This is a genomic window from Rubrivivax benzoatilyticus JA2 = ATCC BAA-35 (genome assembly GCF_000190375.1).
Taxonomy (GTDB): domain Bacteria; phylum Pseudomonadota; class Gammaproteobacteria; order Burkholderiales; family Burkholderiaceae_C; genus Rubrivivax; species Rubrivivax benzoatilyticus.
In genome coordinates, this window is record NZ_AEWG01000155.1 from 1 (window position 1) to 57,671 (window position 57,671).

General features: G+C 69.2%; 45 protein-coding genes and 1 riboswitch (1 of these 46 running past the window's edge). Of the genes, 25 read left to right on the plus strand and 20 right to left on the minus strand.

Translation table 11 applies throughout. The features are described 5' to 3' along the window. From RBXJA2T_RS17310 to RBXJA2T_RS17325, 4 genes are all read right to left on the minus strand, one after another. The coding region (locus RBXJA2T_RS17310) for a pyruvate formate lyase family protein (protein WP_009858722.1) at window positions 1-828 on the minus strand (828 nt) is incomplete at its 3' end. Window positions 829-969: 141 nt separating this feature from the next. Further along, window positions 970-2,424 (minus strand): MFS transporter, encoded by a 1,455-nt coding sequence (locus RBXJA2T_RS17315; protein WP_009858723.1) that lies wholly within the window; start codon window positions 2,422-2,424, stop codon window positions 970-972. 11 nt (window positions 2,425-2,435) lie between these two features. After that, window positions 2,436-3,569, minus strand: coding sequence for a porin (locus RBXJA2T_RS17320; protein ID WP_009858724.1), 1,134 nt, complete (start codon window positions 3,567-3,569; stop codon window positions 2,436-2,438). Between the two features lie 188 nt (window positions 3,570-3,757). After that, window positions 3,758-4,687, minus strand: a complete 930-nt coding sequence (locus RBXJA2T_RS17325) for a dihydrodipicolinate synthase family protein (protein ID WP_009858725.1) — start codon at window positions 4,685-4,687, stop codon at window positions 3,758-3,760. A 133-nt stretch (window positions 4,688-4,820) separates the two neighbouring features. Here RBXJA2T_RS17325 and RBXJA2T_RS17330 point away from each other — a divergent pair, with 133 nt between their 5' ends. From RBXJA2T_RS17330 to RBXJA2T_RS19625, 3 genes are all read left to right on the plus strand, one after another. Next, on the plus strand, window positions 4,821-5,771 hold the full coding sequence (locus tag RBXJA2T_RS17330) for a LysR family transcriptional regulator (RefSeq protein WP_009858726.1): 951 nt from the start codon (window positions 4,821-4,823) through the stop codon (window positions 5,769-5,771). A 169-nt stretch (window positions 5,772-5,940) separates the two neighbouring features. Further along, window positions 5,941-7,311 carry a tryptophanase gene (locus RBXJA2T_RS17335; RefSeq protein ID WP_009858727.1) on the plus strand — a complete coding sequence of 457 codons (1,371 nt, stop codon included), beginning with the start codon at window positions 5,941-5,943 and terminating at the stop codon, window positions 7,309-7,311. Window positions 7,312-7,405: 94 nt separating this feature from the next. Next, window positions 7,406-10,861, plus strand: a complete 3,456-nt coding sequence (locus tag RBXJA2T_RS19625) for a CHASE domain-containing hybrid sensor histidine kinase/response regulator (RefSeq protein WP_009858728.1) — start codon at window positions 7,406-7,408, stop codon at window positions 10,859-10,861. On the opposite strand, the gene RBXJA2T_RS19890 is transcribed toward RBXJA2T_RS19625, so the two are convergent. Further along, window positions 10,792-11,193 (minus strand): DUF2188 domain-containing protein, encoded by a 402-nt coding sequence (locus tag RBXJA2T_RS19890; RefSeq protein WP_009858729.1) that lies wholly within the window; start codon window positions 11,191-11,193, stop codon window positions 10,792-10,794. The genes RBXJA2T_RS19625 and RBXJA2T_RS19890 overlap by 70 nt on opposite strands. 44 nt (window positions 11,194-11,237) lie before the next feature. Here RBXJA2T_RS19890 and RBXJA2T_RS17350 point away from each other — a divergent pair, with 44 nt between their 5' ends. Then, a complete protein-coding gene (locus tag RBXJA2T_RS17350; RefSeq protein WP_029719029.1) occupies window positions 11,238-12,305 on the plus strand; it encodes an XRE family transcriptional regulator in 1,068 nt (355 codons plus the stop codon). A 6-nt stretch (window positions 12,306-12,311) separates the two neighbouring features. Beyond that, window positions 12,312-12,806 (plus strand): PIN domain-containing protein, encoded by a 495-nt coding sequence (locus RBXJA2T_RS17355; RefSeq protein ID WP_009858731.1) that lies wholly within the window; start codon window positions 12,312-12,314, stop codon window positions 12,804-12,806. Between the two features lie 84 nt (window positions 12,807-12,890). Here the strand turns inward: RBXJA2T_RS17355 and RBXJA2T_RS17360 are convergent, their stop codons facing one another. Beyond that, window positions 12,891-13,916: a hypothetical protein gene (locus RBXJA2T_RS17360; RefSeq protein WP_009858732.1), complete on the minus strand. Its 1,026-nt coding sequence runs from the start codon at window positions 13,914-13,916 to the stop codon at window positions 12,891-12,893. Window positions 13,917-14,236: 320 nt separating this feature from the next. Between RBXJA2T_RS17360 and RBXJA2T_RS20265 the strand changes: the two genes are divergently transcribed. From RBXJA2T_RS20265 to RBXJA2T_RS17370, 3 genes are all read left to right on the plus strand, one after another. Beyond that, window positions 14,237-14,356: a benenodin family lasso peptide gene (locus RBXJA2T_RS20265; RefSeq protein WP_009858733.1), complete on the plus strand. Its 120-nt coding sequence runs from the start codon at window positions 14,237-14,239 to the stop codon at window positions 14,354-14,356. 85 nt (window positions 14,357-14,441) lie between these two features. Beyond that, window positions 14,442-15,161: a lasso peptide biosynthesis B2 protein gene (locus RBXJA2T_RS19630; RefSeq protein ID WP_009858734.1), complete on the plus strand. Its 720-nt coding sequence runs from the start codon at window positions 14,442-14,444 to the stop codon at window positions 15,159-15,161. A 21-nt stretch (window positions 15,162-15,182) separates the two neighbouring features. Then, window positions 15,183-17,000: an asparagine synthase-related protein gene (locus RBXJA2T_RS17370; protein WP_009858735.1), complete on the plus strand. Its 1,818-nt coding sequence runs from the start codon at window positions 15,183-15,185 to the stop codon at window positions 16,998-17,000. Here the strand turns inward: RBXJA2T_RS17370 and RBXJA2T_RS17375 are convergent, their stop codons facing one another. The 5 genes from RBXJA2T_RS17375 to RBXJA2T_RS17395 all read right to left on the minus strand — a co-directional run bounded on the left by RBXJA2T_RS17375 (window position 17,001) and on the right by RBXJA2T_RS17395 (window position 24,838). Continuing rightward, window positions 17,001-19,391 carry a S9 family peptidase gene (locus RBXJA2T_RS17375; protein ID WP_009858736.1) on the minus strand — a complete coding sequence of 797 codons (2,391 nt, stop codon included), beginning with the start codon at window positions 19,389-19,391 and terminating at the stop codon, window positions 17,001-17,003. A 101-nt stretch (window positions 19,392-19,492) separates the two neighbouring features. After that, entirely contained in the window at window positions 19,493-22,366 is a 2,874-nt protein-coding gene (locus RBXJA2T_RS17380; RefSeq protein ID WP_009858737.1) for a TonB-dependent receptor, read from the minus strand. 99 nt (window positions 22,367-22,465) lie between these two features. After that, window positions 22,466-23,524 (minus strand): FecR family protein, encoded by a 1,059-nt coding sequence (locus RBXJA2T_RS17385; RefSeq protein ID WP_029719027.1) that lies wholly within the window; start codon window positions 23,522-23,524, stop codon window positions 22,466-22,468. Between the two features lie 2 nt (window positions 23,525-23,526). After that, window positions 23,527-24,006, minus strand: coding sequence for an RNA polymerase sigma factor (locus RBXJA2T_RS17390; protein ID WP_009858739.1), 480 nt, complete (start codon window positions 24,004-24,006; stop codon window positions 23,527-23,529). Window positions 24,007-24,037: 31 nt separating this feature from the next. Further along, window positions 24,038-24,838 carry a transposase gene (locus RBXJA2T_RS17395; RefSeq protein ID WP_081467649.1) on the minus strand — a complete coding sequence of 267 codons (801 nt, stop codon included), beginning with the start codon at window positions 24,836-24,838 and terminating at the stop codon, window positions 24,038-24,040. Between the two features lie 73 nt (window positions 24,839-24,911). Here RBXJA2T_RS17395 and RBXJA2T_RS17400 point away from each other — a divergent pair, with 73 nt between their 5' ends. The 10 genes from RBXJA2T_RS17400 to RBXJA2T_RS17435 all read left to right on the plus strand — a co-directional run bounded on the left by RBXJA2T_RS17400 (window position 24,912) and on the right by RBXJA2T_RS17435 (window position 40,269). Beyond that, window positions 24,912-25,157 (plus strand): helix-turn-helix transcriptional regulator, encoded by a 246-nt coding sequence (locus tag RBXJA2T_RS17400; RefSeq protein WP_029719025.1) that lies wholly within the window; start codon window positions 24,912-24,914, stop codon window positions 25,155-25,157. A 283-nt stretch (window positions 25,158-25,440) separates the two neighbouring features. Further along, a complete protein-coding gene (locus tag RBXJA2T_RS17405; protein WP_009858742.1) occupies window positions 25,441-25,641 on the plus strand; it encodes a type II toxin-antitoxin system antitoxin in 201 nt (66 codons plus the stop codon). After that, on the plus strand, window positions 25,638-28,763 hold the full coding sequence (locus RBXJA2T_RS17410) for an anti-phage-associated DUF499 domain-containing protein (RefSeq protein ID WP_009858743.1): 3,126 nt from the start codon (window positions 25,638-25,640) through the stop codon (window positions 28,761-28,763). The genes RBXJA2T_RS17405 and RBXJA2T_RS17410 overlap by 4 nt, the downstream gene beginning before the upstream one ends. A 4-nt stretch (window positions 28,764-28,767) precedes the next feature. Next, window positions 28,768-29,430 carry an anti-phage-associated DUF3780 domain-containing protein gene (locus RBXJA2T_RS17415; RefSeq protein WP_009858744.1) on the plus strand — a complete coding sequence of 221 codons (663 nt, stop codon included), beginning with the start codon at window positions 28,768-28,770 and terminating at the stop codon, window positions 29,428-29,430. After that, the gene (locus RBXJA2T_RS17420) at window positions 29,427-31,382 is read left to right on the plus strand and encodes a DUF8451 domain-containing protein (protein ID WP_009858745.1); all 1,956 of its coding nucleotides are present in this window, start codon (window positions 29,427-29,429) and stop codon (window positions 31,380-31,382) included. Before RBXJA2T_RS17415 ends, RBXJA2T_RS17420 begins: the two co-directional genes overlap by 4 nt. Window positions 31,383-31,391: 9 nt before the next feature. Next, complete coding sequence (locus tag RBXJA2T_RS17425; RefSeq protein ID WP_009858746.1) at window positions 31,392-34,367, plus strand: anti-phage-associated DUF1156 domain-containing protein; 2,976 nt, start codon at window positions 31,392-31,394, stop codon at window positions 34,365-34,367. A gap of 12 nt (window positions 34,368-34,379) precedes the next feature. Then, window positions 34,380-34,799, plus strand: coding sequence for an SAM-dependent methyltransferase (locus tag RBXJA2T_RS19895; RefSeq protein ID WP_081467650.1), 420 nt, complete (start codon window positions 34,380-34,382; stop codon window positions 34,797-34,799). Window position 34,800: 1 nt separating this feature from the next. Next, window positions 34,801-36,093 (plus strand): KGGVGR-motif variant AAA ATPase, encoded by a 1,293-nt coding sequence (locus RBXJA2T_RS17430; RefSeq protein ID WP_009858747.1) that lies wholly within the window; start codon window positions 34,801-34,803, stop codon window positions 36,091-36,093. Then, window positions 36,090-37,526 (plus strand): hypothetical protein, encoded by a 1,437-nt coding sequence (locus tag RBXJA2T_RS19900; protein ID WP_081467651.1) that lies wholly within the window; start codon window positions 36,090-36,092, stop codon window positions 37,524-37,526. Before RBXJA2T_RS17430 ends, RBXJA2T_RS19900 begins: the two co-directional genes overlap by 4 nt. Before the next feature lie 7 nt (window positions 37,527-37,533). Continuing rightward, on the plus strand, window positions 37,534-40,269 hold the full coding sequence (locus RBXJA2T_RS17435) for a phospholipase D-like domain-containing anti-phage protein (RefSeq protein WP_009858748.1): 2,736 nt from the start codon (window positions 37,534-37,536) through the stop codon (window positions 40,267-40,269). 67 nt (window positions 40,270-40,336) lie between these two features. Here the strand turns inward: RBXJA2T_RS17435 and glmS are convergent, their stop codons facing one another. Then, window positions 40,337-42,187 (minus strand): glutamine--fructose-6-phosphate transaminase (isomerizing), encoded by a 1,851-nt coding sequence (glmS, locus tag RBXJA2T_RS17440; protein WP_009858749.1) that lies wholly within the window; start codon window positions 42,185-42,187, stop codon window positions 40,337-40,339. A gap of 154 nt (window positions 42,188-42,341) precedes the next feature. Between glmS and RBXJA2T_RS17445 the strand changes: the two genes are divergently transcribed. Together RBXJA2T_RS17445 and RBXJA2T_RS17450 are read left to right on the plus strand one after the other, a co-directional pair. After that, complete coding sequence (locus tag RBXJA2T_RS17445) at window positions 42,342-42,815, plus strand: Lrp/AsnC family transcriptional regulator (RefSeq protein ID WP_009858750.1); 474 nt, start codon at window positions 42,342-42,344, stop codon at window positions 42,813-42,815. Window positions 42,816-42,891: 76 nt separating this feature from the next. After that, complete coding sequence (locus RBXJA2T_RS17450) at window positions 42,892-43,866, plus strand: YcjF family protein (protein WP_009858751.1); 975 nt, start codon at window positions 42,892-42,894, stop codon at window positions 43,864-43,866. Between the two features lie 181 nt (window positions 43,867-44,047). Here RBXJA2T_RS17450 and RBXJA2T_RS17455 read toward each other — a convergent pair whose 3' ends face one another. The 6 genes from RBXJA2T_RS17455 to RBXJA2T_RS17480 all read right to left on the minus strand — a co-directional run bounded on the left by RBXJA2T_RS17455 (window position 44,048) and on the right by RBXJA2T_RS17480 (window position 49,623). Next, window positions 44,048-45,229, minus strand: coding sequence for a class I SAM-dependent rRNA methyltransferase (locus RBXJA2T_RS17455; protein WP_009858752.1), 1,182 nt, complete (start codon window positions 45,227-45,229; stop codon window positions 44,048-44,050). A gap of 187 nt (window positions 45,230-45,416) precedes the next feature. Beyond that, window positions 45,417-46,358 (minus strand): tyrosine recombinase XerC, encoded by a 942-nt coding sequence (locus RBXJA2T_RS17460; RefSeq protein ID WP_009858753.1) that lies wholly within the window; start codon window positions 46,356-46,358, stop codon window positions 45,417-45,419. Between the two features lie 8 nt (window positions 46,359-46,366). Then, window positions 46,367-47,032, minus strand: a complete 666-nt coding sequence (locus RBXJA2T_RS17465) for a DUF484 family protein (protein ID WP_009858754.1) — start codon at window positions 47,030-47,032, stop codon at window positions 46,367-46,369. Continuing rightward, a complete protein-coding gene (gene dapF, locus RBXJA2T_RS17470; RefSeq protein WP_009858755.1) occupies window positions 47,029-47,874 on the minus strand; it encodes a diaminopimelate epimerase in 846 nt (281 codons plus the stop codon). The genes RBXJA2T_RS17465 and dapF overlap by 4 nt, the downstream gene beginning before the upstream one ends. A gap of 7 nt (window positions 47,875-47,881) precedes the next feature. Then, the gene (locus RBXJA2T_RS17475; RefSeq protein WP_009858756.1) at window positions 47,882-48,772 is read right to left on the minus strand and encodes an LpxL/LpxP family acyltransferase; all 891 of its coding nucleotides are present in this window, start codon (window positions 48,770-48,772) and stop codon (window positions 47,882-47,884) included. Further along, window positions 48,769-49,623, minus strand: a complete 855-nt coding sequence (locus RBXJA2T_RS17480; protein ID WP_009858757.1) for a lysophospholipid acyltransferase family protein — start codon at window positions 49,621-49,623, stop codon at window positions 48,769-48,771. Before RBXJA2T_RS17480 ends, RBXJA2T_RS17475 begins: the two co-directional genes overlap by 4 nt. A 213-nt stretch (window positions 49,624-49,836) precedes the next feature. Between RBXJA2T_RS17480 and metK the strand changes: the two genes are divergently transcribed. Then, a complete protein-coding gene (metK, locus tag RBXJA2T_RS17485; RefSeq protein ID WP_009858758.1) occupies window positions 49,837-51,018 on the plus strand; it encodes a methionine adenosyltransferase in 1,182 nt (393 codons plus the stop codon). 216 nt (window positions 51,019-51,234) lie between these two features. Here the strand turns inward: metK and purT are convergent, their stop codons facing one another. Then, window positions 51,235-52,440, minus strand: coding sequence for a formate-dependent phosphoribosylglycinamide formyltransferase (purT, locus tag RBXJA2T_RS17490; RefSeq protein WP_009858759.1), 1,206 nt, complete (start codon window positions 52,438-52,440; stop codon window positions 51,235-51,237). A gap of 138 nt (window positions 52,441-52,578) precedes the next feature. Here purT and RBXJA2T_RS17495 point away from each other — a divergent pair, with 138 nt between their 5' ends. Beyond that, window positions 52,579-53,076 carry a hypothetical protein gene (locus tag RBXJA2T_RS17495; protein WP_009858760.1) on the plus strand — a complete coding sequence of 166 codons (498 nt, stop codon included), beginning with the start codon at window positions 52,579-52,581 and terminating at the stop codon, window positions 53,074-53,076. On the opposite strand, the gene RBXJA2T_RS17500 is transcribed toward RBXJA2T_RS17495, so the two are convergent. Then, complete coding sequence (locus RBXJA2T_RS17500) at window positions 53,077-53,901, minus strand: HAD-IIB family hydrolase (RefSeq protein WP_029718609.1); 825 nt, start codon at window positions 53,899-53,901, stop codon at window positions 53,077-53,079. A gap of 30 nt (window positions 53,902-53,931) precedes the next feature. On the opposite strand from RBXJA2T_RS17500, the gene ppk2 reads away from it, so the two are divergent. The 3 genes from ppk2 to metF all read left to right on the plus strand — a co-directional run. Next, window positions 53,932-55,095: a polyphosphate kinase 2 gene (gene ppk2, locus RBXJA2T_RS17505; protein ID WP_009858762.1), complete on the plus strand. Its 1,164-nt coding sequence runs from the start codon at window positions 53,932-53,934 to the stop codon at window positions 55,093-55,095. Between the two features lie 60 nt (window positions 55,096-55,155). Further along, window positions 55,156-55,236, plus strand: a riboswitch (S-adenosyl-L-homocysteine riboswitch). An 85-nt stretch (window positions 55,237-55,321) separates the two neighbouring features. Next, window positions 55,322-56,758, plus strand: coding sequence for an adenosylhomocysteinase (gene ahcY / locus RBXJA2T_RS17510; RefSeq protein WP_009858763.1), 1,437 nt, complete (start codon window positions 55,322-55,324; stop codon window positions 56,756-56,758). Window positions 56,759-56,888: 130 nt separating this feature from the next. Next, on the plus strand, window positions 56,889-57,671 hold the 5' portion of the coding sequence (gene metF, locus RBXJA2T_RS17515; RefSeq protein WP_009858764.1) for a methylenetetrahydrofolate reductase [NAD(P)H]. The gene runs 60 nt beyond the window's last position; the window shows 783 of its 843 coding nt (coding positions 1-783); the start codon lies at window positions 56,889-56,891; its stop codon lies beyond the right edge, outside the window.

Here is a 57,671-nt window from a genome sequence, read left to right on the forward strand (position 1 = left end):
GCGGCCCAGCGACATCGCGGCGCCGTTCTGCTCCTTCACCGCAGCCAGGTAGGCCAGATACGTCCACTGCACCGCTTCACGCGCGTTCTGCGCCGGGCGGCCGAGGTCGAAGCCGTACTTGGCGCCCATGACCTTGAGTTCCTCCAGCGCGCGGCCCTGCTCGGAGAGCTCCTCGCGCAGGCGCAGCACGTCTTCGCTGAAGTCGCGGCTGTCCAGGTCGCGGTATTCCTGCTGCTTGAACTTGCGCAGCGCGTCGACGCCGTACAGCGCCACGCGGCGGTAGTCGCCGATGATGCGGCCGCGGCCGTAGGCGTCGGGCAGGCCGGTCAGGATGGCCGACTTGCGCGCCTTGGAGATCTCGGTCGAGTAGACGTCGAAGACGCCCTGGTTGTGGCTCTTGCGGTACTTGGTCCAGATCTCGTCGACCGTCGGGTCGCTCTCGAAGCCGTAGGCCTTCAGGCCCGACTGGACCATGCGCAGACCGCCGTTGGGCATGATCGCGCGCTTGAGCGGGGCGTCCGTCTGCAGGCCGACGATCAGTTCCAGACCCTGGTCGATGTAACCCGCGTCGTGCGCCACGATCGTCGACGGGCGGTCGGTCGACACGTCCAGCACGCCCTTGGCCTGCTCCTGCTTGAGCAGCTCGGAGAGCTTCTTCCACAGCGCCAGCGTGCGCGTCGTCGGGCCTTCGAGGAAGGCGCTCGTGCCGGCGTACGGGGTGTAGTTCTTCTGGATGAAGTCGCGGACGTCGACGGCGGTTTCCCAACGACCGCCGGCGAAGCCCTCCCAAGGGTTGGCACGGCTGCTGACGATGGTCATGGTGTTCATCTGGGTTCCTTGAAAACGAATTGGGCGGGTGGCCGTCTCCGTCAGGTCCCGGCCGGGTGGGCCGCAGACCATTGTTGTTCTTATTCGGGAATCAGGGGTACCGGCGCGGGTTCCCCCGCGCCGGCTGATCTCGGCCCGGGATCAGGGCGAGATCTCTTCGAGCGAGCGGTTGGCCGTCTCGATCATCTGGCGCGCCGCGATCAGACCGATGACGGTCATCGCCGCGAACATGCCGAACACCGTCGCGATGCCGTAGCCGGTGAGCACGAAACCCACCACCGCCGGCGCCGTGGCCGAGGCCGCCCGCAGCCACGAGGTGGCCAGGCCGGTGCCGATGGCCCGCATGCGCGTCGGATAGATCTCCGGCGTGTACAGGTACAGCAGCACGGTGGTCGTGCCCATCACCGCGTAGGCCGTCGATCCGAGCAGCATCACCGACCAGGCGCTCTTGGCGCCGAGGAAAGCCAGCGTGGCGAGCAGCACGCCGCAGACGATGAAGCTGCCGATGGCCCAGCGGCGGCGGCCGATGCGGTCGACGAACAGCGCGCAGACCAGCACCGCGCAGACGCTCAGCACGTTGCTCAGCGAAGCCATGCGCAGCGCTTCCTGCAGCGGCAGGTGGTAGACCGTCTTGTAGAGCGTCGGCAGCCAGTTGTTGATGCCGTTGGCGACGAAGTACGAAGACGCCCACAACACCCAGACGACCAGCGTGCGCGGCCGGTAGACCACCGAGAACAGTTCCTTCCAGGAGGCCTTGTTCTGCTTGCCGATGCCGTCGGCGAGGCCAGCCACGCGCTGCTCGATCTGCGCAGCGTCGTGCTTCTCGTCCAGACTGCGCTTGGGCGTCGCGGCCTCGACCTGCCGGATCACACGCTCGGCGTCCTGCAGCCGGCCCTTGCCGACCAGCCAGCGCGGCGACTCCGGCAGACGCATCATGAACATCAGGATGACGACGCCCGGGATGCCGCCGACGAGGAACAGGTATTCCCAGCCGAAACGCGGCACGACGAAGGCGCCCACCTGTGCCGCGGCCAGCAGGCCCAGCGGGAAGATCAGCTCGTAGAGCACGAAGAAACGCCCGCGGCCCTTGGCCTGCGACAGCTCGTTGATGTAGGTCGCCGCCACCGGCACCTCGCCGCCGACGCCGATGCCCTGCAGCAGGCGCAGCAGGAACAGCACCTCGTAGTTGCCGGCGAAGGCGCAGGCGATGCTCATCACCGACATCACGCCGACCGCGGTGGAGATCGCCGGCACGCGGCCGTAGCGTTCACCGACCCAGCCGAAGAGCAGCGCACCGACCACCTGGCCGATGTAGCCGGCGGCGATCAGCAGGCCGACCTGGCCGGGCGAGAGGTGCCACAAGCCCACCAGTACCGGCAGCACGAAGGCCAGCGACAGCGCGTCGAAGGCGTCGAAGAAGGTGGCGCTGCCCATGATCACACGGGCCTTGGTGTGCCAGCGGCAGAACGGCACGTTCTCCAGCCGGAACAGCAGTTGCGCACGGGCGCGCGCCGAAGGCGTCGCGGCGGGGGAGCTCGCCGCCGGCGCGGCGTCGGCGATGCCGCCCGGAATGGGCAGCGTGGAAGAGTCATTCATGTCGACGGCTCCTAGAAGTCCTGGCGCATGCCGAGCTCGAAGCCCGTGGAGCGCTGGCCGCCGAAGTAGTTGGCCGCGGTGGCGACGCCGCTGGTGGCGGGACCGCCGGCGATGGCGAAGCTGGCTCCGCCCTGGTTGCTGAGGCGCGCTGCGTGAGCGTACAGCGCGGTGCGCTTGGACAGCGCGTAGACATAGCCGACGCCGAGCAGCGTCGCGTCGTTGGCGCTCAGCGCGTCGGTGGCGCCGGTCTGGTCGGCGCGCAGCACGGACAGCTTCAGCTGCCCGGCCCCCATCGGAACCGAGACCCCGAACAGGCTGTTGACGGTGGTGTCGCTGCCGTAGGCCCAGCGGCGCTGGGCGAGGCTGAAGCGGGCGAAGCCAGCGTCGTAGCCGACACCCCAGACGCGGTCGGTGAAGCGCTCCTCGGCGGCGGCGTTGCGCACCGTGAACTGCGAGGCGCCGAGCTGCCAGGCGCCCTGCGCCCAGCCGAGGCGGAAACCGTCACCCTTGGTTTGCCCGGCACCGGCCGAGCCGCCCTCGCCTGCGGTGGCGATCAGCGCACCGTTGAAGCCGCCGAGACCGCCCGGCAGGATGTATTCGACGGCATTGGCCACGCGCAGCGTCGGGTTCTGCGATGCGCCGGCGGCATTGCTGCCGAAGGCCTGGCCCAGAGCCCGCGAGCCGTAGACCGAGCGGAAGGTGTTGGCGCCGGCGATGCCCAGCGTCGCGAACGGGTCCATCGAGTTCCAGACCAGCTGCGTCGGCACCCAGTCGCGGCCCATGCGCATCTCACCGTAGCGCTGGTGCGTCAGGCCGATGGTGGCGCGGCGGTCCCAGAACGGCGAGTTCGCCGCGCCGCTGTCGGCAAGGATGGTGCCGTCCAGGAAGAAGCCGGCGCTCAAGCCGCCGCCCAGGTCTTCCCGGCCGCGGATGACGAGCTTGCTGGTGGTGTTGGCACCGCTGACGACCGAGTTCATCGAACCGAGGTCACCGTTGCGCACATGGCGGGTGGCGAGGTCGAGCGTGCCGCCCAGGGTGACCTGGGCATCTGCGGCACCGGCGGCCAGCGCGAGCACGCACAGCGTGCCGGCGGCCCGGGCCGCCGCTGGCGGCGAGCGCCAGGCGGGGAGCGGGAAGCTTGTCATGGTCTATCTCTCTCATGGCTCGGCGAGATAGCGCCACCCGCTGTGCGCGCGGGCTTACTGCGATGCGCCAGTCTCCGCCGTATGGGTCTCGTTCTGGTTCTGGCCGATCGTGACGATCGTGGGCGATGCAGGCTCGCGGTGGCGGGCAGGCGGGGCGGCGCGAGCCGGCAGCCCCGCCTGCCAGGGGCTTAGCGCACCCGGCCGAGGCCGGCGGCGGCCATCGCGGCGGCGATCTCGTGCTCGGCGCCCGGGGCCAGCGGCAGCAGCGGCGAACGCACGGCGGCGTGCTCGAGGATGCCGCGCGCGACCAGCGCCCACTTCAGCGCGACCGAGCCTTCCATGTGCGAACCGCGGTGGTAGACGTTGGCCGTGACCGGCAGCAGGCGGTCGTGCAGTTCACGCGCCTTCTTGTAGTCCTTGGCCTTGCCGGCGGCGATCATCTCGACCAGCAGTTCCGGGGCGATGCAGCCGTAGCCGACCAGCGCGCCGTCGACGTCGAACATCGTGTGCAGCAGGTATTCGTCGTGGCAGGTCAGGATCTGCAGGTCCGGACGTTCCTTGCGGATGACGGGGATCTCACGGTCCCAGCGCTTCATGTTGCGCACGCCGTTCTTCATCGCGAAGACGCCCGGCAGCGCGGCGATCTCGAGCTGGGTTTCCAGGTCGTACGTGCACTTGGTGACGTCCGGGTACTGGAACAGGATCAGCGGCAGGCCGCTGGCTTCGTAGACGGCCTTGTACTTGTCCTGCGGCGCGCCCTTCTGGTAGCCGAAACGCAGCCAGCCGTGCGAGGGGTAGAGCAGACCGGCCGAAGCGCCGGCCTTGACGGCGCGCTTGGCTTCCTCGGCAGCGACCTGCGTGCCTTCGAGCGTGATGCCGGCAATGATCGGGAGCTTGTCGCCGACCGACTCGCGGAAGGCTTCGATGACGCGGCACTGCTCGTCGCGTTCCAGGAAGGTGCCTTCGCCGGCGTGGCCCAGCACGGTCAGGCTCTTGACGCCCGGCACGCTGGCCAGCCAGCTGCCCAGGCGCTGGATCGCGGCGTAATCCACCGCGCCGTCCTGGGTGAAGGGGGTGACGGGAGCCGGGTTCAGGCCTCGCAGATCGATCGCATTCATGTCTGTTTCCTTTCAGCTAAGGGGTTGCGATGGAGGCCACTGTAGGAATTGTCGCGATATCTTCATAGATACAATTCCGAGCTTTCAGAGTTGCCGCTACAGGCAAACCTAAGACTGGGTCGGAGACAGGGTCATGAACGTCGCGATGGTGCGTTTGTTCCTGGAGGTGGCCGAGGCCGGCGGCATCAGCAAGGTGGCCGCGCGGCGGCAGACCGTGCAGTCGCACATCAGCCGCCAGATCACCGAGTTCGAGGCGGTGTGCGGCGGGCCGCTGTTCCGCCGCACCGGCCGCGGCGTGGTGCTCACCGAGCTGGGCGCACGCGCCGCGGTGCGGCTGCGCGCCTGGCTGCACGAGACCGAGCAGCTGGCGCAGGACCTGCGCGCCGACGCCGGCCAGCTGCTGGGCCAGGTGCGGCTGGGCATCATCCCGTCGGCCGCGCACCCGCTGCTGACGCGGCTGCACGAGCGCCTGGAAGTGGCCCAGCCGGGCATCCAGCTCGACATCGCCGAAGCCCAGGGCACCGAGCTGGACGCGATGCTGGACAGCGGCGCCGTCGACCTGGCGATCCTGATCCGCTTCCGCAAACCGGCCGGCGGCGAGGAGATCCCGCTGTGCGTGGCCCAGACCTATCTCGTCAGCGCACCCGGCGACGAGCTGACGCGCCAGCCGACGGTGCCGTTCTCGCGTCTGGACGGGCTGCCGCTGGTGCTGCCGCGCCGGCCCAGCCACTGGCGCAGCGCGCTGGACGACGCCGCGCGCGGCCTGGGATTCCAGCTGCGTGCGGTGCTCGAGGCCGACTCGCTGACGGTGCAGCGCGAACTGGTGGCGCGCGGCAGCGGCCGCCGGCTGTACTCGGTGCTGGGCCCCTACTCCATCACCAACGACCTGAAGATCGGCCGCCTGCAGGCCAGCCGCCTGGTGCAGCCCGACCTGCGCCGCCACCTGGCGCTGGCGCTGCCGCGGCACGGCAAGCTGTCACCGCCCTGCCGCGTGGTGGCCCAGACCATCCAGGAGCTGGTCGCCTCCTGGGGCGGGCACATCACCGACGAGCCGCTGGACGACGAGCTGCTGGGCGCCCGCTGAGCCGACGGCCGCCGCGGCCGTCTTGACCGCCGGGCGAAGTCGAGCAAAATCCGCCCCGCAACCCCTTTGGGCGCTGAGCGCGGTCCGGCATTTCCGGGCAACCGCAGCGCATCGGCCCCATCGCGCAACGGTTGCCGCGGGAGTACGGGGCCGTACTGGAGCCCCTTGGATGAAAACCATCATCGAGCCCTTCCGCATCAAGTCGGTCGAACCGATCCGCCTGACGACCCGCGAAGAGCGCCAGCAACACCTCGCCGCCACCGGCTACAACCTCTTCGGCCTGCCCTCGGAGGCGGTGCTGATCGACCTGCTGACCGACTCCGGCACCGGGGCGATGTCCTCGCTGCAGTGGGCCGCGGTGATGCGCGGCGACGAGAGCTACGCCGGCAGCCCCAGCTTCTACCGCTTCGAGGCGGCGGTGAAACACCTGATGCCGTTCAGGCACGTCATCCCGACGCACCAGGGCCGAGCGGCCGAGGCGATCCTGTTCTCGATCTTCGGCGGCGCCGGCCGGCGCATCCCGTCGAACACGCACTTCGACACGACGCGCGGCAACATCGAGGCCTCGGGCGCGATCGGCGACGACCTCGTCATCGCCGAAGGCCGTGACCCGCGCAGCGAGCACCCGTTCAAGGGCAACATGGACCTGGAGCGGCTGGAGGCCTACCTACAGCAGCACGGCGCCGAGGTGCCGCTGGTGATGATCACGATCACCAACAACGCCGGCGGCGGCCAGCCGGTGAGCCTGGCCAACATCCGCGCCGTCGCCGAGCTGGCGCACCGCCACGGCAAGCCCTTCGTCATCGACGGCTGCCGCTTTGCCGAGAACGCCTGGTTCATCAAGTCGCGCGAGCCGGGCCAGGGAGAGCGCTCGATCGAGGACATCGTGCGCGACTGCTTCGCGGTGGCCGACGGCATGACGATGAGCGCCAAGAAGGACGCCTTCGGCAACATCGGCGGCTGGCTGGCGCTGAACGACGACGCGCTCGCCGAGCAGGCGCGCCAGCACCTGATCCGCACCGAAGGTTTCCCGACCTACGGCGGCCTGGCCGGGCGCGACCTGGACGCGCTGGCGCAGGGGCTGCGCGAGATCGTCGACGAGGACTACCTGCGCTACCGCATCCGCACCAACGCCTACATCGTCGAGCGCCTGGACGCGATGGGCATCCCGGTCGTCAAGCCGGCCGGCGGCCACGCGGTGTTCGTCGACGCACGCGCCTGGCTGTCGCACATCGCGCCGCTGCAGTACCCGGGCCAGGCGCTGTCCGTGGCGCTGTACGAGACGGCCGGCATCCGCAGCTGCGAGATCGGCACGGTGATGTTCGGCCGCCAGCCCGACGGCAGCGAAAAGCCCGCGGCGATGGACCTGGTGCGCCTGGCCTTCCCGCGCCGCACCTACACCCAGAGCCACGCCGACTACGTCGTCGAGGCCTTCGAGGAGGTCGCGGCCGCCAAGGACCGACTCGCCGGCTACCGCATCGTCAGCGAGCCCAGGCTGATGCGGCACTTCACCTGCCGGTTCGAGAAGCTGGGCGCGTGATCGGGCAGGCCCCTCCCCCGGCTCGGCGGGAGGGGCCTCGCTGCGAGACAGCCCGCATGCGCTGACGGCCGCTTGCACCGTACCATCGACGGCGATGAACCTCGCCCCGGTGTCGCAGGTCTCCACCACCAAGGCCCTGACGGCCGCAGCCGTGCTGCTGGCGGGCCTGGGCATCAGCGCGGCGCTGGCCTGGCACCAGCAGCGCTCGATCACCGAGCAGCGCCAGGCGCAGTTCGAGCATCTCGCCACCGGCGCGGCCGACCAGCTGAAGGCCAACGTTCTCAGCTACGAACGCGGCCTGCGCGGCCTGCGCGGCGCCATCGTCGCGCTGGGGCCGCAGCGGCTGGACCGGGCGGCCTTTATGGCCTACAGCGGGACACGCTCACTGGACCGCGAATTCCCCGGCGCCCGCGGCATCGGCTACATCCAGCGTGTGGCACCGGGCGACGAGGCCGCCTTCACGGCGGACATCCGCCGCCGCGGCTGGACGGACTTCGAGATCCGCCATCTGGCACCGCACGACGGCGAACACTGGGTGATCGTCGACGTCGCGCCTGGCGCGCGCAACGTGGGGGCATCCGGTCTGGACATCGCGTCCGAGCCCCGGCGCCGGGCCGCCGCGGCGCTGGCGATGCGCAGCGGCACGAGCGCGATCACCGCGCCGATCACGCTGGTGCAGGCCACCTCCGCGCCGTCCCAGGGTTTTCTGATGCTGCTGCCGGTGCGGCTGGCCGGCACGCCCGCCGGCGGCGAGGTCTGGGGCTGGACCTATGCGCCCATCATCGCGCCCGAGCTGATCGCCGCCACCGGCCTGGCGACCGACCTCTTCGAACTCGCCGCCGAGGACGTGACCGAAGCCGGCGCCGACCGCTTCTACGACAGCGGCCTGCAGGCCGGCGACGCGACGGTGCGCACCGTGGTCGAGCGCGAGGTGCTCGGCCGCCGCTGGCGGCTGCAGATGAGCGCCACGCCGGCCTTCATGGCCCGGCCGGTGGGCACCGAGCCGCGCACGCTGCTGCTCGCCGGTGCCGCGGCCAGCGCGCTGGCCGCCTTCGCCGCGGCGCTGCTGGCCGGGGCGGCGGCGCAGCGGCGCCAGACGGCCATCGAACGTTCGCGCCGTGCGGCCATCGTCGAACGGTCGGCCGACGCGATCGTCGGCCTGTCGCTGGACGGCGTCGTCACCGACTGGAACCGCGGCGCCGAGAACCTGTTCGGCTATCCGGCCGCCGAAGCGCTGGGCCGGCCGCTGGCCGCGCTGATCCGGCCGCCGGGGCACGAGGCGGAAGACGCCGAGCTGCTGCGCCGCGCCGCCGCCGGCGAAGCCGTCGAGCCGCTGGATACGCAGCGGCGGCGGCGCGACGGGCGACTGCTGGACGTCTCGATCGCCCTCGGCCCCATCGCCGACGAGACCGGCCGTGTCGTCGGCGTGGCGGCCATCGTGCGCGATTCCGGCCAGCGTGCGGCGCGGCTGCGCAGCGCCGAGCAGCAGCGTGCCGTCGCCACCGAACGCGCCGAGATCGCCGAAGCCACGCTCGGCGCCGCGCAGCGCGACTATCTGACGCTGTCGACCGCGATCACCGCGCAGTCGCTGTACTCGGTGACCGACCCCGAGGGCATGATCCTCGACGCCAACGAGCACTTCTGCCGCGTCAGCGGGCGAACGCGCGACGAGCTGCGCGGGCACACCCACCGTGTCGTCAGCTCGGGCACCCATGCGCGCGAGTTCTGGAGCGCCCTGTGGGCGACCATCACCGCCGGCCGCACCTGGCAGGGCGAGATCTGCAACCGCGCGAAGGACGGCAGCCGGTTCTGGGTGGACTGCGTCATCGTCCCGGTGACGGGCCTGGACGGCCGCATCGTGCGCTACCTGTCGGTGGGCACCGACATCACCGCGCTGAAGCAGGCCGAGCAGAAACTGGAGCTGCTCAACGAGGAACTCGCCCGGCGCGTCGACCAGGCCGAAGCCGCGACCCGCGCCAAGAGCGCCTTCCTGGCCAACATGAGCCACGAGATCCGCACGCCGATGAACGCGATCATCGGCCTGACGCATCTGATGGCCCGCGACGCCGCCGACACGACGCTGCGCGAGCGCCTGCACAAGGTGGACGACGCGGCGCGCCACCTGCTGCAGGTCATCAACGACATCCTGGACCTGTCCAAGATCGAGGCCGGCCGGCTGGCGCTGGAGAGTGTCGAGTTCTCGCGCGACGAGCTGATGCACCGCGTGCTGGGCATGGTGACCGACGCGGCGGCACGCAAAGGCCTGGAACTCGTCCTGGACACCGGGCGGCTGCCCGAGCGCCTGCGCGGCGACGCCCAGCACCTGGCGCAGGCGCTGATCAACCTGCTGGTCAATGCCGTCAAGTTCACCGACCACGGCTGGGTCCGGCTGCGCGGCGAGCGTGTGGCGGCCGAGGACAGCCGCGTGCTGGTGCGCTTCGAGGTGCGCGACACCGGCATCGGCATCACCGCGGAGCGCCAGGCGCGGCTGTTCGAGGCTTTCGAGCAGGCCGACACCTCGACGACACGCCGCTACGGCGGCACCGGTCTGGGCCTGGCGCTGACCCGCCACCTGGCGCGGCTGATGGGCGGCGACGCCGGCGTCGACAGCGTGCCCGGGCAGGGCAGCAGCTTCTGGTTCAGCTGCTGGCTGGGCCTGGGCGACACGCCCGCCACCGAGCGGCCGGCCGTGGTGCAGACGCCGTTCGGCCTGCGCGCGCTGCTGGTCGACGACCTGCCCGAGTCACGCGAGGTGCTCGCCGAGATGCTGCGCAGGATCGGCCTGGAGGTCGACGAGGCGAGCGACGGCACGCAGGCGATCGAACGTTTCGCTGCCGGCCGCGCCGCCGGGCGCCCTCCCGACCTGCTCGTCGTCGACTGGCGCATGCCGGGGCTGGACGGCATCACCACCGTGCTCGAACTGCGCCGCCGCGAAGGCGAGCTGCCGCCGTGCATCCTGGTCACCGCGCACGACGCCGACACGCTGCGCGACGGCGCCCGGCAGGCGCGTTTCGTCGCCGTGCTCGCCAAGCCGGTGACGCCGTCGTCGCTCAACGACGCGGTGTCGCAGGCGCTGCTGAGCCTGCCGTCCGGCGCGCAGGCCACGGCAGCCCCGTCGGAAGCGCTGACGCGGCTGCAGTGCCGGCCGACCCGCCCGCGCCTGCTGCTGGCCGAGGACAACCTGGTGAACCAGGAGGTGGCCTGCGCGCTGCTGGAGGATGCGGGCATCGTCGTCGAGGTCGCGGCGGACGGCGAGCAGGCGGTCGAGCTGGCGCTGCGCGGCGGCTTCGACATCATCCTGATGGACATGCAGATGCCGGGCACCGACGGCCTGGAGGCGACACGCCGCATCCGCGCGCAACTCGGCGACCCCGTGCCCATCGTCGCGATGACGGCCAACGCCTTCGACGAAGACCGTGCCGCCTGCCTGGCCGCCGGCATGAACGACCACATCGCCAAGCCCGTCGAGGCGATGACGCTTTACGAGACCCTGCTGCGCTGGCTGCCGCCGGCGGACGCCGACGCCTGCGCCGGCGAGGCCGGCCGGTAGGCGGCGCTCGCGCGCCGGCGTCCGATCCGGCGTCTGGAAATCCAGCCTGATGACTTCGCGTCCTTCGGCGGGCAGGGATCGTTGCCGTAAGAATCACGGGCCCGGATGCGCCCATCCTGCCCGCGGATCAGCAGTTCGCCCTGTCCCTGCTGAGCCATCTGCCGCCCGGCCTGGATGGCCTGGACCTGGGTGTCGAACACCTGCGTCGCCCGCTGCCCGCCTTCGCGCAGCGTGCCCCAGCCGTTGTCGCGTTGGACGACATGAACGTTGTTCCGGTTAGCCGTCACGAACCTCCAATCGGAGAAGTTGACGCGATGCAGTTTACAAAACAAAATTCATATGATCTATTTGTAAACCCAAGGCCGCGGAGAACACCATGATCGGAAACCGACTCAAGAGGGCGCGAGAGGCTCTCGGGTTGTCACTGCGCGAGCTGGAAGCGGCCATCCAGGGGCAAGTCTCGGCGCAGGCCATCGGCAAGTACGAACGCGACGAGATGATGCCCAGCTCCACGATCCTGCTTGCGTTGGCCAAGGCCCTGCGCGTCTCGCCCGAGTACCTGCTGAGCGAGCGTGAGATCGAGCTGACGGGCGTGGACTTTCGCAAGGCGCCGCATGCCGGCATCAAGGAGGAGCGCGCCGTGCGGGCGTCCGTGCTGGATCAGGTCGAGCGCTACCTGGAACTGGAAGAGCTGCTGCCCGGCGTGGAGCAGCCCTGGGCGGCCCTTGAAGACGAGGCGTTCGACATCGCACGCGTCGAAGACGCGGAACAGGCCGCGGACGCCTTGCGCCGCCTGTGGAAGCTGGGCATCGATCCGATCCCCTTCATGGCCGAACTGCTGGAAGACAAGGGCGTCAAGGTGATCGCCCTGGACCTGCCGGAGAACGTGTCGGGCTCCAAGGCGTTCGTGCAGCGACCCGATCGCCAGGACGTCCCCGTCATCGTGGTGAATCAGGGCCACAACGGCGAGCGGCAGCGGTTCACGCTGGCCCACGAACTGGCGCATCTGGTGCTGCGCTTCAGCGGCCTCAGCGACGCCGAGCAGGAGAAAGCCGCCGACCGCTTTGCCGGCGCGTTCCTGATGGCCCGCGACATGGTGCTCAGGCTGCTGGGCCCGCACCGGACGTCGATCTCGATCGGCGAGCTGGCCGAGCTGAAGAAGCTGTTCAAGGTCAGCATCGCGTCACTGGCGGTGCGATGTGCCCAACTGGGGATCATCACCAAGGCGGTCTACGGCCGCCTGTGGGCCCAGATCCGGGATCTGGGCTGGAACAGCCAGGCCTCCGGTGAGCCGGGCATGCTGATGCCCGAAGTGCCGCTGCGCATGGAGCGCCTGTGTCTGCGCGCCGTCGCCGAAGGCGCCATCTCGGAGGCTCGGGCGGCCGAACTGCTGCGCATCAGCGTGCGCGAACTGGACCGCCGGCTGGCGGGGCAGCCTGGCTGACCGACCATGATCATCCTGGTCTCGGACACATCCGTCCTGATCGACCTGGAGCGGGGCGGGCTCCTGGAGCCTGCCTTCTCCTGCGACCTGACGATGGTGGTGCCGGACCTTCTGTTTGCCCGCGAACTGGAGGCAGAGAACGGCCCCTTGCTGCGCACGCTCGGCCTGGGCGTCGTGGCGCTGAACCCCGACGAAGTCGACTTCGCACAGCAGCTTCGCAAGCTGCGCCCCGGTCTCTCGCTGCCGGACTGCTTCGCCCTCAGCTGCGCCCGACGCCAGGGCCACGCCCTGGTTTCGGGCGACAAGCTGCTGCGGGCCGAGGCCCAGGCGCGCCACTGCGTCGTCTACGGCTTGCTGTGGGTGCTGGATCAGATGGAAGCATCAGGCAAGGTCGGGGCCGCGACGCTCCATGAGGGCCTTTCGCGGATCTGGAATCACCCGCGGCGGCGGCTGCCCAAGGCCGAGGTGATGGAGCGACTTCAGCGCTGGTCGTGTGGCTGACAGCTGGCGGTGCCGGCGCAGCCGCTCAGGAGCTGCAGCGGCAGCACATGCGCAGCCCGCTCCGCGACGCCACCTGAGTGACCATCACCCGGCCCGGATCCCCGGCGTTCCGTCAGCAGCCTCCCGGGACGCGACCGCAAGCCCGACAGCCTCCTCGACGATCCGGTGTGCCGGCATCGCGAGGAGCCGCCGGTCCTCGGGTCTTTGCCTGCAAGCCTTCATCTGCTCGCACAGCGTGGCTCTCGCCCGCTTGAAGTGACGCGCGACCGACGCGGCGGGACACAGCGACACGTCCACGGCCAGGCAAGCCACCAGCGCCCGGCCGCGTACGCCGATCGAGCCCGGCACGTCGGCGAGGCGCTCCACGCCCCGAAGGCCGAGCCTGGCGAGAAGCCAGCGCTCCAGGATGCGCAAGGCTCCGTCGATCCCGTCTGCCCCGGCAGCGGCCACGAGCGCTGCCGCGGCCCCGCGCACCTGGCGCGACATCCGCGGCAGCGGGCCGACCGTTCCGACGGCGAGTGCCAAGCCGCGGGACAACTCCCACTGGCGCATCTCCATGGCGTACGGTCTTCCGGCCAGCCAAGCACGCAACGCCGCGCGCGCGGCCGGCACCTCGTCACCGAACAACGCGAGCTGCGGTCTCGCGTCGAAGCCCATCGCCCGCCGCAAGCCCAGGGTCGTTCGCAGCGCCGAGTGCGGGTAGTAGGCGGGAGCGGTGCAAAGGCCCAGCGCGACCGGACGCCACGCGAGCATGCGTAGCTCGGTGCGCAAGGCGTCGAGGGAGCCGACCCGGTGGGCCCGGAAAGGACCGGCAAAGACCGGCCCGCGCACCGACATGACGTCCCGCACCCACCGCGCCACGATGCTGGAGACGGCACGGGCCACGGCGCCCGGCGAGTCGCCTGCCGGCAGCTTCGACAGCACGTGGATCTCGGTCGGGGCCAGCAGATAGTCGACCAGCACCCGGTCTCGCTGCGCATGAGCGTCGAGGAGCCGGCACCGGATGCGCTCAGCCAGCGCCCCGCCAGCGATCAGGTCGTGCCCCGCCACGGCCTGCCAGCAGATATGCCAGGTCGTCGTGGACGCGGAGACAGGAGCCGGGGGGTCCATGACCGCTTGACGATCCAGCGGCCCAGGACCTCACCCCCAACATCGAAGCAGCGCGCCCGGCGTTCGGTCGCATGGCGCCGGCAGGCGTTCCGGACCAGGCCGCCACCGAACGGCAGCAGCGTCGCAGCGGAAACGCCGCCCGCCGGTCCCCGGCGAGCTTGCCCCAAGAGAGGGTGCGCCGCGGCCTTCGGCGAGTCGACCGAACGCTTCACGGCAGGCCGAAATTTCATTGTCCTGACATCGAAGGCCGTCCTACCTTGCCCCGGCCGGAAGCGATACGCCAACGGCAGCCCCCGTCATCCAACCTCAAGGAGTGCGTCATGGACGAAGAGACCGAACTGGACATCGTCGACCTGGGCGATGCGAAGGACACGACCAAGGGCATCCTGCTGCCGGGCAGCGAGGACAACGTGACGATGCCCGGCCGGCAGATCGCCTGAGCCGAAGCCGCCACCCCGGCGCAAAGCTGCTTGCTTCGCCAGCGAGCTTGGCGCCGGGCCCTGGTCCGTCATGGCAAGGGCACGCATGAACAGCGCCCTCTGTCTTGCGCCGCACGTTCGCGCCTGCGCCTGCGAGGGGCAGGTCATCCTGCTGGACTTGCGGCGCAGTCGCTACCTGGGCGTGCCCGGTGCGCGCTTCGCGCGTCTGGCGCCCTTCGTCCGAGGTTGGCCACAGGCCACCGAGACGCCGCAGGCCGCGACGCTGACGCCGTCCGAGGTCGAGGCACTGGCTGCCCCGCTGTTGCGGCACGGCCTGGTGACCGCGGGCGCGGCTCCGCCGGTTGCGCGGCAGCCGCTGCCGGAGGCGAACGAGTCGCTGAACGCCGACGAACTGATCACGGCGGCGCGGTTGGCACCGGCCCGCGCCCTTCGCATCGCCAGCGCCTGCACCTCGGCGGCGCTGCGCCTGCGCTGGCAATCGCTCGACACCATCGCCGCTCGCCTGGTCGCTCGGCGCCGCCGACCCGCGGCGGAACGCGCCCGACCGGGCGAGCCCGCGCAGTTGCGTGAGGCGGTTGCCGCCTACCTTCGTCTTCGGCCCCTGCTGCTCACGGCGCAGGACCGTTGCCTGCACGACTCTCTGTCGCTGGCCGGTTTCCTGGCGTCCGAGGGCTGGTTTCCGCATTGGGTCATCGGCGTGACCGCACGCCCCTTCGCCGCCCATGCCTGGGTACAGAGTGACGGCCTGGTGCTGAGCGACCTGCACGAGAACGTGCGCCGCTACACCCCCATCCTGGTCGCATGACCGCGTCGCGGAGCAAGCGCCTTGTTCCGCTACCTCGCGCTGGTCTGGGACGACGATGCGGCCGCATCACGCGCGGCCGCGCGCCGTCTGGCACAGCATCTGGACAGCAAGCGCGCGTGGCAGACCGCGCTGCGAACGAACGGGCTGTCGGTGTTCGTCACCGGGGCAGATGCGTCGGGCAACGGGGTGTACACACTGCCATCCGAACGGGGTGTGGTCCTCGGCCGGCTGTTCCGCAGAGGCGTCGACGAGAAAGCCCTCGTCCATCACGGACCGCTCGAACCGGAAGACGCCGAAGGTGTCCTGCAGCGCGGAAGCCATGGCTTGGTCACCGACTGGTGGGGGCGCTACGTCGCTTTTCTGAAAGCGGCGGACGGCACCACGACCGTCCTGCGTGACCCGGCCGGCACCCTGCCCTGCTTCGCGCTGGAACACGAGGGCGTGCAGATCGTGTTCTCCTGGCTGGAGGACCTCCTCGCCCTGCCCGGGCTGCCGCTGCCGCCGATCGCCTGGGAGCGGCTGCCTGCGCATCTCCAGTTCGGCGAACTCGGCAACCAGCTCACGTTGCTGGATGGCGTCGAACGTCTGCTCCCCGGGGAGGCGCTCCACATCGGCCGCGCAGGCCGGCGAAGCGAACGCGTCTGGAACGCTCTGAGCTTCGCAGGCTCGCCACTCGACGACGACCCGGCGCGGCTGGCACCGCTCGTTCGCGACACCGTCCGCCACTGCGCACGGTCCTGGGCCGAGGGGCAGCACCGCATCCTGCTGCGCCTGTCAGGCGGCCTCGACTCCTCGATCCTGGCCTGCAGCCTGGCCTGCGGCGGCACACCGGCCGACATCCTGTGCGTGAACTACCACTCGCCGGGCGCCGACACCGACGAGCGGCGCTACGCGCGCCAGGCCGCGCGGCATGCCGGACTCGAGCTGATCGAGTGCGAGCGCGACGACGCCTACCGGCTCGAACGGGTCTTGAACGTGGCGCTGACGCCCTCGCCCGCCACCTACGTCGGCCGCATGGCCGCAGCCGCGCTTGACGCCGATCTGAGCCAGCGCCATCAGGCGCCTTCGCTGTTCACCGGGGCAGGCGGCGACCAGCTGTTCTTCGAGCTTCGCACCTGGTGGCCGGCGGCCGACTTCCTGTCACTGCGCGGCGCCGGCCCAGGGCTGACGCACGCGATGCTGGACGCCGCGCGCCTGGCCAGGCTGTCCGTCTGGCAGACGGCGTCGCTCGCGCTCCGCGTGCGCATGGGGCGCGCTGCGGGCACGGACGCCTTGTCCTGGCCACTCGCGCTGATGGCCGGCGACGCGCTGGAGGCCGCTGCGGCCGCGCGCTACACGCACCCTCTGCTGAGCACGGCCACCACGCTGCCGATCGGCAAGCTCAACCACCTGCGCATGCTGCTGCACCCGATCGGCTACTACGACCCTTACGAACGCGAGCGCGCGCCGGACGTGGTCAACCCGCTGCTGTCGCAGCCGCTGATCGAGCTTTGCCTGCGGCTGCCGACGTACCGGCTCACGCAGGGCGGGCGGGGCCGTGCGCTGGTCCGCCAGGCCTTCGCATGCGACCTGCCGCCGGAAATCGCCGCCAGGCGATCCAAAGGCAGCATCGAGGACCACCTGAGAACCGTGCTCGCGCGCAACCTCCGGTGGGTGCGCGAAGTGCTGCTCGACGGCGAACTCGTCGCACACGGCCTGCTCGACCGCCAGAGGGTCGAAGCCGCGCTGTCTGACAGGCCGCAGGCGGCCACCGTGCACGTGACCGAGATCCACGGCCACGTCGCCGTCGAAGCCTGGCTGCGACGCTGGCGCAGCATCGCAAACAGACATGCCGCGTGACTACGGCCCCGCCTGCACCCGCTCGCAGCGCGGGCGGCGCTCGTCGGCGCCGCGCAGCTCGGCCATCTGGCGCCAGCGCGTGTACTGCTGCTCCAGCGTCTGCGCCGTCTCGCCCTTCAGCACCGGGTCGTGCCGTTCCTCGCCGAGCAGCCAGAAGCGGTACCAGTCCACGTTGCCTTGCAGCGAAATCATGCGTTCGCTGGGCCGCGACAGCGAGTGCGTGCCGTCGGGGATGACGACCATCTCGGCCGGCTTGTACTGGCGGCGCAGCAGCGCATAGATGTCCCAGTTGTTCAGCACCCAGGGCCCGTAGGTCTCGATGCGCAGCGCGGCGCGCACGCAGTCGGTGTGCAGCGCCGGGTCGTTGCGCACCCAGTCGCGCAGCGTGTTGCCGAAGGCGGAGCCGCCGTTGATCGCCTCCTTGCGCGTCAGCATGTTGTCGCCGGCGCCGTAGGTCACGGCGACCGAGAACAGCGTGTTGGCATCCCCGTCCAGCAAGGTCGCCGCACGGATCCGCGTGTCGGTGAAGGTCAGCAGGTTCAGCGCCCGCTCGCCGGTCGCGCTCCAGCCCATCAGGCCGATGCGCTCGGCGTCGACCAGCCCTTCGCCCACCAGCGCGTCGATTGCGCCGCGCACCCCGTCGGCAAAGGCGTCGACACCGCCGCGCTCGTTCGTCGGGCGGCCGGTGCTGGGCCCCAGCGGCAGCGCCAGCACCAGCAAACCCTCGCGGAGGAAGGCCCGGCCCGCGAAGCCGCTGCTGACGCCGTCGGCGATGTTCGCGCCATCCAGGTAGAAGCGGTCGGTGGCGAAGCCGTAGGTCTGGATGACGAGCGGATAGCGCTTTCCTGCCACAAACCCCGCGGGGAGCAGCAGGCCACCATCCCATTGGCGGCCCTTGGCATCTCGCCACGTGTAGGGCTTGGCGACGCCCCAGGTCTCGGCCGAATAGCCGGGGTTCAGGTGGGTCAGCCGCACGCTCTGGCCGGCCGCGGTAGTCGCCCAGACGTCGGGCGGCTGATTCAAGGCCTGGTCCAGGCGCAGCGACACCCCCTGCAAACCGCCGGCGGCTGCGGGCGCGCGGTCGAGCTCCTTCCAGCGCCCGTCGGGCGTGCGCTCGAACCAGCGGCGTTGCGTGCCGTCGATCGCCACGAAGGCATCGTGCGACCCCGGCACCGGATAGGCCGCGTCCAGACGCCCTTGCAGGCTGGCGATGACTTCCAGGCGCCCGGTGTCGGGCCAGTACTCGACCAGATGCGACCCGCTGCCCCGGCCGGCAGACAAGGGCAGATGCGTGCCGGCGATCACGACGGACTTGCCGCCGCGCTGCCACAGCCGGTCCGAGCGCGTCTGCCCGACACCCGGGTAGGCGTCGTCCGGTGCGTCGACCACGGCCTGCTCGTGCCCGTCCGCGAGGCGATACGCCACCAGCCGCCGGGCCACGTAGCTCCTGGGGCGGGAGAAGTAGCCGATCGGGTCCATGCCCAGCGACGGCCCGGCCAGCCGGGCCAGTTCGCCCACCAGCGGGTACTCGTCCGCCCACGCCAGCTGCCGCTCCGGCTCGTAGCGCGGCAGCAGCGCCCAGCGGCCGTCGGGCGAAATGCTCACGCCCGGCGGCTGGCTGCTGCTCTCGGGGAAGACCGGCCCCAACGGCCGCGCCTGCCGCCCGCCGTCGCGCGAGGCCACGAAGTAGCGGTACTGCCGGTCCTGCGCGCGCATGTCGCCCTGCCCGAACTTGATCGACCAGAACGACTGGTTGCCGACGACGACGCTGCGCGCGCCGGTGGGCAACGGCGGCTTCGGGATCTGGGCGACGTACACCACCTGGCGCAGGTCGTCCGAGACGGCAAAAGACACGATCGGCAAGGTCTCGCTCGTCAGTGCGGCCAGACGGCCGGTGCCGACGTCGACGCGATACACCTGGTCCAGGCCGTCGTCGACGCGGCCGCGGAACACCAGCGTCTCGGGCCCGACCCAGCGCACGTCCCGGATCGCCGGGTCGAGGTACGAAGAGTCGCGGCGGGCGGCGATCGTCAGCACGGTGCGCGGCTCTGCGGGCCGCTGCGCCTGCAGGCGTTGCGGGTCCAGGTCCAGCAGCAGGATGCGAAAGAGGTTGCGGTCGGTCGCCATTTCGGCCGTGCGCGTGACGATGAACGCACGGCGGCCGTCCGGCGAAACCTGCGTCTGCAGCGCGTCGGCATCGCTGTTGCGCGGCTGCTCGATGCGGGTGAACTCGACGAGGTCCTGAACCGTGGGCCCGATCCTTTCCGCGGAACGGCAGGCGCTGACCACGGCCATGCCGAACATGAGGATCAGAACCCAGCGCAGCAGCCCGGTGACCAGGCACTCGCCCGGACGCTCCAGCCAGCGGCGCGCAAGAGGCATGAATTGCATTCGGATATTTCCTATCGAAGACGGCCAGGCCCGGGCGGCCGCCGTTGCGGCGCCACCAGAGGCTGGGAGTGAAGAGGGAAGAAAGCGGGCGCGCCGCGGCGCTACCAGGCCACCGAGAGCCGGGCGCTGGCATAGCGCCCACGCCAGTCGGCCTGGGTGGGGTCGTAGAACGGCGCCGTCTCGACGAACTCCGGCGCCCGATCGGTCACGTTGACGATGCCTAGCGACAGGGTGGCGCCGTTGGCCATCGCGCCGGAGACCCAGCCCAGCCGGACCAGGTCGAGACTGGCGTTCAGGTCGTGGGTCCAGGTGTCGCCCAGCCGCCGCTGGCTGGTGCCCGCGTCCTTGTAGGCGCCGAGGTAGCGGCTGGTGAGGCCGACGCCCCAGCCGCCGCGGCTGAACGCCGCCGAAAGCCGCCCCTTCCAGGCCGGTGCCCAGAAGTCGTAGAAGCGCCGCCCCAGGCGGTCATCGGCCGGCGCCGCGGGCGACAGGACCACGCGGTACTCGCGGGCGCGTGTGGCGCTGGCGGCCAGCGTCCAGGTGCCGTCCAGCGCCCGCCAGGCGTGCGCGGCCTCGACGTCGACGCCGGAGGTGTCGACACCGCCGTAGTTGACCTCGGCCCAGGCCACGCGCGTGATCGGCCCGGGCACGCCGCCGGTGGACGGGCCGCGCGTCACGATGCCGGGGAACAGGCTCTCGTTGTCCACCAGCACCTGCGGATACACCAGGCCGATCAACCCGTCGATGCGCACGCGCCAGGCCGTCACGCCCAGCCGCGTGCCCAGCGTTCCGTCGGGCTCCCACACCGCCCCGAGCGTCTGCGCCTTGCCGCGTTCGGGCCCCAGGGCCGGATTGGTGCTGCGGACCACCTCGCCGCCGGCCACCGGCTCGCCACCGCGTGCCGGGTCCACCAGCCCGAAGGCTTCCGAAGGAAAGCTCTGGTCGGGCACGTTCGTCTGCAGCAGCGTCGGCGGCTTGAACGACGTGGCCGTCGACGCGCGCAGCAGCAGCGTGCGTGACGGCCGCACTTCGAGCCCCGCCTGGTAGGTACCCGCCGAGCCGAAGTCGCTGTAGCGGTCGCGGCGCGCGGCCACCGTCAGCGCCGCCAGATCCCAGCCCTGCCCGACCCCGGGCGCCGCGCGCAGCAGCGGCGCACGCAACTCGGCATACGCCGCGCGCTGCGTGCGTTCGGCCTCTATGGGCTGCGCCCCCGGGATCGTCGTGTCGTAGCGGTCGCGACCCGTCTCGACCCCGGCGATCGCCTCCAGCGGCCCCGCCGGCAGCCGCAGCAACGGCCCGCGCACGAAGCCACCCAACTGGTCGTGCCGGCCGTGGTTGGTGCGAAGAGTCTCCGGCCAGATGCGGCGCAGCAGCTCGTCGCTGGCGGCGCGGCCGGTGGTGAACGGGTCGAGCGCGGTGTCGGCCGAGGCACTGGCCAGCGCCGCCGCGCGTGCGGCGGGATCGGCGCTGACGCCCGAGGTGCGGCTGTCGCCGCTGTCGCGCGAGGTGGAGCCCGTGGCCTCGAAGTCCCAGCCGCCCGGCAAGTCACCGCGCAGGCCGACCAGGGCCCGCGTGTAGCGGCTGCGGCGCTCCGAGCTCTGCGCGCCGTTCTCGGCCCCCAGCGCGCCCGTCACGCGCACGTCCACGCCGAACGGGTTGTAGTGGTTGCTCGCCGGCACCAGGACGTTGTTGAGCATCAGCGCCGCTTCGTCGGACCAGAGCCGGTCTTCGGTGCGCGTCAGCTCGCCGAAGAGCGACCAGCCGCCGGCGAACACCCGCTCGCCGCTGGCGTGCAGGCCCAGCGTCTCCGACCCGTGGATCAGCGTGTAGCCCAGGCCCGTGGCCTGCGCGCTGCAGAGGTTGGCCACGCCGGCGGACGGCACGAAGTCGGCCACCGTCAACGGCTGGCCGGCGGGCAGCGACGGAATGCCGGCAACGCTGGAACCCAGGCCCGGCAACGGGCTGCCGTCGGCGCTGCTGACGGTGCCCGGCACGCAGGCGCGTGTGCGCTGGTCGGTGCCGCCGTAGCGCCGGTAGTCGGCGTCGCGGAAGAACGAACGCTCGGCCATCGTCAGCGGCGAGCGCCTGGAGTACGAGCCCAGCACCAGGAACGAGCTGTTCTCGCCATGGCCGCCGCCGGCCAGCGACAGGCTGCCGTCGCGGGTGCCTTGGGCAGAGCCCAGGCGCGCGTCCAGCGCCATGCCGTCGATCGACTTCTTCAGGATCACGTTGACGACGCCGGCCAGCGCGTCGCCGCCGTACACGGCCGAAGAGCCGACCGGCAGCACCTCGATGCGCTCCACCGCCGACAGCGGGATCAGGTTGAGGTTGAAGTAGTTGCCCGAGGACATGCCCACGGCCTGCACGCGGCGGCCGTTGATCAGCGTGAGCGTGGAGCCCAGCGGCAGGCCGCGCAGCTGCACGGTGCCCTGGCCGCCCGTGGCGCCGAAAGAGCCCTCGCCTGCCGCCACCGAGACCTCGCTGAGGCTGCTGAGAAAGCGCTCCAGCGTCGGCTGCCCGCTGTTCTGGATGTCTTTGGCCGTGTACGTGTTGACCGGCACCGGGCCTTCGGTGGCGATGCGCTTGAGCCGCGACCCGGTGACCTCGATCTTCTCGGCCGACGCCGGCAGCCCGCCCGCCGGGGCCGCCGCCGGTTTGACCACGATGGCGCCGTCCGGCATGACCTCGGCCGCCAGGCCCGAGCCTTCGAGGGCACGCGTGATCGCCTCGACGGCCGACAAACGGCCCGATACGGCGCGCGCGGTCTTGCCGTCGACGACGCCCGGATCGAAAAGCACCGACGCGCCCGTCTGCCGCGCGATGGACCGCAGCGCGTCGGCCAGCGCCTGCGCCGGCTGTTCGACCACGTGCCGCGACGGCGCGGGCGGCTCGGCGGCAGCCGCCACGCCGTGCGCCGCGCACACGAGCAGGGCCAGGGCCTGGGCAGCCAGGGGCGGGCGGCGGCGGGCCGCCATGGCGGGTAGCTGGAATCGCATCTCGTGACCTTCTGGCGTTGCCGTTGGGGGGACAACCAGATGACGAGAAAGTCCAATACTGGACTCAACGTGATTTCGCTACTGAGCTTTGGACAACTCCACTCGTCCCGCCTGCTCCTGCACCCGCAGGCCGTGCAAAACCGCCACTGCATGGGCGAAGCCGGCGGAGTCCCCGGTGCGATAGACGCCGCTGACACGCAAACCGGCCAGGCCCGTCGGCTGCAGCAGCACGATCGGCGTTCGGCTGTAGCGGTTCATCTCGGCCACCGCGTCGGCAAGAGAGCTGTCGTCGAACACGGCCTCGCTGTGCTTCCAGGCGACGACCTGGTCCATATTCGGCCGGTCGCGCTCGGCCTTGGCGCGGTGGTCGGGCCCGGCCGCCGCCGCGGAAAGCCGCACACGGTCACCCGCCACCATCGGCACCGCGGCCGGCGGCGCCAGCCCGCCGGCACCGGCCACCGGCTGCAGCGCCACCTGGCCTTCGATCAGCGTCACGGCCAGCGTGTCCTGTCCACCCGGCTGCGGCCCGGCGAAGCGCACCGCGAACACCGTGCCCAGCGCCACCACTTCGCTGCCGCCCGCACGCACGACGAAGGGCCGCCGCGCGTCCTTCGCCACTTCGAACAAGGCCTCGCCGTTCTGGAGGGCCACCTCCCGGCGCTGCGGGCCCAGCGCGACACGCACGCGCGTATCGGTGTTCAGCGTCATGCGCGAGCCGTCGTCCAGCACCACGAGCTGCTGTTCGCCGACGCCGGTGAAGTAGAGCCCGCGGTCACGCCAGTGCTGGTAGCCCACGCCGCCGGCCAGCACGGCCACCCCCAACGCCGCCGCCGACGCCCAACGCACGGGGCCCAGGCGCCAGCGGCCGCCGCCGCGCGAACGTTCTGCCGAAGCCGCAAAGGCGCTGGCCAGCGTGACGCCGGGCACGCTCTGCCAGGTGTCGGTGCAACGCTCGAACGCTTCGCGATGGGCGGCGGAGCGCTGCTGCCAGGCCAGGCATTCCAGCTCCATCTGCCGGCTGCGCTGCGGCCCATGCAGCCGCGCCACCCAGACAGCGGCCTCGGCGGCGATCTCGGGCGTCACCCGGGGCGGGGAGCCCGGTGTTCCGTGGCCCGCGGCGGCGGGCGGCTGACCCATGTTTACCAACCCTCCATCCAGGCCGTGAGCAGCAGCGTGGCCTTGGCGATGTGCTTCTCCACCGCGCTGACGCTCACGCCGTGCTGCGTGGCGATCTGCTGGTAGCTCATGCCGTCCACACGGTTGGCCAGGAAGATAACGCGCGTCTTGTCGTTCAGGCGCCCCAGGCAAACGCCGAGGCGCGCCACGCGTTCACGCGACAGCAGCACCGCCTCTGCGCTGGGCGTGCGGTCGACGAGCACCACGTCGTCCAGCGCCACCTCTTCGCCCCGCGCCAGGCGCGAGCGGTGGGCGTCGATGGACAGGTTGAGCGCCACGCGCATCAGGAACGCCTCGGGCTCGTCGACCGCCTGCTCGCGCCGGTAACATTCCAGCCGCACCCAGGCTTCCTGCACCAGGTCGTCGGCGTCCTGCTCCGTGCGGCCACGGCGCATCAAGGCCGATCTGACGCGGGAGATGACGCCTTGCCAGTTCTTCACCATCCGGGCTCCGCGAACAGAAAGCGCCGACCGTTCAGCCGCCGAGCGCAACACCCCTGAAGGGCGAGACCTCCAGAAGGGGGCGCTGCGCGCGGGTGGCCGTGGACCGGGCGGCGTCGAACCGGCGTTGCGCGCGCGCCAGCGCCGTTTGCACGAAGGACGGCGCTGCGCTGGGGTCGGCAACACCACCATGCCGAGCGAGCGCCCTGCCGACGCTCAGATGGAGCGAAGTTGCACGAGCATCCCCCCGAAGGACCTCCCTCCGAAGGGTGGGTGCCAGCGACCACAACAGCCGTCCCTGGTCCAGGGCGAGGCGCCAGTCCGTCACGAGCGCCGGGTAGCGGGCGGCCCAGCGGCTGGACTCGAACGCGGAGATGGACTGTTGGGCGGCCTGGCTGGAGCCGGCTTGCAGGATGGCGACCAGGTGGTTCTTCACCGGCGCGCGGTCGCGTGGCTGCACTTGTCGGACGCTGCGGTCCAGGAGTGTGGCGAACGACGGCAGCGGTGAGGTACCGGGGAACTGCGTCCGCAACTCCTCACCGAAGGCCGTCGGGTTGTCGGTGACGGCGAAGCGGATGCGTTCGAGGCCGCGGTGGCAGATGTCAGCCAGGATCTGGCGGCAGGCCTGTCGCCCGGACTCGGGTGCGAGCCAGATACCAAGGATCTCGGATCCATCACGACGGCTGCCGATCCACCAATGCACCGCGCCGCAGCGGTCACCACCGTAAAGCAGATGGTGGACGGGCGCGCAGTGGACATAGGCAGCGACATAGCTGCGGCACAGCGTCAAGCCCGCTCGCGCACCTTCATCACGTCGTCCGTTGCTCCAGTTCACGGTGCCCTCCGGGACCCATTAATGTGGATGATCGTCCGTGGTGCTATCAACGTCAAGCCTCGACGATGCCCGGGTGCCTCGCCCGTCACCCCGCCACGCCCAAGCACCCGAACTGGTTGCGTTCGGTGCTGCCGTGCGCGAACGGCGACTGGCACTCGGCCTCTCCCAGGAGGCGCTCGCACACGCGGCCGGCATCGATCGCTCGTACATGAGCAGCGTCGAACGAGGCGGCCAGAACGTCGGGCTGGTGCTCGCGGCTCAGATCGCGCGTGCGCTCGACATCAAGCTGGCTGAGCTCGCGGCCGCCTCAGGCCTGTAGCTTTGACGGGCCAGTGAACTGGCAAACAACTCGAAGGCAAGCGTGCCTACCGCATCCACCGCACCGACACTTCGGGAGGCTGCCGCTCGGCAGAGCGCAGTAGCCCTGCGCTGGACGACGCGCTGAGCCGTGAATTGGACAGACTGGACCTAGCTCTAAGGCACATCTGAAGCCGCTCAAGCGCAGTGCCTGAAGACGTCCACGTGGGCGCGACTCGTCCCGCCGGAGAGCTGGGGGCACCCTGCTGACTGCAGTACATTCGCATCACGATGAAGAGGACGCCATGGCAGCGAGCAAGACCGCCACATTGACGCTGCGCATCGAGCCCGAGATCAAGCAGGCACTGCAGCGTGCCGCCGAACTGGAGCACCGGTCGATCGCGAACATGATCGAGGTGCTCATCCGCGATCACTGCAAAGCCAAGGGCATCGCCACGGACGCCTCGACTAACAACAAACCTGCGGCCAAGGGAGCCACTTCGTGATCAAGACCGTCAGACAGGCATGCCGCTTCAACGCGGTGATCCACGACTACCGGATGAGCCAGGGCATCGAGAACCTAGCCGAGCTGATCCGGGACGAAGGGGATGGGCGGGAGTTCTTCTCGCGCAACTTCGTCACCCACGGGATGGCTCAGCTATTCCGTGAAGGCTTGCTGCGCCTATCGGGAAAGTCGGATCAGGCGGTCTTCGAGCTGACCCAGGCCATGGGCGGCGGTAAGACGCACATGATGATCGCGCTGGGGCTGCTGGCACGCCACCCGCACCTGCGCCAGGAGGTGCTGCCCGCCGATCTGAAGGACCGAATCGAAATCGGACAGGCCCGCATTGCCGCCTTCAACGGCCGCAACACCCCTGACAACTACATCTGGGGTGACATCGCGACGCAGCTGGGCAGATCCGAAGCCATCAAGCCCTACTGGGCCAACGGACCGAGATCCGTCGACCAGCAGAAGTGGAAGGAGATCATCGGCGAGGAGCCCACCCTGATCCTTCTGGACGAGCTGCCGCCCTATCTTGATAACGCCAGCACCCAGGTCTTCGGGCAGGGAACGCTTGCCAACATGGTGGTGTTCTCTCTGGCCAGCTTGATGAGCGCGGCACTGGAGCTGCCCAACTGCTGCATCGTCGTCGCGAACCTTTCGGGCAGCTACCAGGCGCAAACCAAGGCACTGGCCGACGCGATCTCCAACCTCCAGCAGGAGACTCGCCGGCAAGCGATGACCATCACCCCGGTACAGCTGGCCGGCAACGAGATCTACGAGATCCTCAAGACGCGCCTCATCGACGAGATGCCAAGCGAGCGCGTCATCGCCGACGTGGCCGAGGAGTACGCGCAGCAGGTCAAGAAGGCCGAGGACGCCGGCTACGTCGTCGCGGCCAGCATCGAGCAGCTCGCAGAGCAGGTGCGCGAGACCTATCCTTTCCACCCGTCGTTCAAGCACTTGGTCGCCTTGTTCAAGGAGAACGAGGGCTTCCGGCAGACCCGCGGCCTGATGCAGTTCACCGCACGCCTGCTGAAGAGCGTGGCGCTGCGCGAGAACGACGACGTCCACCTCATCGGGGCCCAGCACCTTGCGCTCAACGACGATCAGGTACGTGACGAGATCGAGCGCATCGCCCCCAAGTTGCTGCCGGCTGTCACGCGGGACATCGCCGACAAAGGCAATGCCATCGCCGAGACTATCGACGCCGAGCTTGATACCGATGCATCGCGCCAGGTGATGACGCTGCTGCTGGCTTCTTCGCTGTCGCGCGCAGTGGGCGGGCGTATCGGTCTGTCGGAGAGCGAGGTCATCGAGTTCCTCGCCGCGCCCGGCCGCAAGCCCGACGAGTTCCTGCAAGCGCTGCAGCGGCTGCGCGAGCTGGCCTGGTACCTGCACCGCGAAGATCAGCGTCTCTTCGTCAAGGAGACCGAGAACCTCTCGCGTCAGATCGAGCGCAACGCCAAGGAGGTGCCGCAGCCCAAGATCGACCAAGCGCTGATCAACCGGCTAACCGGCATCCTGCAGCCGGAGAGACGCCAGGCGTACCAGGACGTGCAGGTGCTGCCTCGCCTCGACGAGATTCGCCTGAGCGGCCCGCGCACCCTCATCGTCATCAAGCCGGACGGCAAGGTCCCACCCAGCGAACTCCAGAACTTTTTCGACTACCAGCAGGAGAAGAACAACCTGTTGGTGTTGACGGGGCAGGACAGCCACATGGCTGACGCCGTCGAGGAACGATTGCGCGAGCTGTACGCCATTGAGCAGATCCACAAGCGCTTGAAGGCGGGAGACACCCTGTTCGAGGAGGCGCGAGACCGCCTCGAGGAGGCCGAAGATCGGTTCTCCAAAGCGCTCTCCGCCGCCTACAACCGGGTCTACTTCCCGAGCACCGATCCCATCGACGGGCGGCACTTCCTGGCCAACGTCACCATCGACAACGGTCTCAAGCTCGGCAAGGGCGAGCAGTCCGCCGAGGCGCAGATCGAAACGCTGCTTGCCAGCCCGCGCGCCAACTACAAGTTGGCCGCCAACCTCACCGACAGCTTCGGCGAGTATTTCGCCATGGCAGAAGAGGTTCTGTGGCCCTCGGGCAAGGACAACCGCCGCACGCCCTGGAAGGACGTGGTGGCACGCGCCAAAAGCAACCCCGACTGGCCCTGGATGCCCGGGTCAGGTGGTATGGACACGCTGAAGGCCGAGGCCCTGAAGCAAGGGCGGTGGCGCCTGGGCGAAGACGGGTATGTCGAGAAGGGCCCGTTCCCGAAGGACAAGACCACGGTCAACGTCTTGGTCGTCGGCAGCCAGCCGGACACGGGCGCCACCATCCTGAGCCTCACGCCGCGTCACGCGGGCGAAAGCCCGGTGGTGGTCTACGCCACGCGCCCCGAGGGGCTGGTCAAGGGGCAATCCATCGACGATCTCGACAGCTTCACCACGACGGAAGGCACGCTGTACTTCCTGGCCCGCGACACCACCGGCAACTACGAAACCGGCAAGCCCGTTCGCTGGACTGCCGAGTTGAAGATCCGCCATCAGGTGGAGCCGGCCGCCGACAAGCGCCGCGTCACGCTGGCGTGCACGCCCAAGGCCACGACGCTGAACTACACGCTGGACGGCTCCAACCCGCGCGACGGCCTGCCTTACGAGGGGCCATTCGAGATCGGCGCCGCCGCGGCCCGACTACTCGTCTACGCCTGCGCTGGTGAGGCCAACAAGACGGCCGACTTCCAGATCCCAGCCAGCGGCGACAAGACCGTCCAGATCAACGACACCAAGCCCGTCAAGCTGCAGCCCAAGCGCATCGGACTGGACACCACCGACCGCGTGTTTGGCGTCATCAACCGCTTTCGCGACCAGCCCGGCACGCTCTTCAAGGGCGTGCGCATCGAGATCGGCGAAGGCGAGAAGACCGTGACCGTTCGCTTCCAGGAGCGCGAGGTCACTGCCAACGTGATCGAGGGCGTGATCAACAGCCTGCGCCAGCTGCTGGCCGAAGACCAGGCGCCGGTGGTCGTGAACATCAGCGACGGCGCCCACTTCGACACCGGCTTCGCAGCCAAGGAGTTCGCCAAGCTGGTGGGCCTGGAGCTGAAGCCTGGCGACGTGCTCCAGGAGGCCTGAACCCATGACCAAGGCCAGGATCACCCGCGCCGCCGCGGCGCCGGACGCCAACGCCGCGGCTCCCGCGGCGGCGGACGTGCGCCCGACCCTGGGCTTCGGTGTGCCTGCCACGTCGGACCCACACCACTTCAAGGTAATCGTCCCGCGCAGCAACACCGCCCCCGTGCAGGTGAGCGAGTACCTCGGCCTGCAGGCCTTGAGCAGCGAACACTCGGTGATCGACCGGTGCGTGCTCGACCGAGCACGCTGGACGGCCATCCGCGCCGAAGTGCAGCGTGCCTTCAATGCCCGCCTCAGCGCACACGACCTCAGGCCAGGAGCGTGGAAGACCGGCGACAACCCGGTCGACCGGCTGCTTGGCAGGGAGCTGTGCGTGCTCGTGTGGGCCGTCGAGCAGATGGAGATGGAGAAGATCCCCGTTGCCGTGCGCAACTGGCTGGCGCTGCGGCCGGAGGAGCGTTGGTGGCTGTTCGGCATGACCGCGATGAGCACGGGTGGCATAGGCGACGGCTGTAAGGGATGGCGGCTGGCACTGCGCCACGCGCTGGGCGACGTGGCGCAGAGCGAGCTGCTGTCACCCCGCTCGCGGCGCGGCGCGGCAGCAAGCGCGAGCGGGATCGCAGGGGAACGCCCCACCCTGGATTTGTTCGGTGACGGCACGGCATGACCGCCCAGGACCTGCTCGAACGCCTGCAACTGCTCGACGAAACCGAGCGCATCGAAGCCAAAGCCGGCTCCGACGTGGGCAAGTCGGTCATGGAGACCGTGTGCGCCTTCGCCAATGAGCCCGCCATGGGTGGCGGCTGGCTGCTGCTGGGCGTGGTACGCGAAGAACTGGCGCTCTTCCCCGGCTACACGGTGGAAGGCGTAGAGCAGCCGGAGCGCGTGGGAGCCGAACTCGCCACCCAGGCGGCAAGCATGTTCAACCAGCCCGTGCGGCTGGAGGTGCGTACCGAGCAACTCGAAGGCAAAGTAGTGCTGTCGGTCTTCGTGCCCGAGGCGGCGCCGCAGGACAAGCCGGTCTACCTGAAGGCCCAAGGCCTGCCACGCGGCGCGTTCCGCCGCATCGGCAGCACCGACCAGCGCTGCACCGAGGACGACCTGATCGCGCTGTATCAGGCTCGCCAGGTGGAGAGCTTCGACTCCGGCCTGGTGCCCGACACCACGGTCGACGACCTGTCTCCCGAAGCCATCGCCGACTACCGCGTTGCCCGCCGCGAGGCAAACCCCGACGCCGAAGAGCTGCGCTGGTCCGACGACGAGTTGCTGCAGGCGCTGGGCGCCGTTCGTCGCAATGCGCAGGGGGCTTGGCAGCCCACCGTGGCTGGCCTCGTGCTGCTGGGCAAGCCCGTAGCGCTGCGCCGATGCTTCCCGATGACGCGCGTGGATTACATCCGCGTGCCCGGCCGCGACTGGGTGCCGGACCCGGACCGCCGATTCGACACCGTCGAACTGCGCGACCCCTTGTTCCGCCTGATCCGCCGAGCGCAGGCCGCCATCCTGGACGACCTGCCCAAGGCCTTCGGGCTGGCCGAAGGCGAACTGCAGCGGCAGGACAGCCCGCTGGTACCGCAGCGCGTGATCCGCGAGGCCGTCGTCAATGCGCTGATGCACCGCAGCTACCGGCAGCAGGCGCCGGTACAGATCATCCGCTACAGCAACCGGCTGGAGATTCGTAACCCGGGCTTCTCGCTCAAGTCGCCCGAGCATCTGGGCGAACCGGGCTCGGTGCCGCGCAACCCCAAGGTGGCCGCCGCGCTGTACGACACCCGCTTTGCGGAGACGAAGGGCAGCGGCGTGCGCGTCATGCGCGACATCTGTGAACGCGCCGGCCTGGCGCCACCGCTGTTCGAGTCGGACCGGGGGCAGGACCAGTTCACGCTGCGGCTGTTCTTCCACCATTTTCTGGGGCCGGACGACCTGGCGTGGCTGGCGCGGTTCAAGGAGCTTCAGCTCTCCGAGGCCGAAGCCCGGGCACTGGTGGTGGCACGCGAGGCCGGCGCCATGGACAACCAGACCTATCGCGAGATCAACAAGGTGGACACCCTGGCCGCCAGCAAGGCCCTGCGCCGCCTGCGCGCCGCCGGCCTCTTCACCCAGAAAGATCGTGGCTCGGCCACCTGGTATCAGCCCACCGCCCGGATGCTGGGCCGCAATGACCTGGATGACGGCAAGGACGGCGCTGCCCAGAGCACCGGCGAACTTACTGCCCAAGGCGCTGGCGGTGCCGGCTTGTCTAGTAACCCCCTCGGCTTATCTAGCAACCCTGGCGCCTTGTCTAGCAACCTCGGATCCCAGGACAGTAACCCTCGCCAGCCTGAAGCTCGGGATGACCCGCTGGCCGACCCGCGCCGCCAGGCCCTGCTGAACGAGCTGCCCGGCGGCCTGGCCGCCCGGGTGGGCGCCATCGGCCAGCGTCGCCCGCCGCAGGAGGTGCAAGACCTGGTGGTGGCGCTCTGCGGACTGCGCCCCTGGCGGGCCGAGGAGATCGCGGCCCTGCTGGGCCGCAACGCCGAGACCGTGCGCCAGAACTACCTGCGCCCCCTGCTGCGCGCCGGCCGGATCGCCATGACCCGGCCCGACAAACCCAATGACCCGGACCAGGCCTACCGCGCCTGAAGCCGCCGCATGACCAACCGTCCCTCCCTTACCCCTGGCGCACTGCGCGACGCGCCTGCCTTGATTGAGTCAGTCTTTCCCGCGCAAAAGGTGTCGTTCGAAGCACAGCGGGAGCGCAAGGCACAGGCTAGCCAGACCCTTACGGCCCTCGGATCGTTCTGGAAGGGCCGCAAACCGTTGATCCTGGTGCGCGCTGTTGTCCTTGGTGCGCTGCTGCCGGCCACCGACGATGCCGAGCAGGATCTCGAAATCTTCGAGCGGCTGATGGCCTTCGACGCAGAGGGCCTGGCCCGCCGCGCCCTGGCCAACAACGCTTTCAACGTCGAGACGTTGCAAAGGCTCATCCCGATCAACGATCCCGAACGCTACTTCAGCACCTCGGGATGGCGTCGTGACATCGGGCTGGCCGAGAAGCTAGAGCTGTACCGCCCGGCCATCGCCACCTTCGGCAGCTACGAAGAAAAGGCCGCGCTGTGCAAGCGGCCGGAAGAAGTCGATGCCGATTGGCTCTATGAGCCGGTCTGGCCCGTGGTCAACCGGCACTACGCGCACCTCGGCATTCAGGCGCACTCCGTCGATCAACTCGTCGAACAACTCGGCATGCTGCGGTACGGGCGCCGACCCCGGGTTGGCGACACGTTCAGCGGCGGCGGCTCAATCCCGTTCGAAGCCGCACGGCTGGGCTGCGACGTTTACGCGTCGGACCTGAACCCTCTGGCCTGCATGCTGACATGGGGTACGTTCAACATAATCGGCGCCACGCCGGAACAACAACGCCGCATCAAGCGCGCCCAACAGGCGGTGACGCTCGCCGTGGAGCGAGAGATCAAGACCCAGGGCATCGAACACGATGCCGCGGGCAACCGCATCAAGGCGCTACTGCATTGCCTGGAAACTCGATGCCCCGAGACAGGCTGGATGGTCCCCATGTCCACCACCTGGATCGTGTCCAAGATCCGCGGCACGATCGCGCGGCTGGAGCCGGACCGCGCCAACAGGCGCTTCAACATACGCATCGTCAGTGGCGTCACGCCAGAAGAGCTGGCGGCGGCATCCGAAGGCACGATCCAGTCGGGCCATCTGGTGTATGAGCTGGATGGGCGCACCTATCGCACGCCAGTCAAGACCTTGCGTGGCGACTACCGACAAGCAGATGGAACCGCAGGGAATCGACTCCGGCCATGGGGATGCTCGGACATCAAGCCCCGGGCGGACGACATCCTGCAGGAACGCCTCTTCGCCATTCAGTGGGTCAAGCATGACACGGTGGATGCTGGCCGCCAGGAAACCTACTTTGCTGAGCCGACCGCGGCCGACCTGGAGCGGGAGCGCAAGGTTGAGGAGATCGTCTGTGCCAATCTAGAACGGTGGCAGCGTGAAGGTCTCGTCCCGGACATGCCCATCGAGCCCGGCGATGAGACCGGGCGACTAATTCGAGAGCGTGGTTGGACCCACTGGCACCACCTCTACATGCCGCGGCAGCTGTACTACGCGGCGCTCGTAGCCGAGGCCATCAGAGCGCAACCCACAGAGGTCGCTAACGTCCTGCAGTTCGATCGCATGTTCCTCGCCGACAAGTCGGCCAAACTCTCTCAGTGGCGCCTGGGTTCGCCAGGTCGTCCAGGAAGAGCGCCTTCAGCGGACGGCGTAGAGCACGTTTTCTACAACCAGGCCCTGAATGTTTTCTATAACTATGGCGTTCGCGGGTTTCAACAGATGAGGCCCGGCGAGTCGGTCAGATACCGACACAGCTTGGTGTCCGGCCGCGCAGAGGTCGCTACGCATGAAGCGTCCCAAGTCGCGACTAGTGCGGATCTTTGGGTTACCGATCCGCCCTACGCTGACGCGGTCCATTACCACGAGATCACAGAGTTCTTCATCGCGTGGCTGCGACGTAATCCGCCCGCACCCTTCAACGAGTGGGTCTGGGACTCCAGGCGCGCGCTGGCCATCCAAGGCTCGGGCGAAGACTTCCGCCGCAACATGGTGGCGGCCTACACCGCGATGGCGACACACATGCCCGACAACGGCATGCAGTGCGTGATGTTCACGCACCAGGACACCGGCGTCTGGAGCGACCTGGTCGGCATATTCTGGGCCGCGGGGCTGCAGGTGGTGGCGGCCTGGTACATCGCCACCGAGACCACGTCCGAGCTGAAGAAGGGCGGCTACGTGCAGGGCACTGTGACGCTGATGCTGCGCAAGCGCCCGGCAGGCGAGCGGCAGGCCTTCAAGCAGCGCCTGTTGCCGGCCGTGCGACAGGAGGTGGAGCGTCAGATCAGGACCATGATGCACCTGAACACGTCGGTGACGGCTCACCACGGCGAGCCCGTGTTCAACGACTCGGACCTGCAGATGGCCGGCTACGCCGCCGCGCTGAAAGTACTGACCGCCTACACCCACATCGGCGGCGAGGACGTCACCAGCTTCGCGCTGCGCCCGCGTGTGAAGGGCGAGGTCACGGTGGTGGACGAGATCGTGCAACAGGCCGCCGAAGCAGCCAGCAACCTGTTGGTGCCCGAAGGCCTCGCCGCCGACACCTGGGGCAAACTGGCCGGCATCGAGCGCTTCGTGCTGCGCATGATGGACATGGAGACCACAGGCGCGCGCAAGCTGGACAACTACCAGAACTTCGCCAAAGCCTTCCGTGTGCAGGACTACAGCCGGGTGATGGCCAGCATGGCGCCCAACGAAGCCCGGCTGAAGCGGGTGACCGAGTTTGCCTCGCGCGATCTCACCGACAGCACCGAACTGGGCGCCACGCGCCTGGGCCGGTTGATCATCGCATTGCAGCAGATGCGCGCCGACGTGGAGCCGCCAACCATCATCAGCCAGTTGCAGGCCGAGATGCCCGACTTCCTGGAAGCCCGCCCGCTGCTGGTGGACCTGCTGGCCTTCGTGGAACGCAAGGCTCCCGAGGCCGACGTGCGCGGGGCCGCCGAGGTGCTGGGTGCCCGGCTGAAGAACCAGCGCTTCGGGGTCTGAGGGAGAACGAGAATGCAGGCTGACTTTCTGGATGCCCATCTGCGTCACTGGGACGACGCGGAGCAGCTTTTGCACGCTCAGCGATGGGCAAACGCCGATCATCTATACGGATTTGCTGCGGAGTGCGGACTGAAGCGCCTGATGTTGGCGTTCGGCATGCCCTATGACCCAGTCAAGAACCGCCCCCAGAACGAGAAAGACCGGAGGCACGCAGACGAGGTTTGGACCCGATTCGAAAGCTACCGAAGCGGCTCCGTCCTAGGTGCAGGATACGTTCCCGCCATCGTCGGGAACCCCTTCTCGCAGTGGACAGCTTCTCAGCGATATGCACATCACAGCAACTTCGATCAGACGCGCGCCAACGGCCACCGAGCCGGGGCGGAAGCGGTGCGCACGCTGGTACTAAAGGCTCAACAGGAAGGACTGTTCTGAGATGACCACCTTTGATCGGATCCTCCCCATTGCTCAACAGGTCTTTGCCGCCAACGCAGAGGCGATTCGGCGGCTGCCGTGGTTGCTGGTCAATCGCGACTTGAACGGGCGGGTACGCCTGATCGCCCCGGAGTCCGCTTCTCAGGATGAAGCCCAGCGCGCTGCGGTTAAGGATCTATATCAGTCCCTTGCCGCCGAACTTGGCCCGCATGCTTACCCGACGGACGCAGGGGTCCTTTTTGAAGAGCAGCCGGAGCACGCTTACCAAGGCGCTCTGCCGTTTGGTCTTCCGGGCTTCGATAACGTCATGGTACTGGATCGCCTAGCGACGGATACCCGCTGGGAGAGCATTGCAAATGTAGCGAACGGCGCGCCGCGGTTCGTCTTCTTCTCTATCAAGGGCGGCGTCGGACGCTCCACCGCCTTGGCGGCCAGCGCCTGGTCGCTGGCGAGACAGGGCAGGCGAGTGATGGTGCTGGATCTGGATCTGGAATCCCCCGGTCTGTCTAGCGCGCTCCTGCCCAGCGAGCGTCAGCCGATCTACGGGATTACCGACTGGCTCGTAGAAGATCTTGTGGAGAACGGCGACGCATTGCTGGCGGACATGTTCGCAACCAGTGATCTATTGACAGCCGGCCCAATCTATCTGGTACCCGCTCACGGTCGAGAACCCGGCGAGTACGTCTCAAAACTGGGCCGCGTGTGGATGCCCAAGATCTGCGGGCCCGCAGAGCGTCAGTCTTGGGCAGAACGCCTGAATCGACTGATCAGTCGCCTCGAGCATCAGCACCGGCCCGATGTAATTCTCATCGACTCACGTGCAGGCATCGACGAAGTAGCTGCAGCCTGCGTGACAGATCTTGGCGCACATACGGTCTTCATGTTTGCCATCCAGGGCCAGCAGACTTGGACCGGCTATAAGTCGCTATTCGCTCACTGGCAACAGCGCGGGGTCATACGTCAAATTCGGAGTCGCCTGCAGCTCGTCGCCGGATTGGTTCCCGACGACGAGCGACGAAGCGAATATCTCGGCGCACTTAGAGCGGACGCTTATAGACTCTTCGAAGAAACTTATGATGAGGCCGCCCCCGGCGAGATCGGCGACTGGAGCTTCGAAGAGGACGACGACGATGCACCGCACTCACCGTTGGCAATCCGTTGGAACCGTGGCTGGTACGGATTGCTTAGCCTTCAGCAAAGGATGCTGCAGGTTGACGAGACCGAGGTGACGACTGTCTATGGTGCTTTGCAGAAATACTTTGACGGCGCCCTCAATACGGAATTCAGCAAATGATTGATCCCAACTCCGTTCGCGAAGCGATCATCGAGGCCCCTTTCGAGCTTGACAACAAGGGAGAGACCCCTCACCCCGGAACTCTGTACATCCCACTGGCTCATAGAAAGGCCCTGGCGCGAGAAGCCACGCTGGTGGTCGGCGCCCGCGGCGTCGGCAAATCATTTTGGACTTCTGCGTTGAGCAACGACGCGCTTCGGAACCAGATTGGCGCCTCGGTGCAGGACCTGGTCAACACGGATGTCCGCGTCGGCTTCGCAGTCAACTCGAATCTCGACGCCTATCCCGACCGCGCAACGTTCCGGCAACTACTATGCCTCGGCAAAGAGCCAGAAACAGTATGGAAGTCTGTAGTTCTGCGCTGGCTGGCGGAAGTTGTCAACCACGCCATTCCCAGGGCGTCGTGGACCGAGACAGCACAATGGGTCGCCAACAATCCAGAGTCTTTCGCACGAATTGCAGAAGCAGCCGATACCAAGCTCGCTGAACAGGGTCGATTCGGGCTCATTGTCTTCGACGCGATGGACCGAACGAGCGCAGACTGGGATGAGATGAACCGCATCGTCCGCGACGTCCTGCAAGTCGCGCTCTGGATGCGAGGATTTTCTCAACTTCGAGCAAAGGTCTTTCTCAGACCGGATCAACTAGACCGCTCAAAAACCAATTTCGTTGATGCCTCCAAGATTCTGAGTACGCGAGTCGATCTGACCTGGGATCGCAGCGACCTTCATGCGATGATGTGGCAACGCCTCATCAACGCCGCCGAATGCTATGGCGAGAATATTCGGACGTTGGTCTCCTCCGCGCTACCGCCAAGTGAGGCACTAAAGAACGAGGGAAGCGCGTGGAAGCTGCCGACCGCGCTCGCATCCGAAGCACCTCATCAGCGCCGCCTATTCGAGCTTCTGGCCGGCGACAAGATGGGCAAAGATGCAAGACGCGGGGTGCCATACGTATGGAGCGTCAGCCACCTGGCAGACGGACACGGATGGACGTCCCCGAGGTCATTTCTGGCCGCAATACACGGCGCCGCGGAGGACAGCCGCAAGCGCTATGGCGAGCATCCACTGCCGCTTCACTACGAGAGCATCAAGCGCGGCATTCAAAAGGCCTCAAAAATTAGAGTTGAACAGGTGGCAGAAGATGATTCTTGGGTCCCCGAGGTGATGGCCCCCCTGAAAGACCGCAACGTGCCATCGGACTACGAGACCATACGACAGCAATGGGAGAGCGCATTTCCCAACGGTCCTTCGGACCTTCACTCTGAACACCTTCCCCCTCAGCATCGGGAGAAGGGCTGGGATGGCGTTCGACTTGATCTGGAAAGACTAGGCATCTTGGTCACGCGAAGGGATGGGCGAGTCGACATGCCCGACCTGTACCGGGTCGGCTTCGGCTTGGGACGCAGAGGCGGCGTGCGGCCGGGACACTGAGTCAAGGATGTCGATCCGGCGCTTCTCGTCGCGCACGCACCGGCTGGATAGCAGCTTTCTGCTGGAGCACCTGAAAGGCGCACGCAGCTACACGCGCATCGCGGGCTACTTCACCAGCTCGCTGTTCGAGGTGGCGCACGAGCTGCTGGAAGACATTCCGCAGGTTCGTATCGTCTGCAACGTCGACATCCACCCCGACGACCTGAAGGTTGCCCAGCTGCGCGAGGCGCGCATGATGGGCCGCTGGAACGAGAAGGCCATCGAGGCCGAGGCGCTGCTGAACCGCGACCGCTATCGCCGTTTGGATGCCTTCCTGCAGCGGCACGGCCAGGCGGTGCGCGTGGCACCCGACAGCGTGTGCGGCTTCGTGCACGGCAAGGCCGGAGTCATCGAGCTGGCTGATGGACGCAAGCTGGGCTTCATCGGCTCGATGAACGAAACCCGCAGCGGCTGGCAGCGCCACTACGAGATCCTGTGGGAAGACGAATCACCCGAGGGAGTGGCCTGGATCGAGAGCGAGTTCGAGTTCCTATGGAACGCTGCGCGCCCACTGCCCGAGGCGGTGATCCGCGAAGTGCACCGACGCGGCTACCGCCGCGAGGTGGTGTTCGACGAAATCGAGGACGACGGCGACGTGGCGCCGGCTGCGCTGGTCGAGTCTCCGCTGTACCGCGAGGGACTGGCGCTCCAGCCGTGGCAGCAGGGCTTCGTCAGCGAGTGCCTGCACCACTATCAGCTGCACAAAGTGGTGCGCCTGTTGCTGGCCGATGAAGTCGGCCTGGGCAAGACGCTGTCGCTGGGAACCGCGGCGCTGACACTGTGCCTGCTAGCCGACCGCGAACAGCAAGCGCGGCGACCCGTAGTGATCTTTGCCCCGGCCACGCTGTGCGAGCAGTGGCAGACCGAGATGCTGGACAAGCTGGGCATCCCGTGCGCGCGCTGGGACACTTTGCACAAGGTGTGGCTCGACGATCAGGATCGCGCCATCTCGCCGGCAGGCCGAGAGCACATCGCGCGCTGCCCGCTGCGCATCGGTATCGTCTCGACTGGGTTGATGATGCGGCAGTCGGTTGAGAAGCAGCATCTGCTGGGCCTGCGCTTCGGCCTGGTGATCCTGGACGAGGCGCACAAGGCCCGCACCCGGCGAGGCTTCGGTGTTGACGCGGGCACGCCCAACGAGTTGCTGGCCTTCATGCGCGAGATCGCGGCCCGGTCGGAGCATGTGCTACTGGGCACCGCGACGCCCATCCAGACTCAACCGCAGGACCTCTGGGATCTGATCGGCATCCTGCACCAGGGGCGCGGCAACTTCGTGTTGGGGAACGAACTCGCAGCCTGGCACCGGGCCGAAGCGGTGCTGGAGATTCTGTCGGGTCGGCAGGAGGTGACCTCCGCCGAGCACGCTTGGGAGCTGTTGCGGTCACCTCTGCCGCTGGTGGACGCCACGCGCGAACCGCGCGCAAGGCGACTGTTCAGCGCGATCCGCCAGGATCTGGGGCTGGTCAACGGCGAGAGCCAGACTGCCCGGTCACTGGCAGACCTGAGCGTAGACACCCGCGAGATCCTGGAAGACGAGCTGCACCGGCAGGTGTCGGGCGCCACCTTCTTCCAGCGCGAGAACGCCTTGGTGCGTCATGTGGTGCTGCGCAAACGCGTCAGCCTGGAAGACGCAGGCCTGCTGACACGGGTGGGCGTGGATGTGCATCCCGACCGACAGCTCGTCCGTGAGCCCCAGGGCTTCGACGCGTTGTTCGAGGCCAAGGCGCTGCGCACCAGCGAGGACTTCCGAGAGGCGTACCGTGAGGCCCGCGCCTTCGGCAAAGCACTGAGCAAGCGTGGCGGCGGGGGGTTCATGAAGAACCTGGTCGAGCAGCGCATTTGCTCGTCCATCCACGCTGGCCTGAACACGGTGCGAGCGCTGCTGCAAGGCCAGACCCTGAGCGAGGAGAAAGACGAGGGCTACGCAGAACTGGCCGTTGATACAAGCAACGAGCGCGAAGCCCTGGAACGGCTGCTGAACCGGCTGGAGCGGATCGATGCCGACCCCAAACTCGCCGCATTGCTGTACTACCTGGACCGCGAGAAGTGGCTGGAGCTCGGCGTGATTGTCTTCAGCCAGTACTACGACACCGCACGCTGGTTGGCAGAACAGCTTGCCCGACGCTACCCAGCCGAAGCGATCGGTCTGTACGCAGGTGCCGGACGCAGCCGGCTCTACCAGCGCGGCGACAGCGTGTCGTGCGAACGCGAGACGCTCAAGAAGATGGTGGCCGAGCACCAGATCCGGATCATGGTGGCCACGGATGCCGCCTGCGAGGGCCTGAATCTGCAGACCCTGGGCACGCTGGTGAACGTTGACTTGCCTTGGAATCCGACGCGGCTGGAACAGCGCATCGGCCGCATCAAGCGCTTTGGCCAGAAGCGCGACACCGTTGACATGCTCAACTTGGTCAACGAGCAAACCGTCGACGAGAAGATCTACGACCGCCTCTCGGAGCGCATGCGCGACCGCTACGACCTCTTCGGTTCCATTCCGGACACCATCAAGGACGAGTGGATCGACGACATCGAGGCGCTGGGCGAAAAGATGGACGAGTACATCAATGCCCAGCGCGAGGCCACCGGCTTCGATCTCCGCTACACGGCGACGATGCAATCGCCCGAGAAGGACTGGCGTGAATGCGTCGCCGTGCTTTCAAGGCGCGACTTCGCGACCCTCATGGCCAGCGCCTGGACGTCGTAGCAGCGCCGAGAGCGGCTTTGGCACACGGACTCCGTGAAATTGGGTTGGGAACCAGGCTGCGCCGCCCCTACTCCACCGTCACCGACTTGGCCAAATTCCGCGGCTTGTCCACATCCGTCCCCCGCGCACAAGCCGCGTGGTACGCCAGCAGCTGCAGCGGCACCACGTGCAGGATGGGCGACAGCCGCCCGTAGTGCTCGGGCATGCGGATGACGTGCACGCCGGTGTCGCTGGCGATCTGGCTGTCGGCGTCGGCGAAGACGTAGAGCTGGCCGGCGCGGGCGCGCACTTCCTGCATGTTGCTCTTCAGCTTCTCCAGCAGCGCGTCGTTCGGCGCCACCGTCACCACCGGCATCTGCTCGGTCACCAGGGCCAGCGGGCCGTGCTTCAGCTCGCCGGCCGGGTAGGCCTCGGCGTGGATGTAGCTGATCTCCTTGAGCTTCAGCGCGCCTTCCAGCGCGATCGGGTAATGCAGCCCACGGCCCAGGAACAGCGCGTTCTCCTTGCGCGAGAAGTCTTCGCTCCAGGCGATGACCTGCGGCTCCAGCGCCAGCACGGCCTGCAGCGCCAGCGGCAGGTGGCGCAGCGCCTTCAGCTCCGCGGCTTCCTGCTCGTCGGTCAGCCTGCCCTTCACCTGCGCCAGCGCCAGCGTCAGCAGGTACAGCGCGACGAGCTGGGTCGTGAAGGCCTTGGTGCTGGCCACGCCGATCTCGACGCCGGCGCGCGTGACGTAGGCCAGCTCGCACTCGCGCACCATCGCGCTGGTGGCGACGTTGCAGATCGTCAGCGTGTGCTTCATGCCCAGGCTGCGCGCGTGCTTCAGCGCGGCCAGCGTGTCGGCGGTCTCGCCGCTCTGGCTGATGGTGACGACCAGCGTGCGCGGGTCGGGCACGCTGTCGCGGTAGCGGTACTCGCTGGCGATCTCCACCGTCGTCGGGATGCCGGCCACCGACTCCAGCCAGTAGCGCGCGGTGCTGCCGGCGTAGTAGCTGGTGCCGCAGGCCAGGATCAGCACGCGGTCGACTTCCTTGAAGATGCGGTAGGCGCCGTCGCCGAACAGCTCGGGGCTGATGCCGGGCACCGCGTCCAGCGTGTCGGCGATGGCCTTGGGCTGCTCGAAGATCTCCTTCTGCATGTAGTGCCGGTACGGGCCCAGCTCGGCGGCGCCGCTGTAGGCGGCGACGGTGCGCACCTCGCGCTCGACGGCGCGGTAGCGGCCCTGCTCGTCGGCGGCGCTGATCCACACCCGGCCCAGCTGCAGGTCGACGACGTCGCCTTCTTCCAGGTAGACGATGCGTTCGGTGACGCCGGCCAGCGCCATCGCGTCGGAGGCGACGAAGTTCTCGCCTTCGCCGACCCCCAGCACCAGCGGCGACCCCTGGCGCGCACCGACCACGCGGTGCGGCTCGTCACGGCAGAAGACGGCGATCGCGTAGGCGCCGCGCAGCCGCGGCAGCGCACGCTGCACGGCTTCGAGCAGGTCGCCTTCGTAATAGCGGTGCACCAGGTGGGCGATGACCTCGGTGTCGGTCTGGCTGGCGAAGACGTAGCCGCGCTGCTGCAGCTCGGCACGCAGCTCGTCGTGGTTCTCGATGATGCCGTTGTGCACCAGCGCGATCCGGCCCGGGCCGTCGGCGCCGGGGCCGGCCGAGAAGTGCGGATGGGCGTTGTGCACCGCCGGCGCGCCGTGCGTCGCCCAGCGCGTGTGGGCGATGCCGGTGGTGGCGGTGATGCCGTCATGCGCGACGTTGGTCTCCAGCTCGGCCACGCGCGAGGTGCTGCGCGCGCGGCGCAGTTCGCCGTCCTGGTGCACGGCCACGCCGCAGGAGTCGTAGCCGCGGTACTCCAGCCGCTTCAGGCCTTCGATCAGGATCGGGACGATGTTGCGCGTGCTGACCGCGCCGACGATGCCGCACATGGGTTCAACCTTTCGTACTTCGGTGGCGGGATGCTAGGCCGGGGCGGATGAAGTTTTCGTTCATTGATGGCGTGATCGTGAACGATTCACCCACACGAATGAGGCATCAGCATTTTCTTTCGCTACTTAACATCGGATGGCATATCCTTTCGTCATGGATCTCGACGCCACCGACTACCGCCTGCTCGAGCTGCTGCAGGACGACGCCTCGCTGTCCAACCAGGCGCTCGCCGAACGTGCCCACACCTCGCCGGCGACGGCGCTGCGGCGCGTGCGGCGGCTGGTCGACGGCGGCGTCATCGAGCGCCGCGTCGCGCTGCTCTCGCCCGAACGCCTGGGCGCCGGGCTGACGGCGCTGGTGGAGATCACGCTGGACCGCCAGGGCGCCGAGCACCTGGACGCCTTCGAGGCCCGTGTCGCCGGCGACGCCGCGGTGCAGCAGTGCTACCGCGTGTCGCCGGGGCCGGACTTCGTGCTCGTCGTGCACGCCGCCGACATGGCCGGCTACCACGCGCTGGTGCAGCGCCTGTTCACGCAGGACGCCAACGTGCGCAACGTGAAGGCTTTCTTCAGCGTCAAGCGCGCCAAGTTCGACCCGCGGCTGCCGCTGCCGGCGCCGGCGCGCTGAGCGCCAAGCACCCGCGGCGCAGCGGACAAAGCGCGCTCGCTAGAGTGCGCGCGTCACCACCCGCTGCCACCGCCCGATGAACACCGCCGACACCCGCGCCGTCCTGACGATCGCCCTGCTCGCCGCCTTCGCCGACGGCCGCAAGCACGAACGCGAGCGTGAACAGATCCGCCGCATCGCCGAAGGCCTGGCGCAGGACGCGGCGGTCGACCTACCGTCGCTGGTGCAGGACGTGCTGCTCAAGCGTGTGGACGTGGCCGCGGCCGCCGCCGCGCTGAGCAGCGCCGACGCGCGCCAGCTGGCCTACGAGATGGCGGTGGGCGTCTGCGACGCCGACGGCACGCAGAGCGATGCCGAGCGCGCCTTCCTCGCCGACCTGGCGCGTCGTCTCGGCCTCGACGACGGCGAGGCCGGCGCCTACGCGGCGCAGGCCGAGACGCTGGCGTCGGCGGACGTCGCCGGCGAGGTGGTGGAGACGGCTGCGCCGACGGCCGCGGCGGACACCGTGGCGCGCCCGGCCCGGCCCGCGGTCGACGAGGCCGAGCTCGACCGCGCGATCCTCAACGCCGCGATCTTGAACGGCGCGCTGGAGCTGCTGCCGGAGTCGCTGTCGACGCTGGCCATCATCCCGCTGCAGATGAAGCTGGTGCACCGCGTCGGCCTGGCCTACGGCTACCCGCTGGACAGCGGCCACGTGAAGGACTTCCTGGCCACCGCCGGCGTGGGCCTCACCTCGCAGTACCTGGAACAGGCCGGGCGCAAGCTGCTGGGCGGCCTGCTCGGGCGCGTCGGCGGCGGGCTGCTCGGCGGCCTGGGCAAGCAGGCCGTCAGCTCAGGGCTGAGCTTCGCGACGACCTGGGCGCTGGGCCAGGTCGCCAAGCGTTACTACGCCGGCGGGCGCACCTTCTCCACCGAGATGCTGCGCAGCACCTACACCGAGCTGCTGCAGCAGGCGCGCGGCATGCAGAGCCAGTACGCGCCGCAGATCCAGCAGCAGGCGCGCACGCTGGACGTGCAGAAGGTGATGGCGATGGTGCGCGGGGGGCGGTGAGGCCAGGAAGGCTTGAAGCCTGGGGTCAGAAGCCTGGAAGCCTGGGGAAGCCTGGAAGCCTGGGGTCAGGTCCCTCAGGACCTGACCCCGAGCAGCCTCGAGCAGCCACTGGTGCGCGGCCGCTGAAGTCTGGGGTCAGGTCCTGCGGGACCTGACCCCGAGCGGCCGCTGAACGCCGGCGCTACTGCCTGACGATCGCCAGCCCCTTCAGGTACTCGCCTTCGGGGAAGAACAGCGTCGTCGGGTGGTCGGGCGTGCCTTCCAGCCGGGCCAGGATCGCGCCGTCGACACCGGCGTCCATCGCCGCGCCGGCGACGATCTTGTGGAACAGGTCGGCGCTGATGCCGCCCGAGCAGCTGAAGGTCAGCAGCAGCCCGCCCGGCTCCAGCAGCTTCAGCGCCAGGCGGTTGATGTCCTTGTAGGCGCGCGACGCGCGCTCGGCGTGCGCCGCGGTGGGCGCGAACTTCGGCGGGTCGAGCACGATGGCGTCGTAACGCTGCCCCGCCTTCAGCTCATCGCGCAGGAACTGGTTGACGTCGGCGTCCTGCGTGCGGCTGCGCGCGGCGTCGAAGCCGTTCAGCTCGACGTGGGCCTGCACCCGCTCCAGCGCCGGCGCCGACGAGTCGATGCTGGTGACGTGGCGCGCACCGCCGGCCAGCGCCGCGACGCTGAAGCCGCCGGTGTAGCAGAAGCAGTTCAGCACACGCTGGGCGCCCTGCTGGCGCACCAGCTCGGCAAAACGCGCGCGGTTGTCGCGCTGGTCGAGATAGAAGCCGGTCTTGTGGCCGGTGGCCACGTCCAGCGTCAGCTTCCAGCCGTGTTCGCGGATCGTCACCTCGGTGCCGCCGCCGCCGCGCAGCCAGCCGGTCACCGGCTCCAGGCCTTCGAGCGAACGCACGCTGGCGTCGGAGCGTTCGTACAGGCCGCGCGCGCCGGTCTGCGCCATCAGCGCGTCGGCGATCACGTCCTTCCAGCGCACGCTGCCCACCGACAGGAACTGCACCGACAGCAGGTCGCCGTAGCGGTCGACGACGAGGCCCGGCAGGCCGTCGGCTTCGCCGTGGATCAAGCGCACGCCGTCGCTGGCCACCGGCAGACGCGCACGCAGCGCGAGCGCACGCGCGATGCGGCGCTGGAAGAAGTCGGCGTCGATGCGTTCGCTGGCCTCGAAGCTCCAGGCGCGCACGCGGATCGTCGAGTTCGGGCTGTAAGCACCCCAGGCGAGGAAGCTGCCGTCGGCGGCATCCACCCGCACGGTCTCGCCGGCGTCGGCCTTGCCTTTTTCGATGCTGCCCTGGAACACCCAGGGGTGGCGGCGCTGCAGCGAGCGCTCCTTGCCTTCGCGCAGTCGGATCGTTTTCATGGGCGCGATTGTCGCCGCGCCCTGAAGAACGGGGTCAGAGGAACGGGGTCAGGTCTCGGAGGAACGGGAGGAACGGGGTCAGGTCTCGTGAGACCTGACCCCTGACGGCCGCTGAAGAGCGGAAGAACGGGGTCAGGTCTTGCGAGACCTGACCCCAGACCGCCGACCCCAGACCGCCGGCGCGGCCTCAGCCGCCTTCGGGCGTCTTGCGTTTGGCGCGCGGATGCGCGGCGTCGTAGGCTCTGGCAAGGTGCTGGAAGTCGAGCTGGGTGTAGACCTGGGTCGTCGAGATGCTGGCGTGGCCCAGCAGCTCCTGCACCGCGCGCAGGTCGCCGCTGCTCTGCAGCAGATGGCTGGCATAGCTGTGGCGCAGCATGTGCGGGTGCACGTGCGTCGGCAGCCCGGCCTGCAGTGCGATCTGCTTCAAGCGCGCGCGCAGCGCGCCTTGCGACAGGCGTTCGCCACGCCGGCTGACGAAGAGCGCCGGCTCGCCGGCCGCGGCCAGTTGCCCTCGCACCGCCAGCCAGGCGGCCAGCGCCTCCAGCGCCTTCGCGCCCACCGGCACGCTGCGGCGCTTGCGGCCCTTGCCGAGCACGTGGGCGCTGGCGTCTTCGGCGTCGATCCAGCCGGCGGCGCCGGCCGACGGTGCGAGGTCCAGCGCCAGCAGCTCGCCGATGCGCAGCCCGCAGCCGTAGAGCAGCTCGACGATCGCGTGGTCGCGTGCCGCCAGGCGGGCGTCGCCGTCTTCGTTCTCGTGTTCGGCCAGCGCGACGGCCTGGTCGACCGGCAGCGCCTTGGGCAGCGGCTTGCCGGTCTTGGGCGCCTTCAGGCCGTCGACCGGATTCGCCGGCACCAGCCCTTCGCGGCCCCACCAGCGGTACAGCCCGCGCCAGGCCGACAGCACCAGCGCGATGCTGCGCGGCGCGAGGCCGGCGGTGCGCAGCTGCGCCATCCAGCGGCGCACATGGTGCGGCTGGGCGGCGCGCAGTTCGACACCGTCGGCTGCGGCCGAGGCCGCCAGCCGGCCGAGGGCGTCGCGGTACAGCGCCAGCGTGCGCGGCGCCAGCCGCCGCTCGACGCCCAGGTGGTCCAGCCAGCGCTGCACGTCGTCGGGCAGCGTGGCGTCCATCGCCGGGCTCAGGCCGTCAGACGCGAGAGAGCCGCTCCCGCGGTATCACCGATGCGCACCAGGAACTCGGTGCCCATGTCGGCGCTGTAGCGCGTCGGGTCGGGCGAGCCCAGGATCAGCAGGCCGAAGCTGCCGGCCGCGCCGCGCAGCGGGATCAGCGCCACCGAGGCGATGGCGCCCGGCTCGGGCAGCCAGCTCACGGCCTCGAAACCGGCGTTCACGCCGCAGTACGGCTGCGACAGGCTGTCGGCGAAGCTCTTCACGTCGTCGCTGACCGGCTCGCTGAAGCGCTGGCCTTCGTGCGCCGGGGCGACGTTCCACAGCCGCAGCGCGGCCTGCGGGATCATGAACTGGTGCTGCAGCTCGTCGACCAGAACCGCGGGCAGCGCGGCGGCGTCGGCGGTGACGAGCAGCGCGCGTGTCCAGCGGTGCAGGCGTTCGGCGATGCCGACGTTCTCCTGGCTGTGCCGGATCATCTCGACGATGCGCATCTCCAGGCCCTTGATGCGGTCGCGCAGCATTTCCATCTGCCGCTCCTGCAGCGAGACGGCGCGCTGGCCGTGCGGGCTGGTGAGCTGCACGCTGGACAGCAGCTCGGCGTGGCGCTCGAAGAAGCCGGGCGTGTTGGCCAGGTACTCGGCGATGTCGTTCTCGGTGATGCCCTGGAGGTTCACAGCTCGATTTCTCCTTCGAAGACGGTCACGGCAGGGCCGGTCATCAGCACCGAGGCGCTGTCGTCGGGCCACTCGATCAGCAGGTCGCCGCCGCGCGCGTGCACCTCGACACGGCGGTCCAGCCAGCCCAGGCGGATGCCGGCGACGACCGCGGCGCAGGCGCCGGTGCCGCAGGCCAGCGTCTCGCCGGCGTCGCGTTCGTAGACACGCAGCTTGACCTCGCTGCGCGACAAGACCTGCAGGAAGCCGGCGTTGACGCGGCGCGGGAAGCGCGCATGGCTTTCGACCCGCGGGCCGACGGCGGCCACCGGCGCGGCGTCGACGTCGGCTACACGCATCACCGCGTGCGGGTTGCCCATCGACAGCACGGCGACCTCGACTCCGGCGTCGGCCAGCGGCCAGAGCTCGAAGCCGTTGACGAGGCGCGGCGTCAGCCCGCTGGCGTCGAAGGGCACACGCGCCAGGTCGAAGACGGGGCGGTTCATGTCGACACGCACGCGGCCGTCGGCGGCCAGCGACAGCTCGAGCAGGTTGTTGACGGTCTCGACGCGGATCGTCGTCTTGTCGGTCAGGCCGTGGTCGACGACGTAGCGCACGAAGCAGCGCGAGCCGTTGCCGCACTGCTCGACCTCGTCGCCGGTGTTGTTGAAGATGCGGTAGCGGAAGTCGACGCCGGGCGTCGTGCTGCGCTCGATGACGAGGATCTGGTCGGCGCCGACGCCGAAGCGGCGGTCACCCAGCCGGCGGATCTGCTCGCGCGACAGCGCCAGCGGCGCGCCGGTGGCGTCGAGCACGACGAAGTCGTTGCCGGCGCCGTGCATCTTGGTGAAGCGCAGTCGCATCGGCGGATTATCGCTTCGTGTACAGCCCGGGCTCGCCCTCGGGGCGGGTCTTGAACCGCTTGTGCACCCAGAGGTACTGCGACGGGTTGCGCACGACCTCGCTCTCGATCCACTCGTTCATGCGCCGGGCGTCGGCCTCGGCGTCGTCGCTGGGCCAGTCGGTGAACGGGGGCAGGAAACGCACGCGGTAGCCGGCACCGCCGGGCAGGAACTCGGCGACCACCGGCTGCACCGTCATCTTCAGCCCGCGCGCCATCTTCGACGGCGCCGTCAGCGTCGCCGCCGGCACGCCGAAGAACGGCACGAACACCGCCTCGCGGCGGCCGAAGTCCATGTCGGGCAGGTTGAAGAAGGCCGCGCCGCGTTTGACGGCACGCACCAGCGGCAGCGCGCTCTCCTGGCGCGAGAACACCTCGCCGCGCCCGAAGCGCAGCCGCCCGGCGCGCATCGCCGCGTCCATCACCGCATTGCTCTGGCGCTGGTAGATCGAGGCCACCCAGCGCTGCTGGAACAGCTGCGTGGCGGCGCCGGCGACGTCCAGCGCCAGGAAGTGCGGCACCAGCCACATCACCGGGCGCTCGCTCTCGTCGGCCAGTTGCACCTGGCCTTCGACGTGGATCAGGCGCTTCAGGCGCTCGGGGCTGGCGTACCAGAGCAGGCCGCGTTCGATGAGGCTGCGGCCGAGCCAGCCGAAGTGCTCGCGCGCGATGCGCTCGCGCTCGGCGGCGGGCTTGTCGGGGAAACACAGCTCCAGGTTGCGCAGCGCGATGCGCCGGCGCGAGCCGGCGAGGCGGAAGAACAGGGCGCCGAGGCCGCGGCCGAGCGCGGCCTGCACCCCCAGCGGCAGCCAATGCAGCAACCAGACGAGCGCCAGCACGGCGCGGGACAGCAGAGTCATGAGGACGCGCCGCTGCGCGGCGCCTTGTAGCGGTGGTAGCCCCACAGGTACTGCGTGGGCTTGAGGCGGATGACGGCTTCCATCGAGCGGTTGACGGCGATCGCACCCGCTTCGTCGCCGCCGTCCTCGGGCAGCGGCACCGGCATCGGCATCAGGCGCACCACGTAACCGGCACCACGCGGCAGGCGTTCGGCCCAGAGGATGGCCACCGCGGCGCCGGTCTGCTGCACCAGGCGCGCGGCCAGCGTCATCGTGTAGGCGGGCTGGCCGAAGAACGGCGCCCAGACCCCCTGGCCTTCGGGCGGCACCTGGTCGGGCAGCAGGCCCACGGTCTCGCCCTTCTTCAGCGCCCGCAGCATCTGGCGCACGCCGGCCAGCGTGGCCGGTGCGGTGGCCAGCGCCGGGCGCGCGCGTGCGGTCTCCTCCAGCTCGCGCAGCAGCTGCTTGCGCGCCGGGCGGTAGAGCACGGTCAGCGGCTGGCGCGCGCCGAAACGTTCGGCGTAGGCCTGGGCGGCGATCTCGAAGCTGCCCATGTGCGGCGTCAGCAGCACCAGGCCCTTGCCGCGGCCCAGCAGCGACTCCATCAGCTCGGCGCCTTCCCAGCGCACCGGGTCGGCGATCGGCTGCTCGCGCGGGCGCAGCCACAGGCGCGGCACCTCCATCACCAGGCGGCCGGCATCGGCCACCGCCTCGCGGCGCTCGGCCGCGGTCAGCCCGGCCAGCGCAGCATTGGCGTCCAGGCGGCGGCGGTAGGACGGCGAAGCCCAGTAGACCAGCCAGCCAAGGAAAGCGCCCAGGACGTGGAGAAAACGCAAGGAACGGCGAGACAGCCAGCGAACCAGGAAAAACATGCTTGTATGATCCGGCCGTCGCCGAGTTAACAGGACAACTTGCGGGGCGACGCGGGAGCCGAAGGATACCGAGGCCTCGCCGGGCGAGACGCCGCTTCGGGTGGTGTTGGCTCAACAAATCCGCTAAAGCGTTCGCCGCGGCTCCAGATGCATCTGACCCCGACGATCGCGAAGTCAGGGTTCGATAGACAGACAGACAGGAGCTTTTCAGCAGTGGCGAACGATTTCCTCTTCACCTCCGAATCCGTCTCCGAAGGCCATCCCGACAAGGTGGCCGACCAGATCTCGGACGCGATCCTCGACGCGATCTTCAAGCAGGACCCGCGCAGCCGCGTGGCCGCCGAGACGCTGACCAACACCGGCCTCGTGGTGCTGGCCGGCGAGATCACGACCAACGCGCACGTCGACTACATCCAGGTCGCGCGCGACACGATCAAGCGCATCGGCTACGACAACACCGACTACGGCATCGACTACAAGGGCTGTGCGGTGCTCGTCGCCTACGACAAGCAGAGCAACGACATCGCCCAGGGCGTGGACCACGCGTCCGACGACCACCTGAACACCGGCGCCGGCGACCAGGGCCTGATGTTCGGCTACGCCTGCGACGAGACGCCCGAGCTGATGCCGGCGCCGATCTACTACGCGCACCGCCTCGTCGAGCGCCAGGCCGAGCTGCGCAAGAACGGCAAGCTGCCCTTCCTGCGCCCCGACGCCAAGAGCCAGGTGACGATGCGCTACGTCGACGGCAAGCCGCACTCGATCGACACCGTCGTGCTGTCGACCCAGCACCACCCCGACCAGAGCGAGACCGCCACCAAGCTGAAGGCCAGCTTCTACGAGGCCGTCATCGAGGAGATCATCAAGCCGGTGCTGCCCAAGGAATGGCTGCAGGACACGCGCTACCTGGTCAACCCGACCGGCCGCTTCGTCATCGGCGGCCCGCAAGGCGACTGCGGCCTGACCGGCCGCAAGATCATCGTCGACACCTACGGCGGCGCCTGCCCGCACGGCGGTGGCGCGTTCTCGGGCAAGGACCCGTCCAAGGTCGACCGCTCGGCCGCCTACGCCGCGCGCTACGTCGCCAAGAACGTCGTCGCCGCCGGCCTGGCGCGCCAGTGCCAGGTGCAGGTCGCCTACGCGATCGGCGTCGCCAAGCCGATGAACATCACGGTCTACACCGAAGGCACCGGCGTCATCTCCGACGCCGAGATCGCCAAGCTGGTCGAGACCCACTTCGACCTGCGTCCGAAGGGCATCATCCAGATGCTCGACCTGCTGCGCCCGATCTACGAGAAGACCGCCGCCTACGGCCACTTCGGCCGCGAAGAGCCGGAATTCACGTGGGAGCGCACGGATAAGGCTGCGGCGCTTCGCGCAGCCGCCGGGCTGTAAGCCCCGCCGCGGCAAGAGGGGTCAGGCAAGAGGGGTCAGGTCTCACGAGACCTGACCCCAGCTTTTCGCGGACCTCCGCTGCACCCGACGCCGGCCTCGCGCCGGCGTTTTCGTTGGCGCAGGAAAAGCGGCGGCGCTGCCGGGCTGCACGCCCCGCCGCGGCAAGAGGGGTCAGGTCTCACAAGACCTGACCCCGGCCTTCCCGGCCTTCCCGACTCAGGCCACCCGCGGCCGGACCTTCGACGCTGCGAGCTTGGCGCGTTCGCGCGCCGTGTCGACGTCGTCGGCGTGCACCAGCGCCACGCCCATGCGGCGCTTGCTGAAGCTCTCGGGCTTGCCGAACAGGCGCAGATCGCTGCCCGGCACGGCCAGCGCGTCGGCGACGCCGTCGAAGACGATGCCGGCGGCGTCGACACCGCCGTAGACCACGGCGCTGGCGCCCGGGCTCTTCAGCGAGGCGTCGACCGGCAGGCCGAGGATGGCGCGCGCGTGCAGCTCGAACTCGTTCTGCCACTGCGTGGCCATCGTCACCATGCCGGTGTCGTGCGGCCGCGGGCTGACCTCGCTGAACCAGACCTGGTCGCCCTTGACGAAGAGCTCGACGCCGAACAGGCCCAGGCCGCCCAGGTCGTCGGTGATCTTCTTGGCGATGTCGCGCGAGGCGGCCAGCGCCGCCGGGCTCATCGGATGCGGCTGCCAGCTCTCGACGTAGTCGCCGCTGACCTGGACGTGGCCGATCGGGTCGCAGAAATGCGTCTGCGGCTGGCCGTCGGCGCCCAGCGCGCGCACGGTGAGCTGGGTGATCTCGTAGTCGAAATCGATGAAGCCTTCGACGATGATGCGGCCGCCGGCGACACGGCCGCCGGCCATCGCGTAGTCCCAGGCCTTCTTCACGCCGTCGGGGCCGTCGATCTTGCTCTGACCCTTGCCGCTGGAACTCATCACCGGCTTGACGACGCAGGGATAGCCGATGCCGCCGTCGATCGCGGCCTGCAGTTCTTCCAGCGAGTCGCAGAAGCGGTAGGGGCTGGTCGGCAGGCCCAGCGTCTCGGCGGCCAGGCGGCGGATGCCTTCGCGGTCCATCGTCAGCCGCGCGGCGCGCGCCGTCGGGATGCAGCGGATGCGGCCTTCGGCCTCCAGCTGCTCGAGCACCGGTGTCGCGATGGCCTCGATCTCGGGCACGACGAGCTGCGGCTTCTCGGCCTCGAGCAGCGCACGCAGCTGCTCCGGGTCGCTCATCGTGATCGTGCGCGCGTGGTGCGCGACCTGCTGGCCGGGCGCGTTCTCGTAGCGGTCGACGGCGATCGTCTCGACGCCCAGGCGCTGCAGCGCGATCAGCACCTCCTTGCCGAGTTCGCCGCTGCCCAGCAGCAGGACACGGGTGGCGGACGGGGACAGCGGCGTGCCGATGACGGTGCTCATGACGGATGGGGCGGAAGTCGGACGGAGGGCCCGGATTGTCGCCGCAGGCATGCCGCGGGCCGCTTGTCGCGCGACACAACGCGACCTTTGCCCGGCTTTTCCCGCTCAACGACTTCGCCGGACAGCCGAAAGTCAGGCATGGCCCACCTCGACGACCTCTTCGGCGCCCCGCTGCACGAGCACCGTGGCGACCGCCAGCACCGCTTCATGGAGTCGGCGGACATCAACATCGTCTTCCGCGAGCTGTTCCGCCCGCTGCAGGCCAACGTGCGCCGCGGCATGACCATCGAGGGCCAGCTGTACGGCATCGAGATGGACCCCTGCATCCCCGGCGAGCTGCTGGGCTCGACCTGGATCGCGCCGGTGGCCGGCACCGCGTCGGACCCGGAACGCCTGGCCGACAACGGCCTGCGCCGCGCGACGCTGGCCGAGCTGCTGGCCGAGCCGCGGCCCGAGGCGCTGTTCGTCTACGTCTGCGAACGCAAGATCAAGCGCCGCCCGGTGCTCTACGTCGAGCTGGCGTCCGAGGACGGCCAGTACGCCGCCGAGTACCCGATCCGCTCGGCGCGCGGCTGGCACCACCGCGAGCTGATCGAGGCGCCGTACCGCCGCCTGGGCCCGCTGGCGCTGGCCTGATCAGCGCCCGAAGCCGGCGATCACCGCCTGCGCGACCTCGGCGAAGCCGGCGCCGCGCTCGCCGCGCGTGATCCAGCGCGGCCAGGTGTGCAGCTGGGCGGCGAAACGCCGCAGGTTGGCGACGCCGACCGAACGCTCGAAGGCCCCGAACATCAGCTGGTCGTTGGTCGAGTCGCCGACGTAGACCCAGCGGTCGATCTCGCCGGCCAGCTCGCGGCCGTACAGCCGGCGCAGCATCCAGTGCGCCGCGCTCAGCTTGGTGTGCGTGCCGATCCAGCCGTTGACGTGGATCGAGCTGACGGTGGCGGTGAGGCCTTCGTCGCGCATCAGGCGCACGACGGTCTCGATCTGCGCCTCGTCCAGCCGGGCGAACTCGGAATGGTCGACGGCGATGTCGGTGACGCGGCCGTCGCTGTCGCGCGCCAGCGTCGCGCCCGGCACCTCGTGCAACACGCGCGCCGCGGCGGCGCGCAGGCGCTCGGCGTTGTGCACGCGTTCGGCCGCGGGCTGGGCGAACTCGACGCGGGCACCGTCGCCGTCGGGGATCAGCGCCGCGCCGCCGTTCTCGGCAACCATCGCGTCCAGCGGCCAGGCCCCCAGCAGCGGCAGGCACCAGCCCAGCGGCCGCCCGGTGATCGCGATCACCGGCACGCCGGCGGCACGCAGATCGGCCAGCGCGGCGGCGGCCGGCGCGTCGAGGCGGCCGTCGGCGGTCAGCGTGTCGTCGATGTCGGTGAAGACGCCGAGGCTGCCGTGAAGTGCGGCGGGAACGAGGTCGACGGCTTGACTCAAGATAATTGACAGCTCGGCTGGACGGTCGATCATGGGCAGGTCGAAACGTCGCGAGCGCGTCTCATGGCCCAGGATTCTGCCGCAAGCCCCCCGCCCCCCAAGCCTGCGCGACGCCCCCGTCGCCCGCGTGCCGTCGCCAGCGGCGACACCGCGCCGACGCTGTCGGCGCCGGCCATCGAGGCCAGCGTCGTGCAGCGCGCCGCCGAGCGCCACCAGACCGCGACCGCGATGGCACTGAAGGACGTGCTGGCCGCGCACGCCAACGGCGATGCCGGCCCCGATGGCGAGTGGCTGCGCCAGATGCAGGCGCTGATCGCCGGCGCCTCGCCCGACGAGGCCAAGGCGCTGCGCCGGCTGCTGTTCGCACGCGAGACCGTCGTCCCCGAGGGCGTCGACCCCGACCTCGAGCTGCGCCCCGGCTGGCGCGACGGCGGCTACCCGTACAAGAACCTGATGTCGCGGCGCAGCTACGAGCGCCAGAAGTACCGGCTGCAGGTCGAGCTGCTGAAGCTGCAGGCCTGGGTCAAGGAGACCGGCCAGCGTGTCGTCATCCTGTTCGAGGGCCGCGACGCCGCCGGCAAGGGCGGCACGATCAAACGTTTCATGGAGCACCTGAACCCGCGCGGCGCGCGGGTCGTCGCGCTGGAGAAGCCCAGCGACGTCGAACGCGGCCAGTGGTACTTCCAGCGCTACATCCAGCACCTGCCGACGCGCGGCGAGATCGTGCTCTTCGACCGCAGCTGGTACAACCGCGCCGGCGTCGAACGCGTGATGGGCTTCTGCTCGGACAACGAGTACGACGAGTTCATGCGCCAGGCGCCGGAGTTCGAGCGCCATCTCGTGCGCAGCGGCGTGCACCTGTTCAAGTTCTGGTTCTCGGTCAGCCGCGACGAGCAGCGCCGCCGCTTCAAGGAGCGCCGCGCCCACCCGCTCAAGCAGTGGAAGCTGTCGCCGATCGACGTCGCCTCGCTGGACAAGTGGGACGACTACACCCGCGCCAAGGAGTCGATGTTCCTGCACACCGACACCTCGGACGCGCCGTGGATCGTCATCAAGTCGGATTGCAAGAAGCGCGCGCGCCTGAACGCGATGCGCTACCTGCTGCACCGCCTGCCGTACTCGAACAAGGACCTGCACACGCTTGGCACGGTCGACACGCTGCTCGTCGGGCGCGCGGCGATCGCCAGCTTCCGCGCGGACGAATTCACGCCGGCCGCCGACGCCTGACCCCGGCCGCGGGCCGGCGCCGTTTCGCGCGCGGCCGGCCCGTGGCTACAATCGCGCACCGTTTCCGAGGAGCGTTGCAACCTCACCCGCTTGAGGCCAGGCTCGGAAATCTCACCCCCATTGCAACTGCGCTCACCCGCTCGACTGACGTCGTGGGTGGTGGGCGATGCGCTTGAACCTCCCCTGACGCCTGCCGCGCGGGTTCCAACCGAACTGGAGCCCCGTGATGAACGCCGTCCTGAAAGCACAGCACCACCCCGATTACGCGATCGCCGACCTGTCGCTCGCCGCCTGGGGCCGCAAGGAACTCAACATCGCCGAGTGCGAGATGCCCGCGCTGATGGCCATCCGCAGCGAGTACGCCGAGAGCCAGCCGCTCAAGGGCGCGCGCATCACCGGCAGCCTGCACATGACCATCCAGACCGCGGTGCTCGTCGAGACGCTGCAGGCGCTGGGCGCGCAGGTGCGCTGGGCCTCGTGCAACATCTTCTCGACCCAGGACCACGCCGCCGCGGCGCTGGTCGAGCGCGGCACGCCGGTCTTCGCCTACAAGGGCGAGAACCTGACCGACTACTGGGACTACACCCACCGCATCTTCGAGTTCGGCCCCGCCGGCACGCCGGGCGAAGGCCCGAACATGATCCTCGACGACGGCGGCGACGCGACGCTGCTGATGCACCTGGGCAAGCGCGCCGAGAAGGACCTGTCGGTGCTGGACAAGCCGACGAGCGAGGAAGAGACCTGCCTGTTCGCCGCGATCAAGGCCAAGCTCGCCGTCGACCCGACCTGGTACAGCCGCAAGAGCGCCGAGATCATCGGCGTGACCGAAGAGACGACGACCGGCGTGCACCGCCTGAACGAGATGTCGGCCAAGGGCACGCTGCTGTTCCGCGCGATCAACGTCAACGACTCGGTCACGAAGAGCAAGTTCGACAACCTCTACGGCTGCCGCGAGTCGCTGGTCGACGGCATCAAGCGCGCCACCGACGTGATGGTCGCCGGCAAGATCGCCGTCGTCGCCGGCTACGGTGACGTCGGCAAGGGCAGCGCGCAGGCGCTGCGCGCGCTGTCGGCCCAGGTCTGGGTCACCGAGATCGACCCGATCAACGCGCTGCAGGCGGCGATGGAAGGCTATCGCGTCGTGACGATGGACTGGGCCGCCGACAAGGCCGACATCTTCGTCACCGCCACCGGCAACAAGAGCGTCATCACCTTCGACCACATGGCGAAGATGAAGCACAACGCGATCGTCTGCAACATCGGCCACTTCGACAACGAGATCGACGTCGCGTCGCTCGAAGCCAAGTGCCAGTGGGAGGAGATCAAGCCGCAGGTCGACCACGTCATCTTCCCGGACGGCAAGCGCATCATCATGCTGGCCAAGGGCCGCCTGGTGAACCTGGGCTGCGCCACCGGCCACCCGAGCTACGTGATGAGCTCGTCGTTCGCGAACCAGACGATCGCCCAGATCGAGCTGTTCACGCACAGCGACTACTACGAGGTCGGCAAGGTCTACGTGCTGCCCAAGCACCTCGACGAGAAGGTCGCGCGCCTGCAGCTGAAGACGCTCAACGCCGAGCTGACCGAGCTGACCGAAGAGCAGGCGGCCTACATCGGCGTGCCCAAGCAAGGGCCCTACAAGCCGGATACGTACCGGTACTGAGCCCCCGCAGCGCCTTCGGCGCTCCCCCGCGGCCCGGCAGAGCCGGGTCGCGGCGCTTGCTTGATGGGCCGCTGTTCCGCCAAGAGGCGGACACGGCCCGCTTCTCTCATGCCCGCCCGCGAGTTCGCCCATGAGCACCACGCCCGTCAGCTTCGAGTTCTTCCCGCCGAACACGCCGGTCGGCGCGGACAAGCTGCGCACCGTCGTCCAGGATCTGGCGGCGGTGAACCCCGAGTTCTTCAGCGTCACCTACGGCGCCGGCGGCACGACGCGCGAGCGCACGCTGGACACCGTCAAGGCCATCGCCGCGATGGGCCACGAGGCCGCGCCGCACCTGTCCTGCGTCGGCAGCACCGAAGCCAACATCGCCGAGATCCTGGCCACCTACCGCGAGCAGGGCATCCGCCGCATCGTCGCGCTGCGCGGCGACCTGCCCAGCGGCACCGCGACCGCGGGCGAGTTCCGCTATGCCAGCGAGCTCGTCGAGTTCATCCGCCGCACCCAGGGCGACGACTGGTTCATCGAGGTCGCCGCCTACCCCGAATACCACCCGCAGCAGCGTTACGCGCGCCGCGACCTCGAGCACTTCGCGAACAAGGTCGGCGCCGGCGCCAACTCGGCGATCACGCAGTTCTTCTTCAACCCCGACGCCTACTTCCACTTCGTCGACGAGGTGCACAAGCTGGGCGTGCGTGTGCCCATCGTCCCGGGGATCATGCCGATCCACAACTACGCGCGCATCGCCCAGTTCGCCGCGCGCGACGGCATCGAGATCCCGCGCTGGGTGGCGCTGAAGATGGAAGGCTTCATGGACGACACCGCGTCGGTGCGCGCCTTCGGCATCGAGGTCGTCACGCGGCTGTGCGAACGGCTCATCGCCGGCGGTGCTCCGGCGCTGCATTTCTATACGCTG

Coding starts and splice junctions, on each gene's coding strand:
- RBXJA2T_RS17315 (WP_009858723.1), bottom strand. CDS start 2,424: ATGAATGACTCTTCCACGCTGCCCATTCCGGGCGGCATCGCCGACGCC.
- RBXJA2T_RS17320 (WP_009858724.1), bottom strand. CDS start 3,569: ATGACAAGCTTCCCGCTCCCCGCCTGGCGCTCGCCGCCAGCGGCGGCC.
- RBXJA2T_RS17325 (WP_009858725.1), bottom strand. CDS start 4,687: ATGAATGCGATCGATCTGCGAGGCCTGAACCCGGCTCCCGTCACCCCC.
- RBXJA2T_RS17330 (WP_009858726.1), top strand. CDS start 4,821: ATGAACGTCGCGATGGTGCGTTTGTTCCTGGAGGTGGCCGAGGCCGGC.
- RBXJA2T_RS17335 (WP_009858727.1), top strand. CDS start 5,941: ATGAAAACCATCATCGAGCCCTTCCGCATCAAGTCGGTCGAACCGATC.
- RBXJA2T_RS19625 (WP_009858728.1), top strand. CDS start 7,406: ATGAACCTCGCCCCGGTGTCGCAGGTCTCCACCACCAAGGCCCTGACG.
- RBXJA2T_RS17350 (WP_029719029.1), top strand. CDS start 11,238: ATGATCGGAAACCGACTCAAGAGGGCGCGAGAGGCTCTCGGGTTGTCA.
- RBXJA2T_RS17355 (WP_009858731.1), top strand. CDS start 12,312: ATGATCATCCTGGTCTCGGACACATCCGTCCTGATCGACCTGGAGCGG.
- RBXJA2T_RS17360 (WP_009858732.1), bottom strand. CDS start 13,916: ATGGACCCCCCGGCTCCTGTCTCCGCGTCCACGACGACCTGGCATATC.
- RBXJA2T_RS20265 (WP_009858733.1), top strand. CDS start 14,237: ATGGACGAAGAGACCGAACTGGACATCGTCGACCTGGGCGATGCGAAG.
- RBXJA2T_RS19630 (WP_009858734.1), top strand. CDS start 14,442: ATGAACAGCGCCCTCTGTCTTGCGCCGCACGTTCGCGCCTGCGCCTGC.
- RBXJA2T_RS17375 (WP_009858736.1), bottom strand. CDS start 19,391: ATGCAATTCATGCCTCTTGCGCGCCGCTGGCTGGAGCGTCCGGGCGAG.
- RBXJA2T_RS17380 (WP_009858737.1), bottom strand. CDS start 22,366: ATGGCGGCCCGCCGCCGCCCGCCCCTGGCTGCCCAGGCCCTGGCCCTG.
- RBXJA2T_RS17385 (WP_029719027.1), bottom strand. CDS start 23,524: ATGGGTCAGCCGCCCGCCGCCGCGGGCCACGGAACACCGGGCTCCCCG.
- RBXJA2T_RS17390 (WP_009858739.1), bottom strand. CDS start 24,006: ATGGTGAAGAACTGGCAAGGCGTCATCTCCCGCGTCAGATCGGCCTTG.
- RBXJA2T_RS17405 (WP_009858742.1), top strand. CDS start 25,441: ATGGCAGCGAGCAAGACCGCCACATTGACGCTGCGCATCGAGCCCGAG.
- RBXJA2T_RS17415 (WP_009858744.1), top strand. CDS start 28,768: ATGACCAAGGCCAGGATCACCCGCGCCGCCGCGGCGCCGGACGCCAAC.
- RBXJA2T_RS17420 (WP_009858745.1), top strand. CDS start 29,427: ATGACCGCCCAGGACCTGCTCGAACGCCTGCAACTGCTCGACGAAACC.
- RBXJA2T_RS17425 (WP_009858746.1), top strand. CDS start 31,392: ATGACCAACCGTCCCTCCCTTACCCCTGGCGCACTGCGCGACGCGCCT.
- RBXJA2T_RS19895 (WP_081467650.1), top strand. CDS start 34,380: ATGCAGGCTGACTTTCTGGATGCCCATCTGCGTCACTGGGACGACGCG.
- RBXJA2T_RS17430 (WP_009858747.1), top strand. CDS start 34,801: ATGACCACCTTTGATCGGATCCTCCCCATTGCTCAACAGGTCTTTGCC.
- RBXJA2T_RS19900 (WP_081467651.1), top strand. CDS start 36,090: ATGATTGATCCCAACTCCGTTCGCGAAGCGATCATCGAGGCCCCTTTC.
- RBXJA2T_RS17435 (WP_009858748.1), top strand. CDS start 37,534: ATGTCGATCCGGCGCTTCTCGTCGCGCACGCACCGGCTGGATAGCAGC.
- glmS (WP_009858749.1), bottom strand. CDS start 42,187: ATGTGCGGCATCGTCGGCGCGGTCAGCACGCGCAACATCGTCCCGATC.
- RBXJA2T_RS17445 (WP_009858750.1), top strand. CDS start 42,342: ATGGATCTCGACGCCACCGACTACCGCCTGCTCGAGCTGCTGCAGGAC.
- RBXJA2T_RS17450 (WP_009858751.1), top strand. CDS start 42,892: ATGAACACCGCCGACACCCGCGCCGTCCTGACGATCGCCCTGCTCGCC.
- RBXJA2T_RS17455 (WP_009858752.1), bottom strand. CDS start 45,229: ATGAAAACGATCCGACTGCGCGAAGGCAAGGAGCGCTCGCTGCAGCGC.
- RBXJA2T_RS17460 (WP_009858753.1), bottom strand. CDS start 46,358: ATGGACGCCACGCTGCCCGACGACGTGCAGCGCTGGCTGGACCACCTG.
- dapF (WP_009858755.1), bottom strand. CDS start 47,874: ATGCGACTGCGCTTCACCAAGATGCACGGCGCCGGCAACGACTTCGTC.
- RBXJA2T_RS17475 (WP_009858756.1), bottom strand. CDS start 48,772: ATGACTCTGCTGTCCCGCGCCGTGCTGGCGCTCGTCTGGTTGCTGCAT.
- RBXJA2T_RS17480 (WP_009858757.1), bottom strand. CDS start 49,623: ATGTTTTTCCTGGTTCGCTGGCTGTCTCGCCGTTCCTTGCGTTTTCTC.
- purT (WP_009858759.1), bottom strand. CDS start 52,440: ATGAGCACCGTCATCGGCACGCCGCTGTCCCCGTCCGCCACCCGTGTC.
- RBXJA2T_RS17495 (WP_009858760.1), top strand. CDS start 52,579: ATGGCCCACCTCGACGACCTCTTCGGCGCCCCGCTGCACGAGCACCGT.
- RBXJA2T_RS17500 (WP_029718609.1), bottom strand. CDS start 53,901: ATGATCGACCGTCCAGCCGAGCTGTCAATTATCTTGAGTCAAGCCGTC.
- ppk2 (WP_009858762.1), top strand. CDS start 53,932: ATGGCCCAGGATTCTGCCGCAAGCCCCCCGCCCCCCAAGCCTGCGCGA.
- ahcY (WP_009858763.1), top strand. CDS start 55,322: ATGAACGCCGTCCTGAAAGCACAGCACCACCCCGATTACGCGATCGCC.